Source organism: Variovorax sp. 10L426 (assembly GCF_056395305.1).
The window spans coordinates 338,041-394,782 of the sequence record NZ_JBFTJF010000003.1 but is presented as its reverse complement, the minus strand read 5'-3'; the positions used below and the strand labels follow the sequence as shown (position 1 = coordinate 394,782).

Here is a 56,742-nt window from a genome sequence, read left to right as displayed (position 1 = left end):
GGCGATGCGGTCTGTGTGCTCGACCATGTTGGCACTGGCGGCGACGGGCATGACCGCCTGCACGATGTGACGCTCACGCTGCGGGCCGGCGAGATCACCGCCATCGCGGGTGTTTCGGGCAACGGGCAGGTGGCGCTCGCCGAGCTTCTGAGCGGCACCCGGCGCGCGACGGCCGGCACGGTCAAGCTGATGGGACGCGTGCTGCCCGCTTCGCCTGCCCGGCTGGTGCATCGCGGTGTCGCGCGCATTCCAGAAGACCGGCATGGCATCGGCGTGGTCGGCGATCTCCCGGTGTGGGAAAACGCCGTGTCGGAGCGCCTGCGTGGTCGCGCTTTTTCGCGCTGGCTCTGGGTCCGGCGCGCAGCCGCGAAGGACCATGCGCGCAGTGTCGAGAAGGCCTACGACGTACGCGGCGGCGGACTCGATTCGCCCGCGCGGTCGCTTTCGGGCGGCAACATGCAGAAACTGATCCTGGGTCGCGCATTGCTGGCGCCCGCGTCGGCCAGTGCGCAGAGCCGGGTCGCGCGACTCATCGTGGCGCATCAGCCGACATGGGGGCTGGACATCGGCGCCGTCGCGTATGTGCAGCAGCAGTTGATCGCGGCGCGCGATGCCGGCGCTGCGGTGCTCCTGATTTCGGACGATCTCGACGAGGTGCTGACGCTCGGCGACCGCGTTGCCGTCATGCATGGCGGACAACTCGGCGAGCCCCGTGCGGCTTCGTCCTGGACGCGCGAGGCGATCGGGCTGGCGATGGCGGGGACGCCGGCATGAGGCTCGAGCGACGCACCAGAACTTCGCGCACGGCGCTGGTACTCGCACCATTTGGCGCCGTCGCGTTCACGCTGCTGGTGAGCGCGCTGCTCGTACTCTGGGCCGGCGCGCCCGTCGGCCGCACGTATGCGTTGCTGCTGCAAGGCGGCTTCGGCTCGGTCTTCGCGTGGAGCGAGACGCTGACCCGCGCCATTCCGCTGATCCTGACCGGGCTGGCGGCGACTGTGGCGTTCAAGGCGCGGCTGTTCAACATCGGCGCTGAAGGCCAGCTCTACGCGGGCGCACTGGCCGCCGTCGCCGTGGGCGGCCTGCATGGCGGCACCGGATTCGATCTGCCCACCTGGCTGCTGTTTCCGCTGATGATGCTGGCCGCCGCGACGGCGGGCGCCCTGCTGCTGCTCGGCCCCGCGCTCATGAAGAACAAGCTGGGCGTCGATGAAGTCGTGACGACGCTGCTGATCAACTTCATCGTGCTGCTCGGCGTATCTGCCATGCTGGACGGGCCGATGAAGGACCCCAGCGCGATGGGATGGCCGCAGAGCGTTTCGCTGCAACCGGATCTGGAGCTCGACAAGCTGATCGCGCAGACCCGCGTCCATACCGGCCTGCTGTGGGCCGGCGCGTTGGCCGTGCTCGTCTGGGTGCTCTTCAAGTACACGGTGATCGGCTTCGATATTCGCGCCGTCGGTGCGAACGCGCGGGCTGCGGAGTTCGCGGGCGTGCCGGTCACCCGCACGGTGGTGCTGGTCGCGCTGCTGTCCGGTGCGCTGGCCGGGCTGGCGGGTGCGATCGAGGTGGCCGGCCGCACGAGCTATGTCACGCTGGACATGTCACCGGGCTATGGCTACAGCGGCATTGTGATTGCGATGCTGGCGGGGCTCCATCCACTGGGCGTGCTGGCCGCGGCGGTGTTCGTGGCAGGCGTGCTGGTCGGTGCGGACACGATGAGCCGCGCGATCGGCGTGCCCACCTACATCGCGGACGTGATCGTCGCGGCCTCGCTGATCGCCGTGCTGGTGGCGACCTTGCTCACTCAATACCGGATGCGCTGGAAATGAGCGACGTGCTCGACATCCTTTCGAACGCCGCCTTCTGGGTGGCGGTGCTGCGCATTGCCACGCCGCTGATTTTCGGCACGCTGGGCGTGCTCCTGTGCGAGCGGGCGGGCGTGCTGAACCTCGGCATCGAGGGCATCATGGTCGCGGGCGCCTTCGCGGGTTGGCTGGCGGTGTATGCCGGTGCGCCGCTGTGGGTGGGCGTCGGCGTGGCGGCGCTCACGGGCGCAGTTTTTGGGCTGTTGCATGCGTTTCTCACCGTGGGGCTGGCGTTGTCGCAGCACGTCTCCGGCCTGGGCATCACATTGCTGGCGACGGCATTGAGCTACTACGGCTATCGGGTGAGCTTTCCCAAGGTCAACACGCCGCCAACGGTCACGCCGTTCGCGCCCATGGAGTGGCTGCATATCCCGGTGCTTTCGGCGCAGACGCCGCTCACGCTGTTCGCGCTGCTGCTGGTGCCCGTCATCGCGTACATGCTCTATCGCACGCCCATGGGCCTGGCCGTTCGCATGGTCGGCGAGAACCCGCAGGCGGCTGAAGGCCAGGGCGTGTCGGTCGCGGCCACGCGCACAGGCGCGATCGTCGCGGGATCGGCGCTGATGGGCGTGGCTGGCTCGTTCCTCACGTTGTCGGCGTTCAACGCGTTCTTCTTCAACATCATCAACGGCCGTGGCTGGATCTGCGTCGCGCTGGTGGTGTTCGCGTCGTGGCGGCCGGGCAAGGCGCTGCTCGGTGCGCTGCTCTTTGCATTTTTCGATGCGCTTCAATTGCGGCTGCAGCAGTCGGGTGATGCCTTCCTGCCCTATCAGCTTTACTTGATGCTTCCCTATCTGCTGTCGATCCTCGCGCTGGTGCTTGTGGCTCGCGAGGCAAGCTATCCGCAAGCTTTGATGAAACCCTACAGAAAAGGAGAGCGCTGATGCTCGATCTCCTCATCCGGAACGCTGCCCTCCCCGACGGCCGCACCAACATGTCGATCGCCGTGCAGGATGGCCGCATCGCCGAAGTGACCGCCGGGCTTGACGCGCCCGCCGCGCAGAAGGTCGACGCCGGCGGCCTGCTCATGGCGCCGCACTTCGTCGACCCGCACTTTCACATGGACGCGACGCTCAGCTACGGCCTGCCGCGCGTCAACGAAAGCGGCACGCTGCTCGAAGGCATCGCACTGTGGGGCGAACTCAAGCCGCTGCTGACCGCGGATGCGCTGATCGAGCGTGCACTGGCCTACTGCGACTGGGCCGTCGCCAAGGGCCTGCTCGCCATCCGCAGCCACGTGGACACCAGCGACCCGAGCCTGCTCGCGGTCGACGCACTGCTCGAAGTCAAGCGGAAAGTGGCACCCTACCTCGACCTGCAACTCGTCGCCTTTCCGCAGGACGGCGTGCTGCGCACGCCCGGGGGCGTCGACAACCTGAAGCGTGCACTCGACAAGGGCGTCGACGTTGTCGGCGGCATTCCTCATTTCGAGCGCACCATGGCCGACGGCGCTGCCAGCGTGAAGCTGCTGTGCGAAATCGCTGCCGAGCGCGGCAAGCTGGTCGACATGCATTGCGACGAGTCCGACGACCCGCTGTCGCGCCATATCGAGACCCTGGCCTTCGAGGCACAGCGCCTCGGTCTGCAAGGCCGGGTGACGGGCTCGCACTGCACCTCGATGCACTCGATGGACAACTACTACGTGAGCAAACTGCTGCCGCTCATTGCCGAAGGCGGCGTCAGCGTGATCGCGAATCCGCTCATCAACATCACCTTGCAGGGCCGGCACGACACCTACCCCAAGCGCCGCGGCATGACGCGCGTGCCCGAGCTGATGGCCGCGGGCGTCAACGTCGCATTCGGCCACGACTGCGTGATGGATCCGTGGTACGGCATGGGGTCGGGCGACATGCTGGAGGTCGCTCACATGGGCCTGCACGTGGCGCAGATGACCAGCCAGCGCGGCATCCGGCAGTGCTTTGATGCAGTCACCGTCAATGCCGCCAAGGTGTTTCATCTCGAAGGCTATGGGCTCGAGGCGGGATGCGATGCGAGCTTCGTGCTGCTGCAGGCGCGCGATCCTGTCGAGGCGATCCGCCTTCGCGCGACGCGGCTCAAGGTCTATTGCAAGGGACAACTGGTGGCGGAAACGCCGGCCGCCACGGCGACACTGCACCTACCCGGACGAGAATTCAAAACGTCCTGGATGCCCCAGTCGAGAAACCCCGCGGAACCGGCTTAGCCGGGCCGCTGGGGTTGCCCCCGGAAGGGGGTGCCCGAGCCACACGAAGTGGGCGAGGCTGGGGGCGAGCCCATTCCGACGCTGAAGCCGACCGTCGTGATGCCGTCGTCCGATCGCGCAAACACGGTTCCGTTGTGCATCACCGCGACCGCCTTGACGATCGACAAGCCGAGCCCGTGGTTCTCGCCGCTGTTGCGGCGCGAGGTGTCGACGCGGTAGAACCGGTCGAACAGCCGCGGCAGCTGGTCTGCCCCGATCGGCGGGCTGGGGTTTGAAAAACTCACCTGCGCCGAGTGATCGTGCTGCCCGATCTGCACGACCACTTGGGTGCCAGGACGCGAATGCTGGATTGCGTTCTGCAGCAGATTGGTGAGCGCGCGCCGGACCAACGATTTCTCGATGGGCGCCACGGCGTCGCCCTCGACCTGCACCGTCATGCCGGCCTCATCAAGCAACATGTCGAGAAACTCGACCGTCTTGCCCACCTCCTGCGCGATCGACGATTCGACGAGACCGCGCGCGCGAACGCCCTGCTCCGCGCGGGCCAGGAAGAGCATGTCGGCGACGATGGCCCGCAGGCGCTCCAGCTCTTCGAGGTTCGATTGCAGCACCTCGCGCAACTCGGCGGCATTGCGCTCGCGTGCCAGCGCCACCTGCGTCTGGCCGATCAGGTTCGCGAGCGGCGTGCGCAACTCGTGCGCGACGTCGTCGCTGAAGGTCGCCAGTTGCCGGTAGGCTGCATCGAGGCGATCCAGCGCGGCATTGAATGAACCGCCGAGCTTTGCCAACTCGCGCGGGAGGGCCGGCAATTGCAGGCGCTGGGCGCGGTTGTCGGGCCCGATCTGCTGGGCGTCGGCCGACAGCCTCTCCACCGGGCCAAGCCCGATCCGGGCGATCCAGTAGCCGAGCGCCGCGGACAACGCCGTGCCGGCCAGCGTCAGCATTGCGAGCGCCGTCTCGAACGTGCGCAGCGTGCCGCGGAACGGCGCCGCGTCGACCCCCGCGATGAATCGCACCGCCGGCCTGGCTGCCGTCGCGGGGAGCACCATCCCGTGCACGCGGATGCGCTGGAGTTCCTGTGACTCGCCCGTGCGAAGCTGAACGGTGTCCTGCCCCGCATCCACCGCCTTGACGACCTCATCCAGATCGTCGCCGTAGCGGAACGCCGGGTCTTCACTCCACATCCACGAACGCGTGCGCGGATCGTCAGCACTCAGGGTGTCCAGCTTCTCGCGGATGCGCTCGCCGAGATTGACCGCCCGGCCGTGCTGCAGCATGTACGACATGTCTTCGAGCCGCGCGTCGACCTGCGCCTGCTGATGGCGCGCGAGCTCGTTCGAGAGCACGCGATGCAGCGCACCGCCCAACAGCGCGAACCCCGCCAGTGCCGCGGCGGCGAACATCAGCGCCAGCCGCGTGGCGATCGAATTTCTCATTCCGACTCCCGGCCGCCGCGGTCTTCCAGGACATAACCCATGCCCCGGATGGTGTGCAGCAAGCTGTGACCAAAGGGTGCATCGATTTTGGCGCGCAGGCGCTTGATGGCCACTTCGACCACGTTGGTGTTGCTGTCGAAATTCATGTCCCACACCAGTTCGGCAATCACCGTCTTGGACAGGATCTCGCCCTGCCGACGCGCCAGCACCGCGAGCAGCGCGAATTCCTTGGCCGTGAGATCGATGCGCTGGTCCCGCCGGAACGCCTTGCGGCTGAGCAGGTCGACGCGCAGGTCGCCGACGCGCAACAGCGTCGATTCATGGGTGCGTCCACGCCGCGTGAGCGCCTGAAGACGCGCCAGAAGCTCGAGAAAGGAAAAAGGCTTGACCAGGTAGTCGTCCGCGCCGTCCTGAAGGCCGCGCACGCGGTCGGCGACGCCATCGCGCGCCGTGAGCATGATGACGGGCGTGTTCTTGACGCTGCGCAGCGACTTCAGCACCGAAAAGCCGTCCAGTCCCGGCAGCATCACATCGAGCACGATGACGTCGAAGTCGTAGTGCAAGGCCATATGCTGGCCGTCGATACCGTCGAAGGCGAGGTCCACGGCACAGCCTTGCTCGGTCAACCCCTGGTAGAGGTAGTCCGCCGTCTTGCGCTCGTCTTCGACGATCAGCACTTTCATTCCGCGATGGCTCCTGCCGGTGTGTCAGGGATGGCTTGCTGGCTGCGCGCGGCCTTGCGGCGCACATACCAGTGGTGGGCGCGGTCGAGATAGAGGTAGATGACCGGCGTAGTGAAGAGCGTGAGCATCTGGGAGAGTATCAGTCCACCCACCATGGCGTAGCCCAGCGGGCGGCGCAGTTCGGAGCCGGAGCCATGGCCCAGCATGAGCGGCAGGCCGCTCAGCAGCGCGCACATGGTGGTCATCATGATGGGCCGGAAACGAAGGATGCAGGCCTCGTAGATGGCGTCGCCCGGCGACATGCCCTTGTCACGCTCGGCGTGCAGGGCAAAGTCCACCATCATGATGCCGTTCTTTTTCACGATGCCGATCAACAGAATGATCCCGATCAGCGCAATCACGCTCAGATCGTAACCGCCGACCATCAGGATCAGCAAAGCGCCCACGCCGGCCGACGGCAGCGTCGAGAGAATCGTCAGCGGGTGGATGTAGCTCTCGTAGAGCAGCCCCAGCACGATGTACACCGAGATCAGCGCGGCCAGGATGAGGTACGGCTGCGTCCGCAGCGAATCGCCGAACGCCTGCGCCGTGCCCTGGAAGGTGCCGCTCAGCGTGGCGGGCACGCCCATCTGCGCCTGCGCCGCGTTGATCGCGTTCACCGCCTGGCCGAGCGACGTGCCAGGCTTGAGGTTGAACGAGATCGTCACGGCCGGGAACTGGCCCTGGTGGTTGATGGCGAGATAGCCGGTCTTGCTGGTGTCCAGCTTGACGAAGGTCGACAGCGGAATCTGCTGGCCGTTGATCGGCGAAGTCAGGTACAGGTGATCGAACAGTGTCGGATCGCGCTGAAGTTCAGGCGTGACTTCGAGCACCACGTTGTAGCTGTTGAGTTGCGTGAAGTACTGCGCCACCTGCCGCTGCCCGATGGCATCGTAGATCGTGGCGTCGACCATCGCCGGGGTGATGCCGTAGCTCGACGCGCGCTGGCGGTCGATGGTGACCATCGCCGTGGGCGCGGCATTCTGCTGGTCCGAGGTCACGTCCGTGAGTTCCGGCAACTGACGCAGCCGGGTGAGCAGCTTGGGCGCCCAGGTGTTGAGCTCGTCCAGGTTCGAGTCTTGCAGCGTGTATTGGTACTGCGTTCGCGAGAGACGCCCGCCGACGTTGATGTCCTGCCCGGCCTGCATGAACAGCGTGATGCCCTGCACCGGCGCCAGCTTCGGCCGCAGCCGCCCGATGATTTCGTCGGCACTGGCAGTGCGGCCTTCGTCCTTGGGTCGCAGGCCGATGAAGAAATTGCCGGAATTGAAGGTGCTCGCGCCGGCCTGCATGCCGAAGCTTGCCACGTCGGGGTCGTCGCGAATGATGTCCGCGAGCTTGAGCATGCGGTCGTGCATCGCCTGCGACGACGAATCCTGCGCCGAGTCGGCCGAGCCGAAGATGAAGCCCGTGTCCTGCTGCGGGAAGAAACCCTTGGGGATGGTGATGAACAGGGCCACGGTCGCCGCCACCGTGATCAGGAAGCTCATCAGCGTGATGAACGGATGCCGCAGCACCACCTTCAGGCCGCGCTTGTAACCGTTCAGCATGGCGTCGAAACCGCGCTCGAACCAGAGGTACATCTTTCCGTGCTTCTCGTTGGCGGTATGCGGCTTGAGGAAGCGCGCGCACAGCATCGGCGTGAGCGTCAGCGAGATCAGGACGGACACCGCAATGGTGAGCGTCACAGTCACCGCGAACTCCCGGAACAGGCGCCCCACGATGCCGCCCATGAGCAGCAGCGGAATGAACACCGCCACCAGCGACACCGAGATCGAGATGATGGTGAAGCCGATCTCGCTGGACCCCTTCAGCGCCGCCTCCATGGGCGACATGCCTTCCTCGATGTGTCGGTAGATGTTCTCCAGCATCACGATGGCATCGTCCACCACGAAGCCGACCGCAATGGTCAGCGCCATGAGCGAGAGGTTGTCGAGGCTGTAGCCCACGACGTACATCACCGCCGCCGTGCCCAGCAGCGCGAGCGGCACCGTCAGGCTCGGAATCACCGTGACGGTGAGGTTGCGCAGGAACACGAAGATCACCGCCACCACCAGCGCGATCGACAACAGCAGCGTGAACTCCACGTCCTTGACCGACGCGCGAATGGTCTGCGTGCGGTCGATGAGCGTATTGACGGTCACGCTCGGCGGAATGGCGGCCTTGAGCTTGGGCAGCGCGGCCTGGATGCGGTCGACCGTCTCGATCACATTGGCGCCGGGTTGCTTGGTGATGGCCAGCATGATCGCGCGGCCGTCGCTGATGTCGCTGCCGTCGTGCGCGGCCTTGCCCGCGTAGCCCCAGGCCGCGACCTTCGCGTTTTCCGGGCCGTCGACGGCGACCCCCACATCGCGCACGCGAATGGGCGCGCCGTTGCGCCACGCGAGCACCATGTCGTTCCATGGCGCCGCCTTGAGCAACTGGTCGTTGGTGTAGACGTTGAATGCCTGCCGGTCGCCGTCGAGCGTGCCGGTCGGCTGGCTTACCGTGGTGTTGGCAATCACGCCACGCACGTCCTCCAGGCTCAGGCCCACAGCCTTGAGCTTGGTCGGGTCGATCTGGACGCGAACCGCCGGCTTCTGCACGCCAAAAATGTTGACCAACCCCACGCCGGAGATGCGCGAGATCTGCTGGGCCAACACGTTGTCGGCGTAGTCGTTGACCTGGATCAACGGCAGCACCTTGGACTGCACGCCGAGGATCAGTACCGACGAGTCGGCCGGATTGATCTTGCGGAAGCTCGGCGGGCTCGGCAGGTTCTGCGGCAACTGGCCGCCGGCCGAGTTGATCGCGGACTGCACGTCGAGCGCTGCCGCATCGATATTGCGGTCGAGATCGAACTGCAGCGTGACCTGCGAGAGGCCGAGCGAGCTGCTCGACGTCATCTGGGTCAGCCCCGGGATCAGCGAGAACTGCCGCTCAAGCGGCTGCGCGACGTTCGCGGCCATTGTTTCCGGACTCGCCCCCGGGAACCGGCCCGTGACCTGGATCGTCGGAAAGTCGACCTGCGGCAGCGGCGCCACCGGCAGCATCGGCCACGCGACAAGGCCGATCAGCAGCAACGCCGCGGCGAGCAGCGAGGTGCCGATCGGGCGCTTGATGAAGGCGGAGGAAATGCTCAAGACTGACCTCCATCCACGGTCGCAAATTGCGCCTTGCTCTGCTTCTCGACGATGCGCGCGCCGGGGGTCAAGCGGTACTGGCCGTCCGTCACCACGCGATCACCGGCCGCCAGGCCCTTGACGATCACGGCCTTGCCGTCGACGGTGTCGGCCACTTCGATGGGCTGCACGCGCACCTTGTCGTCCGGCCCGACCACGTAGGCGAAAAAGCCGTCCTGGCTGCGCTGCACCACCGCCGACGGCACCGTGAGCGCATCGGAACGCTCGCCGAGCACGACACGCGCGTCGACCGACTGGCCCGGCCACAGTTTGTGCTCGGCATTCGTGAACTGTCCCTTGAGCGAAATCGTGCCGGTGGTGGTGTCGATCTGGTTGTTCAGCAGCACCAGCTTGCCGGTCGCGAGCACTTCGCGCGTATCGCGGTCGATGGCCTCGACCTGCAGCGGCTCGTGCGTGGCGTTCAACGCCCGGTTCACGGCCTGGAAGCTGCTCTCGGGCAGGGTGAACTGCACCGCGATGGGGTCGATCTGATTGATGACCAGCAGGCCGTTCGCATCCGTCGCGTGCACGATGTTGCCGGGGTCGACGAGCCGGGCACCCACGCGCCCGCTGATCGGCGCGGTGATGGTGGTGAAGCCGAGCTGTACCTGCGCGAGATGGATCTGCGCGTCGTCGCTCTTGATCGCCGCCTGGAGTTGATTGACCAGCGCGCGCTGCGTGTCCAGCGTCTGTTGGGTGGTCGCGTCTTCCTTGATGAGGTCGCCATAGCGCTGGAGGTCGGACCTCGCGTTGGCGAGTTGCGCCTCGTCCTTGGCTTTCTGCGCCAGGCTTTGTTCGAGTTGCGCCTGGAAGGTGCGGGGATCGATGCGAACCAGCACCTGACCGGCCTTGACGTCCTGCCCTTCCTTGAAATCCACGCTGTCGAGCTGACCGTCGATGCGCGGGCGCACAGTGACCGATGCGACCGTCATGACCGTGCCCACACCGGTGCGGGCGATCGGGATGGTTTCCTGCACCACGCGGGCGGTCGTCGCGGGGACCGACGGCGGCCCGGCTGTGGGCGCAGGGGCCGGCGACCACACCTTGCGCCATGCGCCGGTGGCGAAGACCAAAACGACAATCAGCGCAATGGCGCCGGCAATCAACCAGCGTTTGCCCTGGCGGGGGGTCGATGCAGAGGTGTCCATCTTGTTCATTTGTCTGTCGAGGCCACGGGGCCGGTTGCGCCGGGGCTGGCGCCTGTGCTGGCCTGCAGTTGGCTGGTGTTCCAGCCGCCGCCAACGGCCTTGATCAGCCCGACGCTGGCGGCAAATTGGCGGCCTTGCAATTGCAGGGCCGTGCGTTCGTTCGATAGCGCAAGCGCTTGCGCGGTGATCACTGCGAGGTACGGCGTCGTGCCGGCGCGGAACTGGGTCAGCGTCACCCGTTCGGCGTTGCGCGCCGAAGCGACCGCGCCTTCCTGCACGCCGCGCTCCTGGGCCAGGAGGTTGAGCGAGGCCAGGTTGTCCTCGACCTCCTGGAAGCCACCCAGCACGGTCTGCCGGTACGTGGCGGCGGAGGCATCGAAAACGGCGCGCGCCTGGGCGACCTGCGATTCGCGCAGACCGCCGTCGAAAATCGGACCGGCCAGCGCGGCGCCGAGCGCCCAGACACGATCAGGCGTCGAAAGCCAGCTGCCAAAACCTGCCCCGCTGAATCCGCCTGCGGCGGTGAGCGCCAGCGTGGGATAGCGCGCAGCTTGCGCAACGCCGATGCCTGCGTTGGCGGAGGCGACGCGCCGTTCGGCGGCGGCAATGTCGGGGCGGCGTTCCAGCAGTTCCGACGGCAGGACCGTCGGCACTGGCGGTTGGGTGAGCGCCAGTGCATCGGGCGGAATGGAAAGCTGCGATGGCGTCTTGCCTAGCAGCACCGCGATCGCGTGCTCGGCCTGCCGGCGCGCGATCTCGATGTCGATCGCCTGCGCCTGCGTCGACTGCAAGGTGGTGTTGGCAAGATCCACGTCAGCACGCGTCGCCACGCCGGCGCGGTACTGGCTCTGCGTGATCTGCAACGACTTCTGGTAGGCCTCGACCGTACGCGTGAACAACTGCTGCTGTGTGTCGGCCACCCGCAGCAGGATGTAGTCGTTGACCACCTCCGCCTGGATGGCGAGCCGGGCCGCCGCCAGATCCGCATCGCTGGCCTGGGCGCTGTCGCTGGCACCTTCGACACCGCGCCGCGCACGACCCCAGAGATCGGCCTCCCAGCCGGCCTGCAGCGCCCAGGCGTGGGAATTGCCGACCGACGGGCCGAGGACCGTTTGGCTTCGCGAGCGATCTACCGAAGCGGCGCCGTCGAGCGTCGGAAACAGCGCGGACCGAGCGTTCTGGACCAGCGCTTGCGCCTCGCGGTATTGCGCCTCGGCGACGCGGATATCCTGATTGGCGCCATTGGCCTCTTCCACCAGCGCATTGAGCCGGACGTCGCCGAAAGCGGTCCACCAAGGTTGCGAGGCATCGACGCTGGCGGGCGTCGCGGGTTTCCAATCGCCACTTTCCTTGAAGGCAGGCGCGTCGACGCCTTGAGGCGGGGAGGGCCGCTGGTAGTCGGGCCCGACGGCACAAGCCGTCAGTGACGCGGCCAGGGCCAGACACAGTATTCGCATGCCGTCGACTCTAGGTAGCAGGCCGGGACGCCAGCCTGTCGGGCAGATGACATTCCTGTCAGGCAGCGACGCCGGATTCTCCCCGTTGTTCGGACATCACGAACAGTGGGCACCCCTGGACGATCGCCATATGGCGGTTCCACCCCCAGCGTGGTAATTTGCGTTGCCGTGGATCGAGGTCGGGCCCGACCCGATCCGTTGCGCGTAGGAGGAGTCCCCATGACGGCCGCGATGATGCATCCTCTGGCGCCGGGCGACCCGGCCCCGTATTTCGAACTGCCGGCCGTGGCCGGATCCGACACCGTATCGCTGGCGGACTACACAGGGCGCAGCCCCCTGTTTCTCGCGCTGATGGTCGGCCTGTGGTGTCCGTTCTGCCGGCGGCAACTGGTCCGGCTCGGCGCTTTCGAGGACAAGCTGAAAGCGCTGGGCGTCGAAAGCCTGGCCGTGGTGGCGACGGAGCCGGAAAACGCACGACGCTATTTCAAGTTCAGGCCCACCCGGCTGCGCCTCGCAGCCGATCCCGAACTGTCCATACATCGCGCTTACGGGGTGCCGAAGCCCGAGGCGACCCCCGAATTGATCGAAGCGCTGGAAACCGTTCGCGTCAATCCCTTCGGCGACCTTCCGGAACCGCTGCCGATCTCCGAAGCCGCAAAGATCCTGGGGGAACTGGACGGCTACACCGGCACACCGACCGACCAGGGCGATGTGGAGCGGCAATGGCCGCAGCTCAAGGCGCTCTTCATGATCGACCGCGAAGGGATCGTGCGCTGGGTCGATATCGAGTGCAGTTCCGAAGGCCTGGCCGGCATCGGTAAGCTCGCGTCGGAAGACGAGATCCTCGGCGCGGCGCGCGCCTGCCTGCATTGATCCTTCAGGCCGGAGCGGCCAGGGGACCCACTGCGCGCCACATATGGACCTTTGAAAGGAACGCATCGCCCAGGGCGACGGCGAAAGGTTCGACACCGAAGGACTGGAAGCCGCAGCTTTGGTACAGCGCCTGCGCAGCGACGTTGCCTTCGGTCACGGTCAGTTGGACGACCTTGACGCCTTCCCGCGACCCAGCCTCTTCCAGGACGGCTTGCACCAGGCGGCGGCCGAACCCGCCTTGCCGCGCTACCGGCAGCACGTACATGCCAAACAAGTTCGCCTTGTGGCGCGCCTTCTCGCGCGGCTCGAATTGAAGTCCGGCGGCGCCGACAAGTCTTTCGCCATCGAACGCGCCAAGCACGACCTGATCGGCCAGCGGCGCAGGATCGAGCCGCTTCTGCCACCATGACAGCGGCAAGGCCGCGCGCTCCGCCACGCTGGAAGTGAAAGCATCGGGATGACGCTCGTAGCCCTCGAGCATCAAGGCCCGGTAGGCTTCGGCATCCGTGGGCAACAGGCGTCGTACGGTCATGGCGTCACTCAAATGGCCGGCGCGATGGCCTCGGCGTATTCGTACAAGGCGCCGAGAATCTCTTCCGCGCGCTCGTCGGCGGTTTCGGCGAGCGTGTCGATCTCGGCGAACAACTCGTCCACGTTGCGCGCCCCGCCCTCTCCTTCGAGCAATCGGGCTACGCGGTGCGCCTCCCAGCGTTCGGCTTCATCCTCGGTCAGGGTCTCGACGAAGTTGCGCGCACGGTAGCGGAAAAGCAGTTCTTCGAGGCGGGGGTCGTCAAAGCCGGTCCGCGCCTGCGCAAGTTGGACTGGCGAAAGGCTTCGCATCTGGGTCAGGCGACGGCGGTCGCCGTTGCCGACGAAACCGCCGTAGAGATCTTCATCGACATCGGGCGCGCCCTCCTTCGGACGTTCATAGACCTGGGGCCAGATGGCGCTCATGTCAGGCAGCGCGGCGGCGATCGCAGCGTTGCGCATCGCGGCTTCCATGTCGATGCCCCAGCGCATGGCCATGGCCGGTGCGAGCGTCCTGAGGTTGCCAACCACCATCGGCGACTTGTTCAGGTGCACGCCCTTGATCGGCAGCCGCCCGATGCCTTCCGGCAGATCGGCGCTGCGCGTAAAAAGCCGAAGGCGCAGCGTCGCTACGTCGAGATCGCGCAATTCGCTCGGGTCATGGGCCAGGTCCCAGGCAAGCAGTTCGTTCCTGTTGGTCGGATGGCTTGCCAGCGGCCACATGACCGCGAGGCACCCGCGTTCGGCCGGGAACATGCCCGACACGTGCAGAAACGGCCGCGCCGTTTCCCGGGTCGCCGGCAGCCCGAGTTCACTGGCGACGCGGTCCTTGCGGTGCAAGCCGAAAGCGAAGTCGAACAGCTTGGGCTGCCTGTCGCGGATCAGTCGCGCCAGCGCGATGGTGGCGCGAACATCCGACAAGGCATCGTGGGCAGATTCATGCAGCAGGCCGTTCGCGCGAGCCAGATCCTCCAGCTTGAAGCTCTGGCTGCCGTCTTCCTTCTTCGGCCATTCGATGCCGTCCGGACGCAGCGCGTAGGTCAGGCGCACGACGTCGAGCAGGTCCCACCGGCCGCAGTCGTTCTGCCACTCGCGCGCATAAGGATCGATGAGATTGCGCCAGAACAGGAAGCGCGTCACCTCGTCGTCGAAGCGGATCGTGTTGTAGCCCACGCCGATGGTGCCCGGCCGCGAGAAGGCCTGCTCGATCTGCGCTGCGAATTCATGCTCGGCAATACCGCGCTCCAGGCACTGCTGCGGCGTGATGCCGGTGATCAAGCAAGCCCCTGGGCTGGGCAGGTAGTCAGGCGCCGGCTTGCAATAGATCATCAGCGGCTCCCCGATCTCGTTGAGTTCGGCGTCGGTCCGGATCGCCGCGAACTGCGAAGGTCGATCGCGTCGGGGCACGGTGCCGAAGGTCTCGTAGTCGTGCCAAAGAAAGGTGTGAGGAGTCATAACAAGGGAGAAAACAAACGGGCCGAGGCATCACCCAGACGACGCAGAAAACTCTGGTGTCGCTGGGCATGCACCGGGGACGCGTTGGCGAGATCGGTCTCGAACTGCGCGACCAGCGGCTTGGCGAGCGTCGGGCCGTAGATGACGGCACAGACCTCGAAGTTGAGCCGGAAGCTGCGATTGTCGAAATTGGCGGTCCCGATCATCGCGCAGTTGTTGTCCACCACCAGCGTCTTGGAGTGCAGCATGCGGGCCTTGTATTCAAAGACTTGAACGCCGGCCGCGATCAGCTCGTCGTAGTACGAGCGCGCCGCCGCGCTCACGACGAGCGAATCGCTGCGCCGCGGCACGAGCAGCCGCACGTCGACGCCGCGCAATGCAGCACTGGTGAGCGCCATCAGCGCAGGCTCGCCGGGCACAAAATACGGCGTGGTGAGCCAGGCCCGGTGCACGGACGCGTGGATCGCCGCAATGTGCATGCGGTGGATGGGTTCGAGTGCACTGTCCGGCCCGCTGGTGATGATCTGGACGGGAATGTCGCCCATGCCTGCCTGCTGCGAGAGACGCGGCAGCAGGCTGCCGATGGCCTTGTGCATCTCGCGGGGGTTCTCGCCGGTCGCATAGGTCCAGTCCTCGATGAACGTGGTCTGCAGCCAGCGCACGGCGCTCCCCTCGATGCGCAGATGCACGTCGTGGTAAGCATCGGCACGCGTGCGGGCGTCCTCTTCATCCGTGATGTTGACGCCGCCCGTGAAGCCGACGCGGCCGTCGCAGACGACGATCTTCCGGTGAGTCCGGTAGTTGGTCACCGGCCGCAGGCGCCGGCCGATGCGCGTGTCGTGAAACAGCGCGGTGCGGATGCCGGCGTCGTGCATCGGCGCCATGAACTTTTGACCGATGCGCTTGGAGCCGAGCGCATCGAGCAGCAGCCGCACCGTGACGCCCTCTCGCGCCCGCTCGATCAGCAGGTCGCGCAGCGCGGTACCGATGTTGTCAGGCTCGAAGATGTAGTACTCGAGGTGCACGTGATCGCGCGCCTGACGGATCGCCTCGAAGATCGCATCGAAGGTCCGCGCCCCGCCTGACAGCAGTTCGGCGGACGTCGCGCTCGACACCGGCAGGCCGCAGGCGGCCATTCCCAGCGCCGCCATCTGCCGCAGGGAAGGCGGCGCGCGCTCGGCCGCGTCGCGCAGCATGACCATGTCGCCCGGCGCCTGGGCGATCGCCCGGTTGCGCAGCCGCTTCAGACGTTGCTTCTTTAGCCGTTGCGGCCCTAGGAAGTAATAGATGACGAACCCCACGAACGGCAACAGCGCCAACGAGAGGATCCAGCTCATCGTCGACACCGGCGCCCGCTTCTGCATGACGATCCACACGGAAAGCACCGCGATGTAGCCGCTCCATGCAAGCGAGAGTCCGGTACGCCATTCCTGGCTGAGCTCGGGAAGAATCAAGGGAGACGGGTTCTGAAAAAAAAAGGCCAGTAGCCCGATGCTACCGACCTTTGTTCATTCACCAGAAATACCGCGGAACCGGCTTTGCCGGGCCGCTGGTATTGCCCCCGGCAGGGGGTGGGCGGCTACACGAAGTGAGCCAACCTGGGGGCGAGCCTAATCAGCCTGTGGCCGCTTCTTCGGCTTCCGGCTTGGCCTTGCCTTCCTTCTTGGCCAACGGCTGGATGTCCAACTGGACTTCTTCCTTGTCGTCGAGGTCGACGGTCAAGCGACCGCCCTCCTGCAGACGCCCGAACAGCAACTCGTCGGCCAAGGCACGACGGATCGTGTCCTGGATCAGGCGCTGCATCGGTCGCGCACCCATCAACGGATCGAAGCCCTTCTTCGCGAGGTGCTTGCGCAATGTGTCGGTGAACGTGACGTCGACCTTCTTCTCGGCGAGTTGCGTCTCGAGCTGCAGCAGGAACTTGTCCACCACACGCAGGATGATTTGCTCATCGAGTGCCTTGAAGCTCACCGTCGCATCCAGGCGGTTGCGGAACTCCGGCGTGAACAAGCGCTTGATATCGGCCATTTCGTCGCCCGCCTGACGCGGGTTGGTGAAGCCGATGGTCGCCTTGTTCATGGTCTCTGCACCCGCGTTGGTGGTCATCACGATGATCACGTTGCGGAAGTCGGCCTTGCGCCCGTTGTTGTCGGTCAGCGTGCCATGGTCCATGACCTGCAGCAACACGTTGAAGATGTCCGGGTGCGCCTTCTCGATCTCGTCGAGCAGGAGAACCGCATGCGGCTTCTTCGTGATCGCTTCGGTCAACAGACCGCCCTGGTCGAAACCGACGTAGCCCGGAGGCGCACCGATGAGGCGGCTCACGGCATGGCGCTCCATGTATTCCGACATGTCGAAGCGAATCAGCTCGATGCCCATGATGTAGGCCAGTTGCTTCGCCGCCTCGGTCTTGCCGACGCCCGTGGGACCGCTGAACAGGAATGAGCCGATCGGCTTGTCCTCGCGACCCAGACCGGAGCGCGCCATCTTGACCGCCGAGGCGAGCACTTCGAGGGCCTTGTCCTGTCCGAACACAACGCTCTTGAGGTCGCGTTCGATGGTCTGCAGCTTGCCGCGGTCGTCATTCGACACATTGGCCGGGGGAATGCGCGCGATCTTCGCGACGATTTCCTCGACTTCGGTCTTGCTGATGGTCTTCTTGCGCTTGTTCGCAGGAAGGATGCGCTGGGCGGCCCCGGCTTCGTCGATCACGTCGATTGCCTTGTCAGGCAGATGACGGTCGTTGATGTACTTCGCGCTCAACTCGGCAGCAGCCTGCAATGCGGCCACGCCGTACTTCACGCCATGGTGTTCTTCGAAGCGCGACTTCAGGCCCTTCAGGATGTCCACGGTTTCCTGAACCGTCGGCTCGACCACGTCGACCTTCTGGAAGCGGCGTGACAGGGCCGCATCCTTCTCGAAGATGCCGCGGTATTCGGTGAAGGTGGTTGCTCCGATGCACTTGAGTTGACCGCTCGAGAGCGCCGGCTTGAGCAGGTTCGACGCATCGAGCGTGCCGCCCGACGCTGCGCCCGCACCGATCAGCGTGTGGATCTCGTCGATGAACAGGATCGCGTTGGGCTTGTCCTTGAGCGACTTGAGCACGCCCTTCAGGCGCTGTTCGAAATCGCCGCGGTACTTGGTCCCGGCAAGCAGTGCGCCCATGTCGAGTGAGTACACGTTGGACTCCGCCAGGATCTCCGGCACGTCGTTCTGGGTAATGCGCCATGCGAGGCCTTCGGCGATCGCCGTCTTGCCCACGCCGGCCTCACCCACGAGCAGCGGGTTGTTCTTGCGCCGGCGGCACAGGATCTGGATCACGCGCTCGACCTCATACTCGCGGCCGATGAGCGGATCGATCTTGCCTTCCTTGGCAAGCTGGTTGAGGTTCTGCGTGAACTGCTCCAGCGGAGAAGATTTTTCGTTCTTCTCGCCGCCGCCCTCTTCGCCTTCGCCCGAGGACGCATCGTTGTTGCCCTTGGCAGCTTCCGGCGGATCGCTCTTCTTGATGCCATGCGCGATGAAGTTCACGACGTCAAGACGTGTCACCCCCTGCTGATGCAGGTAATAGACGGCGTGTGAGTCCTTTTCGCCGAAGATCGCGACCAGCACGTTCGCGCCGGTCACTTCCTTCTTGCCGTTGCCGGTGGACTGCACATGCATGATCGCGCGCTGGATCACGCGCTGGAATCCCAGCGTCGGCTGCGTATCGACATCGTCGGTACCGGCGACCTGTGGCGTGTTGTCCTTGATGAAGTTCGTCAGCGACGCTCGGAGGTCGTCGACGTTGGCCGAGCAGGCCCGCAAGACTTCCGCGGCACTCGGGTTGTCCAGCAAAGCGAGCAGCAGGTGCTCCACCGTGATGAACTCGTGGCGCTGCTGCCTGGCCTCGACAAAAGCCATGTGCAAGCTGACTTCCAGTTCCTGGGCAATCATGTGATTTCCTTTTGCCTTGCTGTAAATAATTTGTCAGATGGGTTGGAGGGCGATTTATTCAACCGGTTCACTGACGCATTGCAGTGGGTGCCCGGCCTGGTGCGCTGCTTCCATCACCTGGTTCACTTTGGTCGCCGCCATATCGCGGGAGTAGACGCCGCACACGCCACGCCCGTCGAGGTGGATCTTGAGCATGATCTGCGTGGCGGTCTCGCGGTCCTTGTTGAAGAACTCCTGGATCACGACGACGACGAATTCCATCGGCGTGTAGTCGTCGTTCAGCATCACGACCTGGTACATCTGGGGCGGGGCTGTCTTCTGCGGCCGACGTTCGAGAACGACCGAGTCGCCATCGTCCCGTCCCGGCTTGGCAGCCGGCGGCGTCTTGGGAGTCGAGGGGATTCTGGTAGCCATGAAAATCATTTTATAGAGCAGCCGCGCGTTGCACTCGCTGTAGTGGCACAACTGGTGGCAGCTTTGTGACATTCAAGATGGATAGCCCAGGAACTGGCCACGACACCATGCAAGCCTCGTGCCTTCGCGCCACGAAAAAGCCCCGGCACCTTGCGGCCCGGGGCTCTGTTCGGCGAAGCGTTCGGGAACGCTTCCGACAACGTTTACATGTTGTCGATCATCACCTGGCCGAAGCCGGAGCAACTGACCTGGGTCGCGCCTTCCATCAGGCGGGCGAAGTCATACGTGACCCTCTTGCTCTCAATGGATTTTTCCATCGAGCTGATGATCAGGTCGGCGGCTTCTTTCCAGCCCATGTGGCGCAGCATCATTTCGGCCGACAGGATTTCGGAACCGGGGTTCACGTAATCCTTGCCCGCGTATTTGGGGGCGGTTCCGTGCGTGGCTTCGAACATGGCCACCGTGTCACTCAGGTTCGCGCCGGGGGCGATGCCAATGCCGCCGACCTGCGCGGCCAGGGCGTCGGAAACATAGTCACCGTTCAGGTTCAGGGTGGCGATCACGCTGTATTCGGCCGGACGGAGCAGAATCTGTTGCAGGAAAGCGTCAGCGATCGAATCCTTGACGGTAATTTCTTTGCCGGTCTTCGGGTTCTTGATCTTCATCCAAGGGCCGCCGTCGATCAGTTCGCCACCGAATTCCTTGGCGGCCAGGCCATAGGCCCAGTCGCGGAAGGCGCCTTCAGTGAACTTCATGATGTTGCCCTTGTGCACGATGGTGACGCTGGACTTGTCGTTGTCGATGGCGTACTGGATCGCCTTGCGAACCAGGCGCTCGGTGCCTTCACGCGAAACAGGCTTGATGCCGATTCCGGACGTGTTCGGGAAGCGGATCTTCTTGACACCGAATTCGTCCTGCAGGAACTTGATGAGTTTCTTGGCCTTTTCGCTTTCGGCTTCGAACTCGATACCGGCATAGATGTCTTCCGAGTTCTCGCGGAAGATCACCATGTTCGTCTTTTGCGGCTCCTTCACGGGGCTGGGCACGCCTTCGAAGTACTGGATGGGCCGCAGGCACACGTACAGGTCGAGTTCCTGGCGCAGCGCGACATTCAGCGAGCGGATACCACCGCCGACGGGCGTGGTCAGCGGACCCTTGATTGAAACGACGTAGTCGCGCACCGCGTGGAGCGTTTCTTCGGGCAGCCAGACGTCGGGACCATAGACCTTGGTCGATTTCTCGCCGGCGTAAACCTCCATCCAGTGAATCTTCTTCTTGCCGCCGTAGGCCTTTGCAACTGCGGCGTCGACCACCTTGAGCATCACAGGGGTGATATCGAATCCCGTGCCGTCGCCTTCAATGAACGGAATGACCGGCTGATCAGGCACATTCAGCGAGTTGTCGGCATTCACGGTGATCTTCTGGCCTTCGGCCGGAACTTTGATGTGCTGATAACTAGACATGAGAACAAGAACTCCGCGAAATGTGGGGGCCAGAAGACACTGCGTTTCCAGCCGGCTGAATGGCTTTAGAATTTTAGACGCAACCGGAGGAGCCTGAGGAATCTGTCAACCACGGCCGCATTCGCGCCGTTGTGGGCTAACCTTCTGCTGGCCGGGAGGCGTTTTCAACCATTTCCAATGAGGATCCTGTAATGAGTAAAGTTCTCGCAGTCATGATGGCCGGCCTGTTCGTAGCAGGTGGCGCATTCGCCCAGGGCGGCTCGACCTCGCAAGAAGCCGCCCCCCCGACCAACACCAAGCCGCAGCAGCGCGCCACCGAGCGCCGCTCAACCAAGCCGCAAGGTGAAGTCCGTCCGGCAGGCGGCGATCAGCGCCAATCTTCCGAAGGTACCGGCGGCGTAGTGCCGAGCAAGGCAACCGCGGCAGGCCAGGCTCGCGCCGACACCCGCAGCGATCGCCGCCGCGATCGCCATGGCAATGTCCGCAAGATGAACCCGCAAGGCGGCACCCCCCAATAATCGGGACTCTTCCCAATGTAAAAGGCGTTCCTCCGGGGGCGCTTTTTTTTCGCTTGCCCGGCCTAACTCGTCAGTCAGGTTCAGATCGGATAATTGGCCCAATAGGGGCCGAAGCTCCTTGGCCAATTTGTGGTCTTGCCCGCATGCGCGGGCATTCTTGTTTCTATAGCCGCCCTGAAAGAGTTGCCCATGTTTCAGCGTTTTTTCGCCTTTATTGCCTTGTCTCTTGGATTGCTGGGCCTGGCGCATGCCCAGGAACCGCAAAGCGGTCTTCCGCGTACCCGGATCACTGCGGGCATGTATCAAATCGACGCACAGATCGCGAACACGCCCGCACAGCGCGAGACCGGACTCATGTTCCGCAAGGACATGCCCCAGGCCGAAGGAATGATCTTTGTCTTCGAGCAACCGGCCACACAATGCTTCTGGATGAGGAATACCGTGCTGCCACTGACGGCTGCTTTCGTGGCGGAGGACGGCCGCATCGTGAACCTGGCGGACATGAAACCCATGACAGAGGATTCACATTGCTCAAAGGAGCCGGTGCGGTTCGTGCTGGAGATGAACCAGGGATGGTTCGCCCGCAAGAACATCAAGGCAGGCGCGAAGCTCGGCGGGGAACTGTTCGCCCAACGGCGCTAGGCGCACGCGCAGGAAACAAAAAGCCGACCCCAGGTCGGCTTTTTGTTGCTGCGGAAGATCGGATCAACCGAAGTTCTTCGCCGCGAAATCCCAGTTCACCAGCTTCGCGAGGAAGGTCTCGACGTACTTGGGACGCAGGTTGCGGTAGTCGATGTAGTAGGCGTGCTCCCAGACGTCGACCGTCAAGAGCGCCTTGTCGGCGGTCGTCAGCGGCGTGCCGGCGGCTCCCATATTGACGATGTCCACCGAGCCGTCGGCCTTCTTCACCAGCCACGTCCAGCCGGAACCGAAGTTGCCCACGGCCGATTTGACGAATGCTTCCTTGAAGGCTGCATAGTTGCCCCACTTGGCATCGATGGCCTTGGCGAGTGCCCCCGTCGGCTCGCCGCCGCCGGCGGGCTTCATGCAGTTCCAGAAAAAGGTGTGGTTCCAGATCTGGGCCGCATTGTTGTAGATGCCGCCGCTGGACTTCTTGACGATTTCCTCAAGCGTCATGTTCTCGAACTCCGTGCCCTTTTGCAGGTTGTTCAGATTCACGACGTAAGCGTTGTGGTGCTTGCCATAGTGGTACTCGAGAGTTTCCTTGGAGTACTCGGGCGCGAGCGCGTCCATCGGGTATGGCAGGGGAGGAAGAACGTGTTCCATGTTTTAGCTCTCGGGTTGGTTGTGGGATGGCCGATTCTAGAAAGGAAATCAGACACCCGACGTCGGACGCCTTCCTTTCATTTCCGTCTTCAACACCGTCAATTCGGCCGAGCCGTCGGCCAGTTGCGCCCGGACGTCCTCGCCGGGCGAAAGGCCCAGGACGCTCGTGACAGCGTGTCCCTGTGCATTGGTGATCCACGCATAACCACGTTGAAGCACCAGCGCCGGATCGAGCAATTGAAGTCGCAGTTCCGCGCGGTCGAGACGCTCGTGGTGCCGGCCGAGCACTGCTCGAAACCTCGACGGCAGTTCGACCTGCAACGCTTGTTGAGCCTGGGCAAGCCGTTCCGTCCGCGACAACACGGCAAAGTGCAGCCGCTGCGCATGGTGCGCGAGGCGCAATCGCTGACGACCCACCAGTGCCGACGGGCGACCGAGCCGCCCGGCTGCCAAGTCGAGGCGCTGGCTCGACGCGTCGACCCTCATCAGGATCGCTTCGCGCAATCGCTCTTCCAGCAGTTCGAGCGCGTCGAGCCACATGTCGCGCGGAGCGGCGACCATTTCGGCGGCGGCGGTCGGCGTGGGGGCACGCACGTCGGCGCAAAAATCGGCGATCGTGAAGTCGGTTTCATGGCCGACGCCGCTGATCACCGGAACCGGACTCTGCACGATGGTGCGCGCGAGCGATTCATCATTGAAGGCCCACAGGTCCTCGATAGAGCCACCTCCCCGCACCAGAAGGATGACATCGACCCGGGGCTCCAAGGCGTACAGCGCCTGCAGCGATCGCACCAGTTCGGCGGGCGCACCCGCGCCCTGCACCGCCGCAGGCGCCAGCACCACCGGGATCTGCGGCACGCGACGGCGCAGTGCCGTGGCGACATCGTGGAGCGCTGCAGCACCCAGCGAGGTGACCAACCCAATGGCGCGCGGCAGCGTTGGCAATGGTCGCTTGCGCGACGGATCGAAGAGGCCTTCGGCCTCCAGCTTCGCCTTGCGCTGGAGAAACTGTTCGAACAACGCACCCTGCCCTGCCCGGCGCAAGCTCTCGACCACGAGTTGAAGATCGCCACGCGGCTCGTAGACTGTCAGCCGGCCACGCACTTCGACCTGGTCGCCGTCGCGCGGCGAGAAATCCAGCAAGCTCGCCGCACGTCGGAACATCGCGCAACGCAGTTGGCCGGCTTCATCCTTCAGGGAGAAGTAGCAGTGCCCGCTGGCCGCGCGCGAGAAACCTGAGACTTCCCCGCGAACCGCGACCGGATTGAAGCGCGCATCCAGGGCATCGGCGACCGCCCGACAAAGTGCGCCGACCGCCCAGATGCGCGCGCCGGACGCAGGTGTTTGCTCACGTTCGTTCATGACGCATCCGCGTGACAAGGTGCGAATCTTCCACAACCGTGTGTGCCGGGGCCCTGCTCGACCCTTCATGCACACCACAGGCGCATGTTCTCGTGCAAGGCATTGATTTCATTGAGAAAAGTGCTGCCCAAATATCGCTCGATCTAAGGGAAAGCCCATCTGGCGCGGGTCCGGACAGTTTGCTCAGCGTGTTAGTCACAAAGTTATCCACAGTTTCTGTGTGTCGTCGCCTACATGAAAGACGTCGCCGAAATACGCGTCGGCAAGGTGGATAATCGCCGCGCATTTGCAGTCCATGGGCTGGAGGAATATTTGTTTTCCATCATAGTTGCTGCGGGTTGGCCGATCTGGCCGTTGCTCGCTTGTTCGGTTATCGGTTTGGCACTCGTCATCGAGAGATTCGCCAGCCTGAAGACCTCCAAGGTTTTGCCTCCCAAGTTGCTCGATGAAGCCATTGCGGTGTCGCGCAGTTCGATTCCCGGCCCCGATGTGGTGACGAAGCTCGAAAAGAACTCGGGCCTCGGCGAAGTGCTGGCCGCGGGCTTCCGCGCGCTCAACAGCAATCCGACGTCGAGCGAGGACGATTTGCGCGTCTCGATGGAAGCGGCCGGGCGCGTCGTCGCCCATCGACTCGAACGCTACCTGCCGGCCCTCGCGACGATTGCATCGGCCGCGCCCTTGCTCGGTCTGCTCGGCACAGTGATCGGGATGATCGAGATCTTTGGTGCGCAGTCCGTTTCCAGCGGTGCGGTCGGGTCCGGAAATCCGGCGCAACTTGCGCACGGCATTTCAATTGCCCTCTACAACACCGCGTTCGGGCTCATGATCGCGATTCCGGCGCTCATTTTCTGGCGCTACTTTCGCAGCCGGGTGGACGAATACCTGCTGAATCTCGAACTCTCGGGCGAGCGCTTCGCACGCCATCTGAACACGCTGCGCCGATGAGAATGCACTTTCGCCACGGCTCGCGCGACGAACCCGAGATCAACTTGATCCCGTTCATCGACGTCCTGCTGGTCGTGTTGATCTTCCTGATGCTGTCGACCACCTACAGCAAGTTCACCGAAATGCAGTTGCGCCTTCCGGTGGCGGACGCGGAAGCACAGCGCGACTATCCGAAGGAACTGATCGTCGCGGTCTCGGCCGACGGACGCTATTCGATCAACAAGACCGTTCTGCCCGATCGCAGCGTCGAGGCTGTGACGGCAGCGCTGGCCGCTGCCGCCGGTGGCGCCACTGACAACGTCGTGATCATCAGCGCCGACGCCAGCGCGACACACCAGTCCGTGATCACCGTCATGGAGGCAGCGCGGCGCGCGGGCCTCATGCAGATCACCTTCGCAACACAGTCGGCCGCGCAGGCGGGGCGATAGCCTTGGCATCGTTGCAGCAGGCCTGGCTGCAACGCGGCGCGCTGGCTCGGCTGCTGTGGCCACTGTCGCAGGTCTATGGCGCGTTGACGGCACTTCGACGCTCTCTATACCGATTCGGGCTTCTTCGCACCGAACGCGTCGGCGTTCCGGTCGTGGTCGTCGGCAACGTCATCGCCGGCGGTTCGGGCAAGACGCCGGTCGTCATGGCGGTCGTCCGGCATCTTGAAGCACGCGGCATCAAGGCCGGCGTGGTGTCGCGCGGCTATGGCAGGGTCACCGACGACTGCCGGGAGGTGCTCGACGACAGTGACCCTCGCGACGTGGGCGACGAACCGGCGCTCATACGCCGCTCGACCCAGGCGCCGGTCTTTGTCGCGCGGCGGCGCGTCGACGCCGGCCGCGCGCTCCTCGCCCGCTATCCGGCCACCAAGGTCGTTGTCAGTGACGACGGCCTGCAGCACCTCGCCATGGCACGCGACGTCGAGATCTGCGTCTTCGATGACCGCGGCGTGGGAAACGGGTGGCTGCTGCCGGCCGGCCCGTTGCGCGAAAGATGGCCGCGGCCTTGCGATGTCATCCTGCACACCGGCGAGCGACCGGCGTTCGCCGGCTTCACTGCCCGACGCGCGCTGACCGACCATGCCGTTCGAAAAGACGGAACAACGATTCCGCTTGGCGATCTGGCTGGTCGCGCATTGGTCGCCGTTGCGGCCATCGCAAAGCCCGAAGCCTTCTTCGACATGCTGCGTCGACGCGGCTTGCGCCTTGAGCAGTGCGTCGCGCTTCCGGACCATCACGACTTCCACAACTGGAATGCACCCATGGCCGACGGCCAAACGCTGGTCTGCACCGAAAAGGACGCCGTGAAACTCTGGCGCCAATCGCCCGACGCACTGGCCGTGCCCCTCGTTTTCGAACCGGAAGATGCCTTCTTCGCAGCGCTCGACGCAAAGCTATCATCCGTCGATGGACACCAAGCTGCTTGAACTGCTCGTCTGCCCCGTGACCAAGGGGCCGCTCACCTGGAACGCCGAAAAGCAGGAACTGGTCTCGCGCAGCGCCCGACTTGCGTACCCCGTGCGGGACGGCATTCCGGTGCTGCTCGAAACGGAAGCGCGGACACTTTCCGACGAAGAGCTGGGCCTTTGAATTGAATACTGCGTTCGTCGTTCTGATCCCTGCGCGGCTCGCCTCGACCCGCTTGCCTGACAAGCCCCTGGCCGATATCGCCGGACTGCCGATGGTCGTGCGCGTCGCCCAGCGTGCGGCGGCATCGGGGGCCGAGCGTGTCGTGGTGGCGGGAGACGATCCCCGCATCATTGCCGCATGCGAGGCGCACGGGGTGCAGGCGCTCCTGACTCGCACCGATCACGCCAGCGGAAGTGATCGCCTCTCCGAGGCCTGCACGCAACTCGGCCTTGCAGACGACGCCATCGTCGTGAACGTACAAGGCGACGAACCATTGATCGAGCCGGCCTTGATCGACGCAGTCGCGCAAGCCTTGGCAGATCATCCCGACGCGGCCATGAGCACCGCGGCACATGCCATCGATTCACCTGAAGAATTCGCCAATCCCAACGTCGTCAAGACGGTTCTCGATGCCAAGGGATACGCGCTCTACTTCAGCCGTGCGCCGATCCCCTGGTGGCGCGACGGCTTCGCGGCCCATGGCCCGAAGGCGCTGCCGACCGCTCCGCCTGCGCTGCGGCACATCGGAATCTACGGCTATCGCGCCAGCTTCGTCCGGCAGTTTCCCGGTCTTCCGCCGGCGCCTGTCGAAGCCACCGAAGCGCTCGAACAGCTTCGAGCCCTTTGGCATGGCTACAGGATCGCGGTCCACATCACCTCGGATGCCCCGGGTCCGGGGATCGATACGCCGGAAGATCTGGCGCGCGTTCGCGCCCTTCTCGCCGCCGACTGACTTCGGGGCGGTCGGGTAGCGCGTGCTATCCTCGACGCCATCTCCGCCTGCGAATTCCCTTGAGGGCCGCATGGCGCGACACAAATTCAAAGAACCTTCCGAGGACACCATGAGACTGATATTGTTGGGCGCCCCCGGGGCGGGCAAAGGCACGCAAGCGGCCTTCATTTGCCAGAGGTACGGAATCCCCCAAATCTCGACCGGCGACATGTTGCGCGCCGCTGTCAAGGCCGGTACGCCGCTCGGCCTGCAAGCGCAGTCGATCATGGCATCGGGCGCCTTGGTGAGCGATGACCTGATCATCAACCTCGTCAAGGAACGCATCGCGCAGCCGGATTGCACGCAGGGATTCCTGTTCGACGGCTTTCCGCGCACCATCCCCCAGGCCGAGGCGATGCGTTCGGCCGGCGTCAAGCTCGACTACGTGCTTGAAATCGACGTCCCCTTCTCCGACATCGTCGAACGCATGAGCGGTCGTCGTTCACATCCGGCGTCCGGGCGCACCTATCACGTGAAGTTCAATCCGCCGAAGGTCGAAGGCAAAGACGACCTGACGGGCGAAGACCTGATCCAGCGCGAAGACGATAAGGAAGAGACCGTTCGCAAGCGACTCGAGGTTTACAGCCAGCAGACGCGGCCGCTGGTCGACTACTACTCCCAGTGGTCCAAGGCCGAACCGGCCGCTGCGCCCAAGTACCGTTCGATCAGCGGCGTCGGAACGGTTGACGACATCACTCTACGCGCGCTTGCCGCATTGACCAGCTGATCATCGGTCTGCTGGCCGACCGGCCAGCAGTTCCAGCATGAGTTCGATGCGCGCCTTGACCGGCGTCAGCGCGCCCGCATCCCGAAGAAGCTCACTCTGCCTCGGCAAGATGCGACCTTGGGAACAACGCGTCGCACGAACCACAGCCACCCCTGCCGCCTGAGCCCGCAACGCCGCGGCCTCCAGCGCGTGATGCAAGGTTCCGTTTCCCGTCGCGGCCAACACAAGACCTTGCAGCGGCTCAGCGGAGCCCGCTTCGCGCTCCCGCAGCAGCGCATCGACAATGCTGCCGCGCGCCTCGGCGTGACTCAAGAGAATCTCGACGCGTGGCCATTCGCTGATGACGGCTACACGATCGAAAACATGCTGCGCATCGGGCACGGCAGACGGCCAGCACCTCACGATCCTGACGCTTCCCTCCTCGACGTAACCCAGCGGTCCGGCATCGCCGGAGTCGAAGGCGTCCAGCCTGTAGGTATGCACCTTCTGAACATCGAGCGCACTGTGCAACGTCCCCGCGCACACGACCACGACGCCGCTCGCGCCCGGTGTCGCGGCAACGACGATGGCATCCCGCACGTTCTGTGGCCCATCGGGCGCCAGCGCCGTGGCGGGACGCATCGCACACGTGAGCACCACTGGCTTCGAGGGTGCCAGAACCGAATGAAGAAAGAACGCCGTCTCTTCCAGCGTATCGGTCCCGTGCGTGATGACGAGACCCGCCACGTCGGGCTGAGCCAGCCAGTGCGCGCACCGCAGTGCCAGCTTCTGCCAGATGGCGAAGGTCATGTCCTTGCTGTCGACCTGGGCGACCTGCTCCGCCAACAGGACGACACCAGGCGGCGCATCGATGCCGCCCAGCAATTCCTCCACGCCGACCTGGCCGGCGGTGTAGCCAATGTTGTCATCAGAGGACTTGGCACGGCCTGCAATCGTCCCGCCCGTGCCAAGCACGATGACCTTGCGCTTGTCGCCTTGATTGATTTCGTCCATTGCTTGCCAACCACCGAAAACTGGTTAAAAATACAGGTACTGGATATTCAGCCAGTTCCCTGAGGAGCCACCATGCAGTTTGCAGTCAAGCTTACCGCCCGTCAGCAGCAGATTCTGGACTTGATCCAAAGCGCCATCGCGCGCACCGGAGCGCCACCCACGCGTGCCGAGATCGCCACAGAGCTGGGCTTCAAGTCTGCCAATGCCGCGGAAGAGCACCTCCAGGCGCTGGCGCGCAAGGGCGTGATCGAGCTCGTGAGCGGCACTTCGCGTGGTATTCGCCTCAAGGGCGATGCGTTGCGCGCGCTCAATGAATCTCGAAACAATCAGTTTTCACTGTCCCTGCCCGGCATGGCGCAACTCGCTCTCCCGCTGATCGGCCGCGTGGCAGCCGGTTCGCCGATCCTGGCGCAGGAACACGTCGATCAAACCTACTACGTCGAAAACACGCTGTTCCAGCGCCAGCCCGACTACCTGCTCAAGGTGCGAGGCATGTCCATGCGCGACGCCGGCATCATGGATGGCGACCTGCTCGCGGTCCAGGCCACCAAGGAGGCCCGCAATGGCCAGATCGTGGTCGCCCGCCTGGGCGATGAGGTCACGGTCAAGCGGCTCAAGCGCAACAAACAGGTCATCGAGCTTCACGCCGAAAACCCCGACTACCCGACCATCATCGTCCAGCCCGGCGAGCCCTTCGAAATCGAAGGCCTCGCCGTCGGGCTGATCCGCAACACGATGCTGATGTAGCCCACTCTGGCAAGCGAACACGGTTGCAACCGCTTTCGCCTCATTGACGGCCGCGACAGGTGGCGGGCGTATGGCATAGAGCCATCACCCTGTCGAGGCCGATGAAAGCAATCCTGCCTGTGTTCAATCTCTGACCTTTCTGGAGTTCACATGGGAATCGCTCTTCTTAGCATCGTCGACCTGATCACGCCTTTGCAGACATTGGCCAACCGGTGGATGCCATCACGCCGTTCAGGCCACATCAGCACGTCGGGCCTGCGGTATGTGGGTGTTCGCCCGAGTTGCGGGTCGCGCCAGAGCCCGGCAACCCGGGCCGATGCGCCTGCCGCCGCGCGGCCGCTGCGTGTCGTGCGCATGGTCGATGCTCAGCAACCCGGTCGGCATCCGAGCCGCGTCGTGATTTCAGGTCGCATGGCCGACGTATGCGCCGAGCTCGACAGGCTGGTTGCACTTGAAGCGGCCGATGCGTCGGCTCATCGCGCCCACTTGCATTGAAAGCGCAAGACCGTGGTCCGAGGCGCTCGTCTCGACCCACGGCGACGACGGCCCCCCGGTAGCGCCGCAAAATTGTTCGAGATGAGCGAAGGCTGAGCAACGCGCCGACACAGCATGCCTGTGGTGCGAGGCACAATGGCACGCCATGAACATTGTGATCCTCGACGACTACCAGGACGCGGTGCGCAAGCTGCAGTGCGCTGCCAAGCTCGACGCCTATGCTGCCAAGGTCTACACCAACACGGTCAAGGGCATTGGTCAGCTCTCGGTGCGCCTCAAGGACGCCGAAGTGATCGTGTTGATCCGCGAGCGCACCCAGATTTCCAGGCAGCTGATCGAAAAGCTGCCCAAGCTCAGGCTCATTTCCCAGACGGGCCGGGCCGGGAGTCACATCGACGTGAACGCCTGTTCGGAGTTTGGCATCGCCGTGGCCGAAGGCACAGGCTCGCCACTGGCGCCAGCCGAACTGACGTGGGCGCTGATCATGGCCGCCATGCGCCGGTTGCCTCAATACATCAGCAACCTGAAGCATGGCGCCTGGCAGCAGTCGGGCCTCAAGTCGGCGTCGATGCCGTCGAATTTCGGGCTGGGCTCGGTGCTCAAGGGCAAGACCCTCTGTATCTGGGGATACGGCCGCATCGGGCAACTGGTCGCGCGCTATGGCCAGGCCTTTGGCATGCAGGTGGTGATCTGGGGCCGCGAGCAAAGCTGCGCGAAGGCACGGTCCGATGGTTTCCAGGTGGCGCCGGACCGTGAGACCTTCTTCGCCGCAGCCGATGTGTTGTCGGTCCACCTGAGGCTGACGGAAGAGACCCGCGGCCTCGTGACGCTCGAAGACCTCTCGCGCATGAAGCCGACAGCCTTGTTCGTGAACACCTCGCGCGCAGAACTTGTGGAGCAGGACGCCCTCCTTGCCGCCCTCAATCGTGGTCGGCCCGGTTTGGCCGCCATCGACGTCTTCGAGAGCGAACCACCGCTGCAAGGCCACGCCCTGCTCCGGCTCGAAAACTGCATCTGCACCCCGCACATCGGCTATGTCGAGCAAGACAGCTACGAACTGTATTTCGGGCAGGCCTTCGACAACGTCGTCAGCTTCATCAAGGGCAATCCGACCAATATCGTGAATCCCGGCGCGCTGCAGGTCCGCCGTTGAGACAACCTGCGCCGCCAGCCGCCCTATGGGCCCTGCTGGCCGGCAATTTCGTGATCGGTACGGGCGTGATGGTCGTGCCCGGCACGCTCAACGAACTCAGTGGGTCACTGCAGGTCAGTGCTGCAACGGCAGGTCAGTTGATCACCGCAGCAGCGGTCGTGATGTGCCTCGGAGCCCCGTTGCTTGCCGCCGTGGTCGCGGGCTGGGACCGCCGTGTGCTGCTGACCTGCACGATGCTGTGGTACGCCTGCGGGCACCTGGTTGCAACGCTGATGCCGAATTTCAGCGGACTGCTCTTCGTCCGGATGTTGACGGTGGTGTCGCCGGCCATCTTCACGCCGCAAGCAGCGGCCTGCGTAGGCCTGCTGGTGCCGGCCGAGGAACGTGGGCGCGCCGTCACCTTCGTCTTTCTTGGATGGTCCATGGCGTCCGTGCTGGGCCTTCCGATCGGCGCGCTGATCGGGGGCCACTTCGGATGGCGGGCGGCATTCATGCTGATCGCGCTGTTGTCGGTCGTGAGTGCTGTCTGGATCTGGCGCCAGCTGCCCTCCGGAATCCGGCCCGCCGCGCTGTCGCGCGAATCCTGGGGCCGGGTGCTCAAGAGCCCATTGCTGATGGGCGTGGTGTGCGTGACCGCCCTGCAGGGCTCCGGGCAATTTGTGCTGTTCAGCTACTTCGCGCCGGTGCTCAAGCAGCAGTTGGGTGCGAATGCCACGGAACTGGGCCTCGTGTGGGCCTGGTTCGGCGCTTGCGGCGTCGTGGGCAACGTGGTTGTAAGCCGGTACATCGATCGCGTGGGAGCACCTCGCATGGTCTTGTTCACGACGGCCTTGATCGCGCTGAGCTTGCTGCTCTGGCCGCTTGGCGTCACGCTCGCGTGGCTGGCACTCCTGCTGACACCGTGGGGATTGGGCTGCTTTGCGACCAACTCAGCGCAACAGGCGCGACTGGTATCGCTCGCTCCTTCGCTGGCGCCGGGCTCGGTTGCACTGAACAGTTCCGGGATCTACATCGGACAGGCCATCGGCGCCGCGGCCGGAGGCTGGCTCCTCGCCAACGAGGCAGCCGCCTGGATGAATTGGGTTGGGTTCGCGACGATGCTCGTTGCCATGGCGCTCAGCGTCACGGTCGAAAGGGCGCAGCGTCGCGCCCCGGTATTCAGCGCTTGATCGGCCGCGGGGCGATCTCCGCCTCGGTGCTCGGGTCGAAGAGTTCGAAGTCGATGACGTGAGGGTCGGTCGAAGGCGCGGGCGGCGGCTTGGGTTTTTCGAGCGGCGTTGGCATCGTTTCGTAGGCCGTCTTGTCGAATTCGGCGAAATCCATTTCGAGCGGAGGTCTCTCGGCCGGCGGCGCCGGCGTTTCGACCTCTGCCGGCAGCGTCGGCGGTGCATCCGGGACCAATACCGTGTCATGGTGCAGCCGGTCGTCGATCGACCCGTAGATCGAAGGCGGCAAGACAGGACCTTCCTTCATGACAGGAGGCTCCGTTTCGGGACCGAGCAGCGCAGTCGCCGTCGGCTCGCCTTCGTGCCCATAGGTATCGGCGAATGCTTGCGGCGTGGCCAGGGACGGCGGCACGACGTCCGGCTCGATCACTTCCTTCGCGAGCGAATACAGCAGCAGAAGCTCCTGGTACGCCGCAAGATCGAAGGCACCGTCCTCATGGACACCGGGCTTGCGGAATATCAGCTCTTCGATCAACGCCAGCGTGCTGGGCGCAGGCCATTGCGATTCGATGCGTGCCAGGGCGCTGCGATAGTGCTCCAGGCCTTTGCCCGTGTCGGTGAATTTCTCGAATGCAGGCACATCTGCGTTGAATGCCCGCTCGAACTCTTCGGCCACGCGGGTGTAGTCCTCCTCGCGCCCGAGCGAATGGTAGATCCGCAGGAGGTCAAGGTAGGCCAGCGCGCTGGTGCCGGGATTGGCGGCAATGTGCTCTCGCAGGACCGCGATGGCCTGGTCATGCTGGCCGAGGGAGAGAAAGAAGTCCGACTGCTGCTGCACGTCGAACAGCTCTTCGGTATTGACAGGCCGCGCGGGCGTGGCATCCAGGGCACGCGGCGGATGCGCAGGCTCGCCGTATCTGTCATCGTCTTCCGATGAAGCGAACGGCTTTGCACCAAACGTCGACACACCGAGGCTTCGTTTTCGGGGCGGCCCGTCCGGTTCGGAATCCGCATTCTCATCGTCGTCCAGCAGCCCACCGTGCCGCTGAACACGCTTGCGTCCAGCGCCGCGCTCCTTCAGTTCCGACTCGCCCCACCATGCAGGCGCGGCGGCCCGCCGCGTCGTGCGCCACAGCAGCAAGATGCCGATGAGCGCCAGAAGCAAAGCAGCAATCAGCGCGTAGATCAGCGGATTTCGGTATTGGCTTTCGCGCGCCTGCGCCAGCTCGGTCCGCAGTTCGGCCAACGCGCGCTGGTTCTGCGCGGTCTGCTGTCGTAAGGCGACCAGGGCGGCATCCAGCTCTTTCGTACGCTGGGCCTCGCGCTTTGCCTGCTCGGCTGCAGGATCCAGTGCACCCCAGAGCGCGGCAGCCGCAGCGCGCCGGGCGGGATCCTCGACGGGCGGCAGGGTCAATTGGGTCGTGGACTTGAGACCGGCATCCTTGGCGGGCTCCGGCTCCAGTGCCTCGACCCGAAGCCGCGGCCCTGTCGCTACAGGATCGGCCTTTGGCGTTTGGACAGGCGCCGCCTGCGCGATAGTCGGAGCGCGAGAAGCAACCGGCGCCTGTACGGCTGCAGCGCGACGCGGCGCGGCGGCAGGAGGCGTTCTCCGTGGCGGCTGCGCACCTGGATCGCCCTCGGACGTGGGATCGCCCGGAGGCGCGGCGCGGCGCGCCGTCGCGACCGACGCGCCATTGATGCCGGATGCCCCACCGGAGCCCGCGGCGCGCGACACTGTGCGTGCGGAAGGCCTGGTCGGAGGCATCACTTCCGATGAGGGGCGCGCACCTGCAAAGGCCACGCCGGGCGGCGTGACATCGGAAGGCACATCCGCAAGCAGCACATAGCTCCGGGTCGACTTCATGTCGCAACCCGCGCGGACGGTCACCGTGACGACGGGCTCTTCCACGGGCACTGTCGAACGTACCCGCATGTTGGAATTGCCTGGGCTGCCACCCGATTCCAGGGATACAGTCACTCGACGGTCCAGCATGGGCGTGTCCCCTTGCAAGACATCGGCACCGAGGCAAAGCGACCCTCCGGCTTCAGCGGTATCGAGCGAAAGCGGGATTACCACGTCCATCGGCTTGCCGATCCAGACAGCCCCTTGGGGCCGACCGATCGTCAAGGCGGATGATTCGAGGGCGAACCCGAAAAAAAGCAGGCTCGCCGCAAGACGTGGGAATCGCAAAATGGGCTTCAAGAAGCAATCAAAAGTTGACACATTCTGACATGTGGGTCAGGGACCCCGACTCACGGAGAGACAATTATCAAATGACTGTGAACTTTTCCAACACCGCCGTGATCGGCGCAGGCGCCATGGGTCGAGGCATTGCCCAGATCGCGGCACAGGCCGGCAGCAAGGTATTGCTGCTGGACAGCTTTGAAGGCGCCGCGATTCGCGGTCGCGACGCCATCCTTGCCCAATGGCAAAAGCAGCATGAAAAAGGCAAGCTGGATGCTGCGCAGCGCGATGCGTTGTCGAGCCGCGTGTTTGCCGTCGACTCGATGCAGGACCTTGCCAACTGCGATCTGGTGATCGAGGCAGTCGTCGAAGACCTGGAGGTCAAGCGACGTTTGTTTGTCGAACTCGAAACCATCGTCGCTCCCTCGGCAACGCTGGTCACGAATACATCGTCGCTGTCCGTCACTTCGATTGCCGCCGCGCTGAAGCATCCCGAGCGCATGGCCGGCTTCCATTTCTTCAACCCCGTCCCGCTGATGAAGGTCGTGGAGGTCGTGGCCGGCTTCAAGACGGACCCGGAAGTCTGCCGCCGGCTCTCAGGCTACGCCACGCAGATGGGTCACAGCGCGGTGCAGGCGAAGGACACGCCCGGCTTCATCGTCAACCATGCGGGCCGCGGCTACGGCACCGAGGCGCTGCGCATCGCGGGCGAAGGCGTCGCGGACTTCGCGACGATCGACCGCATCCTCAAGGACCAGGCTGGCTTCCGCCTCGGCCCATTCGAGTTGCTCGATCTGACGGCGCTCGACGTCTCCCATCCGGTGATGGAGTCGATCTACCGCCAGTACTACGATGAACCGCGCTACCGCCCGAGCGTGATCACCGCGCAGCGGCTGGCCGCCGGCGCACTGGGCCGCAAGACGGGCGAAGGCTTCTATCGCTACGCCGATGGCGCCATGCAACAAGTCCCGGAGCCAGCCACGCCCACAGTCGATACCGTGCCAGCGGTCTGGGTGTCGCCTCGCGCGGCCCGGCGCCCCGAATTGCTGAGGCTCGTGCATGCGCTCGGCGCGCAACTCGAGAGCGGCGCAACGCCCTCGCCCTCCGCTTTGATCCTGGTTGCACCGCTCGGCTTCGATGTCACGACAGTGGCGGCGGTCGAACGGCTCGACGCCACCCGTACCGTCGGCATCGACATGATGGCGGACGACGCCGCGACCAAGCGCCGGGTGCTCGCGACCAACCCCGCCACGCGGCGCGACATGCGCGACGCGGCCCATGCACTGTTCGCGCGCGACGGCAAGGCAGTGAGCGTGATCCGCGACAGTGGCGGCTTTGTCACGCAACGCGTGGTCGCGACCATCGTGAACATCGCCTGCGACATGTGTCAGCAAGGGGTCTGCACGCCGGCGGACCTCGACTTGGCTGTACGGCTCGGACTTGGCTATCCCCAGGGTCCGTTGGCCATGGGGGATCTGTACGGCCCCACCAACATTCTGGAGGTCCTGTTCAATCTACAGACCGTGTATGGCGACCCGCGCTACCGCCCCAGTCCATGGTTGCGCCGACGCGGCGCGCTCGGCCTGAGCCTCACCCATCAAGAAGAGTAAGAGACAGAGACGCAAGAGACAGCCATGACAGCAGAACTCAAGAGCACCACAGAAGGCAGCACGATGGTGCTGACGCTTTCCAACCCATCGCAGCGCAATGCACTCGGGCCCGAGATGTACGCGGCCGGTATCGAGGCGCTCAACGGCGCCGAGAACAGCAACGAGATCCGAAGCGTCGTCTTCGTCGGCGAAGGCAAATGGTTCTGCGCCGGTGGATCGCTGCAACGGCTCCAGAACAATCGGGCGCTCGATCCCTCGGTGCAGGCCGAAAGCATCGAGGCGCTGCACACATGGATCGACACGATCCGCACCTTTCCCAAGCCCGTCATCGCCGCGGTCGAAGGGGCCGCTGCAGGTGCCGGCTTTTCGCTGGCGCTGGCCTGCGACTTGGTCGTTTCGGCGCGTGACGCAGTGTTCGCGGCGTCGTACAGCAATGTCGCACTCTCGCCCGATGGCGGCCTGAGCTGGCACCTCGGCCGGGCGCTGCCCCGACAACTGGCCAGCGAGTGGCTCATGCTGGGCGAGCGCCTCGATGCGTCGCGCCTGCATGCGCTCGGACTCATCAACGAGATCACAGAAAACGGCCAGGCACTGTCGGGTGCGCTCGCGCTTGCCGCAAAGCTCAACGCGCGCGCGCCGAACTCGCTGGCAAGCATCAAGGAACTGCTCGGCGAGGCGCGCGGCTCGACACTCGTTTCTCACTTGTCGCAGGAACGTGATCACTTCGTCCGCAACCTTCATCACCCGAACGCGGGTATCGGCATTGCCGCCTTCCTCGGCAAACAGACGCCACGCTACGAATAGTGGGGGTCGCTCTCGCGACAACCCCAGCCCTTTCAGTCACCGACAGGACAGTCCATGGACGACCCCATTCTTACCATCGAAGAACGAGAAGCGATCAACGGTGGTCGCTGGTTTTCTTCCCTTTCCCCTTCACTGCGCCACGACATCCTCCGATGTGCATTCGTCAAACGCTACAAGGACGGCGACCTGATTGCCGCTCGCGGCGATCCGCCCGAGCAGTGGATCGCCTGCGCGAAGGGAGCGGTGCGCGTGAGTTCGACCGCCGTGTCGGGCAAGCAGGTCACGCTGACCTACGTGGAGCCGGGCATCTGGTTCGGCGATGTGGCGATCTTCGACGGAGACCGGCGCACGCACGATGCCTATGCGCATGGCGACTCGACGATCCTTTGCGTGGCGCGCGCGGACTTCCAGAAGATCCTGGCCAACCACGTCGAACTCTACGAAGCGCTCATGCGGCTTCAGGCGCGTCGCATTCGCCAGTTGTTCGGATTGGTCGAGGACCTCAATACGCTGCCCTTGCGCGCACGGCTCGCCAAGCAGCTCATTCATCTGGTTCGCAGCTATGGCGTGCCGAATCTCGAGGACGGCAGCCAGATGCGGATCGGGCTGCAGCTCGCGCAGGAAGAACTCGCACAGTTGCTCGGGGCGTCGCGTCAACGGGTCAACCAAGAACTCAAGGCCATGGAGCGCGAGGAAGCGATCCGCATCGAACCAGCCGGCCTGGTGGTGCTCGACCGCTCCGCGCTGATGCGCATTTCGGAAGCCGACGACCAATAACACCTCACATCAGAGACATGACCCAGGACTTCGACAAATTCGTCGGCACGCGTGCCGTCTCTCCGCAACACCTCGTCGACATCGACGCGCTAAGCGCTTGGCTCGAAAAGAACCTCGACGGATTCAAGGGTCCGCTCACGGTCGAGATGTTCAAGGGCGGCCAGTCCAACCCGACCTACAAGCTCATCACGCCTACGCAAAGCTACGTGATGCGCGCAAAGCCGGGTCCGGTCGCCAAGCTGCTGCCGTCCGCGCATGCCGTCGAACGCGAATTCAAGGTCATGAGCGGCCTTGCAGGCACCGACGTGCCGGTGCCGCGCATGTATTGCCTGTGCGAAGACGAAGCCGTGATCGGCCGCGCCTTCTACGTCATGGAGTTCATGTCGGGCCGGGTGCTGTGGGACCAGGCCCTGCCCGGCATGAGCAACACCGAACGCGCCGCGATCTACGACGAGATGAACCGTGTGATCGCTGCGCTGCATTCGGTGAAGTTCGCCGAACGTGGCTTGGCCGACTACGGCAAGCCCGGCAACTACTTCGAACGCCAGATCGGCCGCTGGAGCAAGCAGTACGTCGCGTCGATCACGCAGCCGATTCCCGAAATGGACCGGCTCATGGAATGGCTGCCGGCGCATATTCCGGCCAGCGCTCGCGACGCGAAGATGACATCGATCGTCCACGGCGATTACCGCCTCGACAACCTGATGTTCCATGCCACCGAGCCGCGCGCGATCGCGGTGCTCGACTGGGAACTCTCCACGCTCGGACATCCGCTCGCCGACTTCAGCTACCACTGCATGTCGTGGCACATCCCGCCCGGCTCGTTCCGCGGCATCGGCGGCCTCGACCTCAAGAGCCTTGGTATCCCGACCGAGAGCGAATACATCCGCAAATACTGCGACCGCACCGGCATCACGACGCCCGAAGCACTCGCACCCGACTGGAACTTCTACCAGGCCTACAACCTGTTCCGCATGGCCGCGATCCTGCAAGGCATTGCCAAGCGGGTCGAAGCCGGCACCGCGTCGAGCGAGCAAGCCGTGGCCTCAGGCCGCGGTGCGAGACCGATGGCCGAAATGGCATGGCAATTCGCCCAGCGCGCATGAGCCCGGCGATGAAAGCCTGAACCCTTACCCACCCAGGAGACGAAATGGACTTCGAATACTCGGCCAAAACCAAAGACTTGCAGAGGCGCGTCACGGCCTTCATGGAAGACCACATCTACCCGGCAGAAGCCGAGTACACGGCGGAGCTGGCGGCCAACACGGCGGCCGGCAAGCGCTGGACTGCGCTCAACACCGTCGAGAAGGTCAAGACGAAGGCCAAGGCCCAGGGCCTGTGGAACCTCTTCCTGCCGGTCGACAGCGCCGCTGCATCGGGCTATGAAGGCGCGGGCCTGACCAACCAGGAATACGCGCCCCTGGCCGAAATCATGGGTCGAGTGCCATGGGCGAGCGAGGCTTTCAACTGCTCGGCACCCGACACCGGCAACATGGAGACCATCGCGCGCTACGGCTCCGATGAGATCAAGGCACGCTGGCTCAAGCCGCTGCTCGAAGGCGAGATCCGCTCGGCGTTCGCGATGACCGAGCCCGAAGTGGCATCCAGCGATGCCACCAACATCTCGACCCGCATCGAGCGCCAGGGCGACGAGTACGTCATCAATGGCCACAAGTGGTGGATTTCCGGCGCTGCAGACCCGCGCTGCGCGGTCTACATCACCATGGGCAAGACGGAACCCGATGCACCGAAGCACTCGCAGCAGAGCATGGTCATCGTGCCGGCCGACGCTAAGGGCATTCGCATCGTGCGGCCGCTCAATGTCATGGGCTACGACGACGCGCCGCACGGCCACGTCGAGATGTACTTCGAGAATGTTCGCGTCCCCGTCGGCAACATCCTGCTCGGTGAAGGCCGCGGCTTCGAGATCGCGCAAGGCCGCCTTGGCCCGGGACGCATTCACCATTGCATGCGCCTGATCGGCCTGGCCGAGCGCGCCTTGGAACTGATGTGCAAGCGCGCCTCCTCGCGCGTGGCTTTCGGCAAGACCGTGGCATCGCAGACCGTGACGCAGGAACGCATCGCCGAAGCGCGCTGCAAGATCGACATGGCGCGGCTGCTGACGCTCAAGGCGGCATGGCTCATGGACGTTGCGGGCAACAAGGTCGCCAAGACCGAAATCGCGATGATCAAGGTGGTGGCGCCGAACATGGCCTGCCAGGTCATCGATTGGGCCATGCAGGTCCACGGCGGCGGCGGCATGTGCGACGACTTCCCGCTCGCCTATGCCTACGCCGGCGCGCGCACGCTGCGTTTTGCGGACGGCCCGGACGAAGTCCACCGCAATGCCATCGCGAAGTGGGAACTGGGCAAGTACGCGCCCAGCAAGGCCGACGACGCAATGCCAGTCACGAGGTTTTAAAGCTCGCCCCCAGGTTGCCCGCACTTCGTGTCGGGCGCCCACCCCCTGCCGGGGGCAACACCAGCGGCCCGGCGAAGCCGGTTCCGCGGTGTTTCACCAACGGGCCGGGTTTCTCCGGCCATTGATCTCGGTCCCGATCAAAGCTTCTTCTGCAGGAAGACGGCGGTGCCGAAGGCCGGGTCGAGTTGGTAGTTCGCAAAGCCTTCGCGCTCATACGCCCGAAGCGCGCTCCGGTTTCCCGAAAGCACTTCCAGCGTGAGCTTGCACGCACCGCGATTTCGCGCCTCGGCCTCCACGTGGGTGAGCATCTGCTGGGCGACCCGCTGCCCCCGATGCGCGGCCAAGACCACGACGTCATGGACGTTGACGAGCGGCTTGCACGCAAATGTCGAGAAGCCCTCGATGCAATTGATGAGGCCGACGGGTTGCTCTCCGTCGTAGGCCAGCACGCTGAAGGCTTGCGGCCGTGCTGCCAACGCTTCGGGCAATTCGGCAAGTACGCTGGAGGCAAGCGGCGTGCCGCCGCCCGCGGGATCGCGCGCGTAGGCGTCGAGCAGGTCGACAAGGGCGCGTGCGTGCACAGGATTGCGGTAGTCCGCCATCAAGACGTCAATCATGGCGAGCGTCAACCTGCTTCGACCGCAGCGACCAGCCGTCGGGCGCAAGCCTCGGCCTGCGCGGCGTCCTTGGCCTCGACCATCACACGCAGTAGCGGCTCGGTGCCACTGGCCCGAATCAGCACGCGGCCCGAGTCGCCCAGTTCAGCCTCGGCGCGCTCGGTTTCGGCCGCGAGGGTCCGGTTGGCCTTCCAGTCCTGACCTTCGGTCAGGCGCACGTTGATGAGGGTTTGCGGAAAGAGCGTCACGCCGGCCAGCAGATCGGCCACGCTGCGACCGCTGCGCACGCAAGCCTGGAGCACCTGCAGTGCGCTGACGATGCCGTCGCCCGTGGTGTGGCGGTCCAAGGCCAGCAGGTGGCCGGAGCCTTCCCCGCCGAGCAGCCAGTTGCGCTTGTCGAGCTCTTCGAGCACATAGCGGTCGCCCACGCGGGCTCGCACGAACTCAATCCCTTGAGCCTTCAGGCCCACCTCGACGGCCTTGTTGGTCATCAGCGTGCCGACCACACCAGCAGGCTTCTCGCCGCGCGCGATGCGCTCCATGACCATCAGGTACAGCAGTTCGTCACCGTTGAAGAGCCGCCCGCTCGCGTCGACCAGTTGCAGGCGATCCGCGTCACCATCGAGCGCAATGCCGTAGTCGGCACCCTGCGCTTTCACGGCGTCGATCAATGCCTGCGGATGCGTCGCGCCGAAGCCCTTGTTGATGTTGAGTCCGTCGGGCGCGCAGCCGATGCTCGTCACTTCCGCACCCAGTTCGTGGAAGACGGCGGGTGCCACTTGGTAGGCCGCGCCATGCGCCGCGTCGACCACGAGCTTGTGATTCCGCAGCGTCAAATCGTTGGCGAACGTACTTTTGCAGAATTCGATGTACCGCCCGGGCGCGTCATTGAGCCGTCGCGCCTTGCCGAGATTTTTCGAATCCACCCAGACCGGTGCCTCATCGAGCACAGCCTCGACGGCCAATTCCCAGTCGTCGCTGAGCTTGGTGCCATGCGCACTGAAGAACTTGATGCCGTTGTCCGGATAGGCGTTGTGGCTGGCACTGATCACGACGCCCAGGCTCGCGCGCTGCGCACGCGTCAGGTAGGCCACGCCCGGCGTCGGCAGCGGGCCGAGCAGAACGACGTCCACGCCAGCCGAATTAAAGCCCGATTCGAGCGCCGACTCGAGCATGTATCCAGAGATGCGCGTGTCCTTGCCGATCAGCACGGTCGGCCGCGCCTCGGATTTCTTTAGCACGCGCCCCACGGCATGCGCCAGACGCAACACGAAGTCGGGCGTGATGGGCGCTTGGCCGACCGTCCCTCGAATGCCGTCGGTGCCGAAATATTGTCTTGTCATCGTTGTACTTCCTGTCTTTGTTGTTCTTGCTTCATCGCGCGCCAGACGGACAGCGCCGCCACGGTTTCACGCACATCATGCACGCGCACGATCGAAGCCCCCTGCTCCACCGCCAGCACCGCAGCAGCCACGCTGGGCACCAGGCGTTCGCCAGCCACTTCGATGCCGGTCACGGCACCCAGCGACGATTTTCGAGACCAGCCCGCGAGCACGGGCCAACCCGAGGCGAGCAGTTCGCGTTGACGACCCAGAAGGGCGAAATTCTGCGCGACGGTCTTGCCGAAGCCGATGCCCGGATCGAGCACGATCCGGTCGGCCTGAACGCCCAGCGCCGTCAGCGCCATGGCGTGCTCGGCCAGGAACGCATGCACGGCAGGAACGACATCGCCGCTCATGGGTGCGACTTGCATGGTCTGCGGATCGCGGTGCATGTGCAGCAGGCAAACACCGCATGACGGATGAGCCGCCACAGCCCCCATCGCGCCGGGCCGCCGCAGCGCCCAGACATCGTTGACGATATCCGCACCGAGGTCCAGCACCACACGCATCACCTCGGACTTGTAGGTGTCGACGGAGATCGGCACTCCGAGCTTCACCGCTTCGCGCACCACGGGCACGACGCGCGCCAACTCTGCATCGAGAGGGACGGCAGGACTGCCCGGACGGGTCGATTCGCCCCCGATGTCCAGGATGTCCGCGCCCTCCTCGACCAGCTGCGCGCAGTGACGCACCGCCGCATCGGCCGACGCATGGGCGCCGCCATCGGAGAAAGAATCGGGCGTGACGTTGACGATGCCCATCACCTTGGGCTGCGTCAGATCGATCGCGAATCGCGAGGTCCGCCAAATCACCGTCATTCCGCGGCTCCATGAAAAAACGGGGCCAGAGGCCCCGTTGATCGCCAAAGCGCCATGCTCAGGCCGCGGTCGGCGTCGGATCGGGATTCACCGCCGGCGTCCCGCCGCTGCCGCCGCCACTGCCGGACGGCGGAATGCGCGGCGTCCAGTCCTTGGGCGGACGCGGCGCACGACCAGCCATGATGTCGTCGAGTTGCTCCGTGTCGATGGTTTCCCATTCGAGCAGCGCCTTCGCCATCGCGTGCATCTTGTCGCTGTTCTCTTCAATCAAGCGACGCGCCAGAGCGTACTGCTCGTCGATGATGCGGCGGACTTCGGCATCGACCTTCTGCATGGTCGACTCGCTCATGTTGGTGGTCTTGGTGACCGAGCGGCCGAGGAACACCTCGCCCTCGTTCTCGGCGTAGACCATCGGACCCAGCGATTCAGTCATGCCGTAGCGCATCACCATGTCGCGAGCGATTTGGGTTGCTCGCTCGAAGTCGTTGCTGGCGCCCGTCGTCATCTGGTGCATGAAGACTTCTTCGGCAATACGACCACCGAACAGCATGCTGATCTGGTTGAGCATGTATTCGCGGTCGTAGCTGTAGCGGTCTTGCGCAGGCAGGCTCATCGTCACGCCGAGGGCACGGCCCCGCGGGATGATGGTGACCTTGTGCACCGGGTCGCACTTGGGCAGGAGCTTGCCGATCAGCGCGTGGCCGGACTCGTGATAGGCCGTGTTGCGGCGCTCTTCCTCGGGCATGACCATGCTCTTGCGCTCGGGGCCCATGAAGATCTTGTCCTTGGCCTTCTCGAAGTCCTGCATCTCGACCACGCGCGCATTGCGGCGCGCGGCCATCAGCGCGGCTTCATTGCAGAGGTTGGCCAGATCGGCGCCCGACATGCCGGGCGTGCCGCGCGCGATGATGCTGGGATTGACGTCCTGCCCCAGCGGCACTTTGCGCATATGGACGTTGAGGATCTGTTCGCGGCCCCGAATGTCCGGCAAGGTCACATAGACCTGACGGTCGAAGCGGCCCGGACGCAGCAGCGCGGCGTCGAGGATGTCCGGGCGATTGGTCGCGGCGACGACGATCACACCAAGGTTGGTCTCGAAGCCGTCCATCTCGACCAGCATCTGGTTGAGGGTCTGCTCTCGTTCGTCGTTGCCGCCGCCCAAGCCGGCACCACGCTGGCGGCCGACTGCATCGATTTCGTCGATGAAGATGATGCAGGGGGCGTTCTTCTTGGCGTTCTCGAACATGTCGCGAACACGCGCAGCACCCACGCCGACGAACATTTCGACGAAGTCGGAACCGGAAATCGAGAAGAACGGAACCTTGGCTTCACCGGCGATGCTCTTTGCCAGCAGCGTCTTGCCGGTGCCCGGAGGGCCAACCAGCAGCAGGCCACGCGGGATGCGACCGCCGAGCTTCTGGAACTTGGCCGGGTCCTTCAGGAAATCGACGACTTCCTTCACCTCTTCCTTGGCCTCGTCGCAGCCCGCGACGTCGGCGAAAGTCACCTGGTTGTTGTTCTCGTCCAGCATGCGCGCCTTGCTCTTGCCGAAGCTGAATGCGCCACCTTTGCCGCCCCCCTGCATCTGCCGCATGAAGTAGACCCACACGCCGATCAGGAGCAGCATCGGCCCCCAGCTCACCAGCAGCGTCATGAGGAGCGAGCCCTCTTCGCGCGGCTTGACGTCGAACTTGACGTTGTTGGCGATCAGGTCGCCGACCAGGCCCCGATCGAGATAGGTGGCCGTCGTTCGGATCTTGCGGTCGTCATTGGTGATCGCAACGATCTCGCTGCCGCCTTGGCCTTCCTGGATCGTGGCGCTCTTGATGCGGTTATTGCGCACCTCCTCGAGGAAGTCCGAATAGCCGATGTTGCCTGCGCCGGCAACGCCGCGGGTGTCGAACTGCTTGAACACAGTGAACAACACCATCGCAATGACGAGCCATACGGCAACTTTGGAAAACCACTGATTGTTCAAACGAAGCTCCAGTCGAAAGCGCGTGGCTGAAAAACTAAAAACGCGCTGTGGGCACGCAATTGGCGGCTATTTTAGGCTTTTCAACCTGCGAAACAGGCTGATTTCCCTATAGCAGCCATAGGAGGCAAGCGGTTTTAGGGGGTGGCATCCACAACAGCCTGCGGTATCAATTCGTATCCAGGGCCTTGAGCCCGATGCCCACCATGAAGGTTTCCGCGGACTTATCGCGCGAAGCCTTGGGTTTAAAGGGTTTTACGACGCGAAAGTTGTCCTTGAAAAGCTTCGTCAGGTCGTTATAGCCGCTGCCGTGAAACAGCTTGGCGACCAGCGTTCCTTCAGGCTTCATGTGGTGACGGGCGAAGTCGATCGCAAGTTCGATCAGGTGCGCGATGCGTGCGGTGTCAGCGGACGCGATGCCGGAGAGATTCGGCGCCATATCGGAAACGACCACATCCGCCAGCCGTCCGGACATCGCCTCGGACAACCGCTCCAGCACCTCGGCCTCACGGAAATCTCCCTGCAGGAAGGTCACTCCCTCGATCGGCTCCATCGGAAGGATGTCGAGCGCGATGATGGTGCCGGCAAGTTCTCCCGCAGCCGCTCCGCCGGGCGACAGCCGCCGCCGCACATATTGGCTCCAGGCTCCCGGCGTCGAGCCCAGATCGACCACCAGGTGGCCAGGTTTGATCAGGCTCAAGCTTTCGTCGATTTCCTTCAATTTGTAGGCCGCGCGAGCTCTGTAGCCCTCTCGCGCGGCGAGTTTGACGTAGGGGTCATTCACATGGTCGTGCAGCCACGCTTTGTTGACCTTCTTGGCTTTCGGTTTGGGATTCATTGACACTCGATAATACGGGGATGCCCGCCATTCAACTTACCCCTGCGCAGCGCAAGGTGCACCGCTCCGAAGCGCACCATCTGGACCCGATCGTCATGATCGGCGGTGACGGGCTGACGCCAGCCGTGAAGAAGGAAGCCGACGCCGCGCTCAAGGCCCACGGCCTGATCAAGGTGCGCGTCTTCTCCGACGACCGAACCGCCCGCGAAGCCATGCTCCAGACATTGGCCGACGAGTTGGGCGCTGCACCGATCCAGCACATCGGCAAGCTGCTCGTCCTCTGGCGGCCCATTCCGCCGAGAGAACGCGAAATCGACGAAGACCGCATGCCCGGCCCGCGCGACGTCAAGGTCATCAAATACAGCAAGCGCGCCGGCCAACGCCCTGAAATCAAGACCCTGCGCGTGCTTGGCAATCAGCGGCTCACTCCTGGCGGCACGATCAAGCGCGCCAAGGCGAAGAAGCCCCTGTCCGACAAGAAACGGCGCCAGGCGGATTGAGGATGCAGCCCGAGACCGCGGCAGGACCGCAGCGACACATCCTGTGCATGAAATGGGGCACCAAGTACGGGCCCGAATACGTCAATCGCCTCTATGCCATGGTGCGCCGGCACCTGAGTGGGGATTTCAAGTTCGTCTGCCTGACAGACGACAGCCAGGGCATCCGGAGCGAGGTCCAGTGTTTTCCGATTCCGCCCCTGGATCTGGAATTGGCGCCGGGCCAGGTTGATCGGGCCTGGAAGAAGCTGACCACTTTCGAGCAAGACCTCCACGGGCTGCGTGGTACGGCGCTCTTCGTCGACCTGGACGTTGTCGTGGTCGGCAGCCTCGACGAATTCTTCGAATACCCGGGTGAGTTCCTGATCATTCACGACTATGAACGCCCGTGGCGGCGACGGCGAATCACCGGGAACTCATCCGTGTACCGCTTCGAACTGGGTGCGCACCCCGACGTTCTCGCCCACTTTCGCGAGAACATGGACGCGGTGCAGGACCAGTTCCGCAATGAGCAGACCTACTTGTCGGACTTCATGTACCGCAAGGGCACACTGGCTTACTGGCCGGAGGCGTGGTGCCCGAGCTTCAAGTACCACGGGATCCCGGCCTGGCCAACCAACTATTGGCGCGAGCCTTTCGTGCCGGAGGGCGCGAAGATCATGGTTTTCCATGGGGAATGCAATCCGCCCGATGCGCTGGCCGGACGACGCAATCGCCGCTTCCGGTTCATCCGGCCGGCGCGCTGGATCACGCAGTTCTGGAAGGCCTGATCGCAGGCCGGGCGCTCCGCGGGGGCTCTGATCAGCCGCGGCGCGGGCCCATGCGCCAGAGCAAGGCGCCCGCACAGGCCCATTGCCCCAGGTACATGGCACTCCCCAGGGAATGCCAAAGCTTGAGGTTTTCGCGCGCCATGATGTGCGGTGCGACCGCGTATTGCTGCAACAGGGCGAGCAGCATCGCAGTGATGACCAGGAAGACGGCGGTTCGCGCGGCTGGCGTTACGCGCTCGTCGGCCTGCGAGCGAAAGCGCATCAGCAGTATCAGGCCGCACGTCAACGCCACCCAAGTCTGCGCCGCGAACAATTGCCCCGCGAAATTGCCCGCAACTGCCAGGCTGTCGAGATTCGCAAAAAGCATCGGCACGACAAGAAAACCGATCGTCGTCAGGCTCCCCCACCAAAAGGCAGCCAGCAAGAGCGCGACGCGATCCTTCATCCAACCCAAGCTCAGAGGTAGCTGACGGCCACGATTTCGTAGCGTTTCACGCCGCCGGGCGCCTGGACTTCGGCGGTATCGCCCTCTTCCTTGCCGATCAGCGCACGGGCAATCGGGCTCGATACATTGATCAGGCCCTGTTTCAGGTCGGCCTCGTCCTCGCCCACGATCTGGTACTTGACGGCTTCGCCGGTCTTCTCTTCTTCCAGTTCCACGGTGGAACCGAAGACCACCTTGCCCCCCGCATCGAGCTCGGACGGATCGATGATCTGCGCCGCCGACAGCTTGCCCTCGATGTCCTGGATGCGACCCTCGATGAAGCCCTGGCGGTCCTTGGCGGCTTCGTATTCAGCGTTTTCGCTGATGTCACCCTGCGCGCGGGCTTCCGCGATCGAATTGATGACGCCGGGGCGGTCGACGGTCTTGAGCCTTTGCAGCTCTTCGCGCAGCTTCTCGGCGCCGCGCTTGGTGATGGGAATGGTTGCCATGGGGTTGCTCCAGAAAGCGAAACCGCCGAACGCTGCCGTTCGGCGGTTGAAGGGAGAGAAAAGATCAGACGAGCTTGCGTCCGGTCAGCCGGCTCAGAATGGCGAGCGGGCTCGATTCGGGATTGTATTGCCTCGCGGCGGGCAGATGCAGCGTCTGTTCGAGCATGTACTGCCCGGACATGACGGCGTGGGAAGTCTGGTCCGAGAAGCAAACCCAGACCGAACCCGCCGGAAACGGCACCGTTTCCTGCTCGGCGTTCTTCTGGTATTCGAGGTCGGACTTCATGCCGTCGTGCAGTTGCAGCATGAGGTGGTCGTATTCGCTGCGCAGCGACTTCGTCACGCGCAGGGCGCGGAGCAGCTTCGCCTGCAAGGACGAATACGGCTTGGCTCGCGGAAGGAACCGCCGAGCAACCGTCTCGAAAGGCTCACCAACCCGCCAAACGCGCGGTGCGCCATCGGGGTTGGCGTTGGTGAACACGCGCAGGATTCTCTCGCCGTAGTTCGGACGCGAAGGAAAGGCGTCCACGTGCAGTCGACGGTCATCGGCTCGCCATGACTGAACCCGCGTTTCAACTTGTGCCGGACGATAGCTGGTCGGCGCGAGTCGCAAAGCCGGTGTGTAGTGCGGCAGCAGGCCGTGAATCAACTGCTGGGCCTGTGCACGGAAACGTCCGATCATCGCAGCGACCGCGCGCTGGCGCTCTTCGTCGCCCGCCACGCCCTTCAGACGTCCATTGGCATCGAGGCTGATGTTGCGAACATCGGGCGACAGGACCGCCGGCGTCAGCAACGACCGCTCCTGCGGCAGCAGGTCAAATCCGAGTCGTGGGAAATACAGAACCTTGCCGGCTTCAAGCGCGGCGATCCACGCTTCGTTCGCCGAAGCAGCATCCCAGTCCGCCAGATCGAGTTCTACGAGCTGGGTGTCCATACAAAGTCTCCTTCGACTGCATTCTGTGGTCATCTCGATCGCAAAGCCTTGCGCTTCATCAGAAACCAAGCGCAGCGAGGCCCGTTCCAGGAACACCGCGGAACCGGCTCCGCCGGGCCGCTGGTGTTGCCCGGCAGGGGGTGGGCGGCTACACGGAGTGAGCCAACCTGGGGGCGAGCAACTGGCTGTGCATCTCCTGGACTGAAATGACGTCGAGGTCATTCATGTGCCGCATGCCCTCGACGGCCGCTTCAGCGCCGAAGATGGTCGTGAACGTCGTCACACGCGCCAGAAGCGCAGAGGTGCGAATCTGGCGCGAGTCGGCGATCGCATTGCGCCGCTCTTCCACCGTGTTGATGACCAGCGCAATCTCATTGTTCTTGATCATGTCGACGATGTGCGGACGGCCTTCGGTGACCTTGTTGACGACCGCGCAAGCGACACCCGCTGCATTGATTGCCGCCGCGGTGCCCTTGGTCGCAATGAGCTCGAAACCCAGCGCGGCCAGCCCGCGCGCGACATCCACTGCGCGCGGCTTGTCGTTGTTCTTCACCGAAATGAAGACACGGCCGGACTTCGGCAGGTGCGTGCCGGCGCCCAGTTGCGACTTGACGAAGGCTTCGCCGAAGGTCTTGCCCACGCCCATCACTTCGCCGGTCGACTTCATCTCGGGGCCGAGGATGGTGTCCACGCCCGGAAACTTCACGAACGGGAACACGGCTTCCTTGACGCTGAAATACGGCGGCGTGACTTCCTTCGTAACGCCCTGCGAGGTCAGCGACTGGCCGGCCATGCAGCGAGCGGCTACCTTGGCCAGCTGGATCCCTGTCGCCTTGCTCACGTAAGGCACGGTGCGGGAAGCGCGCGGATTCACTTCTAGAACGTAGATTACGTCCTGGCCGTCCTTCTCCTGGATCGCGAACTGCACGTTCATCAGGCCGACCACGTTCAGCGCCTTCGCCATCGCAGCGCTCTGGCGCTTGAGTTCAGCGATGGTCTCGGCCTTCAGGCTGTAGGGCGGCAAGGAGCACGCGGAATCGCCCGAGTGCACACCGGCCTGCTCGATGTGCTCCATCACACCGCCGATGAGCGTATTGCCTTCCGCATCACGCAGGCAGTCGACATCGCATTCGACGGCGTCGTTCAGGAAGCGGTCCAGCAGCACCGGCGAATCGTTGCTCACTTTCACGGCCTCGCGCATGTAGCGTTCGAGGTCGCGCTGCTCGTGGACGATTTCCATAGCGCGGCCGCCCAGCACGTAACTCGGACGCACCACCAGCGGATACCCCAGCGCAGCAGCTTTCTCGAGCGCCTCGGCTTCGGTGCGAGCGGTGGCGTTCGGCGGCTGGCGCAGCTTGAGCTCATGGAGCAGCTTCTGGAAGCGTTCGCGGTCTTCGGCCGCGTCGATCATGTCGGGCGAAGTGCCAATGATCGGCACGCCGTTGGCTTCCAGGTCGAGCGCGAGCTTGAGCGGCGTCTGGCCGCCGTACTGCACGATCACGCCGGTCGGCTTTTCCTTGTCGACGATTTCGAGCACGTCTTCGAGCGTGAGCGGCTCGAAGTACAGGCGGTCGCTGGTGTCGTAGTCCGTCGATACCGTTTCGGGATTGCAGTTGACCATGATGGTCTCGTAGCCGTCCTCGCGCATCGCCAGCGCGGCGTGCACGCAGCAGTAGTCGAATTCGATGCCCTGCCCGATGCGGTTGGGACCGCCGCCGAGCACCATGATCTTCTTCTTGCTGGTGGGTTCGGCCTCGCACTCGTCCTCGTAGGTCGAATACATGTAGGCGGTGTTGGTCGCGAATTCGGCCGCACAGGTGTCGACGCGCTTGTAGACCGGGCGGACACCCAGTGCGCGGCGCTTTTCGCGGATCGCGGTGTCGGTGGTCTTCAACTGGCGCGCGAGGCGGCGGTCGGAGAAGCCCTTCTTCTTGAGCGCAAGCAGCGTATCGCGGTCGATATCGTCGAGGGACTTGGTTTCGAGTTCGAGCTCGATCTTCACGATTTCCTCGATCTGCACGAGGAACCAGGGATCGATCTTCGTCAGGGCGAAGACTTCGTCCACGCTCAGGCCCATCGCGAAGGCATCGCCGACATACCAGATGCGGTCGGGGCCGGGCTCGCCGAGTTCCTTTTCGAGAACCTCGCGGTCCTGCGTCTTCTCGTTGAGACCGTCCACGCCGACTTCGAGGCCACGCAGGGCTTTCTGGAACGACTCCTGGAAGGTGCGGCCCATGGCCATCACCTCGCCCACCGACTTCATCTGCGTCGTCAGGCGCGAATCGGCCTGCGGGAATTTCTCGAAGGCGAAGCGCGGGATCTTGGTGACCACGTAGTCAATGCTGGGCTCGAAACTCGCAGGCGTGGCGCCGCCGGTGATCTCGTTGCGCAGTTCGTCGAGCGTGTAGCCCACCGCCAGCTTGGCGGCAACCTTGGCAATCGGGAATCCCGTGGCCTTGGAGGCCAGCGCAGACGAACGCGAGACACGCGGATTCATCTCGATGACGACCATGCGGCCGTCCTTCGGGTTGATCGAGAACTGGACGTTCGAGCCGCCAGTATCGACGCCGATTTCGCGCAGCACGGCCAGCGAGGCATTGCGAAGGATCTGATATTCCTTGTCCGACAGCGTCTGCGCGGGCGCGACGGTGATCGAGTCGCCCGTGTGCACGCCCATTGGATCGAGGTTCTCGATCGAGCACACGATGATGCAGTTGTCGGCCTTGTCGCGCACGACTTCCATCTCGTACTCTTTCCAGCCGAGCAGCGATTCTTCGATCAGCAGCTCGTTGGTCGGCGAAGCCTCGAGGCCGCGCTTGCAGATGGTGTCGAACTCTTCGGGGTTGTAGGCAATCCCGCCGCCCGTGCCGCCGAGCGTGAAGCTGGGGCGGATCACCACCGGGAACCCGACGGTCTTCTGCACCGCCCAGGCTTCGTCGAGCGAATGCGCAATGCCGGAGCGCGCGGAGCCCAGGCCGATCTTGGTCATCGCGTCCTTGAACTTCAGGCGGTCCTCGGCCTTGTCGATGGCTTCAGGCGTGGCGCCGATCAGTTCGACCTTGTACTTGTCGAGCACGCCGTTGCGCCACAGGTCCAGCGCGCAGTTGAGCGCGGTCTGACCTCCCATGGTCGGCAGGATCGCGTCGGGACGCTCCTTGGCGATGATTTTCTCGACCGTCTGCCAAGTGATCGGCTCGATGTAGGTCACGTCGGCCGTGGCCGGGTCGGTCATGATCGTTGCGGGGTTGCTGTTGATCAGGATGACCTTGTAGCCCTCCTCGCGCAACGCCTTGCAGGCCTGCACGCCGGAGTAGTCGAATTCGCACGCCTGCCCGATGATGATCGGGCCGGCACCGATGATGAGGATGCTCTTGAGGTCTGTGCGCTTAGGCATTCTTCTGTCCTTCTTTGTGACTTTGCATGAGTGCCGTGAAGCGATCGAACAGATAGCCGATATCGTGCGGACCCGGCGAAGCCTCCGGGTGGCCCTGGAAGCAAAAGGCCGGCTTGTCGGTGCGTGCCAGCCCTTGCAGCGTGTTGTCGAACAGGCTGATGTGCGTGGGGCGCAGGTTGGCGGGCAGGCTCTTCTCGTCGACCGCGAAGCCGTGGTTCTGGCTGGTGATGCTCACTCGGCCGTTGTCCAGGTCTTTCACCGGATGGTTGGCACCGTGATGGCCGAACTTCATCTTGAAGGTCTTCGCGCCCGAAGCCAGCGCCATGATCTGGTGGCCGAGGCAGATTCCGAAGACCGGGATGCCGGTTTCGATCAGTTCGCGCGTGGCGTTGATCGCGTAGTCGCAAGGCTCCGGGTCGCCCGGGCCGTTCGCCAGGAAGATGCCGTCGGGACGCAGCTTGAGCACGTCGGCGGCCGGTGTCTGTGCCGGTACGACGGTGATTCGCGCGCCGCGCTGGGCGATCATGCGCAGGATGTTCTTCTTGACGCCGTAGTCAAACGCGACGACGTGGAACTTGGGTGTGATCTGCACGCCGTAGCCGGCACCGAGCTTCCACTCGGTCTGCGTCCATTCATAGGTTTCCTTGACCGACACGACCTTGGCGAGATCGAGCCCTGACATGCTCGGCGCCGCCTTGGCTGCAGTAACCGCCTTGTCGATCAGTGCCTGGGAGACTGCTTCACCTTCGGCCAGCCCGAGGGTGCAGCCGTTCTGCGCGCCGTGCGTGCGCAGATGACGGGTCAGCTTCCGGGTGTCGATGTTGGCGATGGCGACGGTGTTGCCGCGCACGAGGTACTCGTTCAGTGTGGCGGTCCCGCGGAAGTTCGATGCAACGAGCGGCAGGTTCTTGATGATGAGGCCTGCGGCATGGATCTTGTCGGCCTCGATATCTTCCTCGTTGACGCCATAGTTGCCGATGTGCGGGTAGGTGAGCGTCACGATCTGCTGGCAGTAGCTCGGATCGGTCAGGATTTCCTGGTAACCGGTCATGGCGGTGTTGAACACCACTTCGCCAGTCGTGACGCCGGTGGCGCCGATCGAGTTGCCGAGAAAGACCGTGCCGTCTGCAAGCGCCAGGATGGCGGGCGGGAATTTTCCCTTGAGAGACAAAAGCACTGGGATCTCCGGATGGATGACGCCCAAAGCGAACCCAAGAAATGACTTTGGGCTGCGACTTTCGTCGAGGAGTTGGCTTGCGTGCGCTGAGGGCGAGGGTGTGAGCGGGAAAGCCCTTGATTATAGCCGTCGCCTGCTCAAGAAATGGCTCCGGCCGCGCTTGCATGCAAGCAGATCGCAGCGGCAGCGGCCACGTTGAGTGACTCTTCGCCGCCCGGTTGCGCGATCCTGATGTGCCGAGATGCGCGCGCCTCCAGTTCGGCCGAAACGCCCTGCCCTTCATGGCCCATCAACCATGCGCACGGGTGGGGCAATTGGGCTCGATGAAGCCAGTCGCCGCTGTGCGAACTGGTCGCGATGCAGGGCACAGTCAGCGTGTCCAATGCATTGATCTCTGCCGACTCGATCAGCCTGAGGCCGAAATGGGCACCCATGCCGGCGCGTAGCACCTTCGGCGCCCAGAGCGCGGCCGTTCCCTTCAGCGCGATGACCTGTGTAAATCCGAATGCGGCCGCGCTCCGCAAGATGGAGCCGACGTTGCCCGCATCCTGCAACCGGTCGAGCACCACGGTGGGCGCAGAAGGCTCGACGCCGGAGGGCAATGGCAAATCGAGCACGAAACCCATGGGCGCAGGCGACTCCAGGCCACTCACGCCGGCCAACAGCGCATCCGCGACCACAACGGTTTTCGCTGCCGCATTCGTCCATTCGCGTCCTGCCGATGGCCATTGCGACTCGACAAATACCGCAATCGCTGCCCGGACGCCGCGATCGCGGGCCGCCCGGCAAAGGTGATCGCCTTCGAGCCAGACGCGCCCCGTCTTCCGGTAGGCGCCAGGCTCGTGCGAAAGCTTCCGCAGTTCCTTGAGTAGCGGATTGTCCCGCGATGTCACGTGGCTGACTTCGGAAGTCACGAGGTCATCCGTATCTCGATACGAGCCGCCTGCACCACCATCTCGCTTGCGACGGGGGCGGCGGGCTCGACCGAGTTGGCCGTACGCATCAGGGCTGCTGCGACCGGGCTGAACGATTTCCGGTGATGCACGCAGGCGCCATGTCGCATCAACGCATCCAGGTGCTCGGGCGTGCCGTAACCCTTATGCCCTGCAAAGCCGTACTGTGGGAATTCAGCGTGCAGTTGCTCACACAGGCGATCGCGATGAACCTTCGCCAGGATCGACGCGGCCGAGATCGCCTTGACGCGGGCGTCGCCCCTGACGATGGCTTCTGCCAGCACGTCGAGCGTGGGCAGTCGATTGCCGTCGACCAGCACCTTGGCCGGCTTCAGCCGCAAACCCGCGACGGCACGCCGCATGGCAAGCATCGTCGCCTGGAGGATGTTGTGGGTATCGATTTCCTCGACGCTCGCCTGCGCCACGGAGCAGCACAAGGCCTTGGCGAGGATCTGGTCGTTGAGGCGCTCGCGCTGCAAGGCGGTCAGCGTCTTCGAGTCGGCGAGTCCGCGGATCGGACGCTGGTCGTCCAGAATGACCGCCGCGGCGACGACAGGCCCCGCCAGCGGGCCTCGGCCAGCCTCGTCGACGCCGGCGAGCAAGCCCGGCGCATCCCATGCCAGGGTGGCCTGTTCAGCCTTCAAGAACTTTCTGGATCGCATCGGCGCACAGTGTCGGCGTATCGCGGAGCAATTCTGTATGCAGCGCGCAAAAACGTTGTTGCAAGGCGTGAACCTTCTCGGGCGCAGCAAGCCACTCAAGCGTCGCTTCGGCCAGCGCCTGGGGCGTCGCGTTGTCCTGCAGCAGTTCAGGCACGACGAACTCGCCGGAGAGGATATTTGGCAGCCCGACCCACGGTTGAAGTTGCTTGTGCCGCATGACCAAGTTCCACGTCAGCGAGTTCACGCGGTATGAGATCACCATCGGCCGCTTGAACAGCGCGGCTTCGAGCGTGGCGGTGCCGCTGGCGATCAAGGTCACGTCGCAGGCGGCCAACGCGGGGTGCGATTGACCATCGAGCAACTTTACGTTCCCCGCCATCGCGCTGTCCTGCAGCAGTTGTTCCATTTCGGCGCGCAAGTTCGGAAGGACAGGCAGGATGAACTGAAGCGACTGCCGGGATTTGCGCATCAGCGCGGCGGCGGCAAAGAACAGCGGAGCGATGCGCCGGATCTCCGAACGCCGGCTTCCGGGGAAAAGCGCGACCACGGTCGCATCTGCGTCCAGTCCCAGGGATGTCCGGGCGGCAGCTTGGTCGGGCGCCATCGGAATGACGTTCGCGAGTGGATGGCCGACATAAGTGGCGGCCACCCCGTGCCTGGCGAGCAGTGCCGGCTCGAACGGGAAGATGCAAAGGACGTGGTCGGCAGCGGCGCGCAGCTTCTCCACGCGCTCCGGCCGCCACGCCCAAATCGAAGGACAGACGAAATGCGCCGTCTTCATGCCCCTGCTTCGCAGTGCCACCTCGAGGTCCAGGTTGAAATCCGGCGCGTCGACACCGATGAAGATGTCTGGTTGTTCGCGAAGCACTCGCGCCCGCAATTGCCGCCGGATGCCGGCAATCTCCGGATAGTGGCGCAGAACCTCCACGTAGCCACTGACGGCAAGCTTCTCCTGTGGCCACCAACTCTCGAATCCACGCGCGAGCATCCGCGGGCCGCCGATGCCGACCGATTTCATGTCGGGCCAACGTGCCTGCAGTCCGTCGAGGAGCAGGCTTGCAAGCAGGTCGCCCGATGCCTCTCCTGCGACCAGCGAGAAGCGTCGCGATACAGCCGCTGTCGTCATTGCCTTCAGCGCGCGATACCGCTAACTGCGCTGCCGAGGAACGCATGCATGTGCGTCACGTCCGCCGCTGCGGCAGGCATCTCCGCCGCCAGGCGGGCGATTCCTTCCCGGGCCTCGTCGAGCGTCTTGCCCTGTCGGTACAGCAACTTGTGCATCTCGCGAATGGCCGTGATCCGCTCTGCTGAAAAATCGCGCCGACGCAGCCCGACGAGGTTGACGCCTCGCACGACCAGCGGGTTGCCGTCCACCACCATGAATGGCGGAACGTCCTTGCCCACGTGGCTTGCAAAGCCGACCATCGAATGCGCTCCAATCCGCATGCGCTGAAGCACGCCGGTGAGACCGCCGACGGTGGCCCAATCCCCGACTTCCACATGACCCGCCAGTGTCACATTGTTGGCCATGGTGATCTCGTTGCCGAGCTGACAATCGTGCGCGATGTGC

At 64.2% G+C, this 56,742-nt stretch carries 53 protein-coding genes (2 of these 53 cut by a window edge); 24 read left to right on the top strand and 29 right to left on the bottom strand.

Translation table 11 applies throughout. From position 1 onward, the window contains the following. The 4 genes in view from AC1DHL_RS06470 to AC1DHL_RS06455 are tightly spaced (each overlapping or abutting the next) and all read left to right on the top strand, a layout consistent with a single transcriptional unit that may run on beyond the window. On the top strand, positions 1–774 hold the 3' portion of the coding sequence (locus tag AC1DHL_RS06470; RefSeq protein WP_478161382.1) for an ABC transporter ATP-binding protein. It extends 753 nt beyond the left edge of the window; only the last 774 of its 1,527 coding nucleotides appear in the window; its start codon lies off the left edge, out of view; its stop codon occupies positions 772–774. Then, entirely contained in the window at positions 771–1,832 is a 1,062-nt protein-coding gene (locus AC1DHL_RS06465) for an ABC transporter permease (protein ID WP_478161380.1), read from the top strand. Before AC1DHL_RS06470 ends, AC1DHL_RS06465 begins: the two co-directional genes overlap by 4 nt. Next, on the top strand, positions 1,829–2,752 hold the full coding sequence (locus tag AC1DHL_RS06460) for an ABC transporter permease (RefSeq protein WP_478161378.1): 924 nt from the start codon (positions 1,829–1,831) through the stop codon (positions 2,750–2,752). The genes AC1DHL_RS06465 and AC1DHL_RS06460 overlap by 4 nt, the downstream gene beginning before the upstream one ends. Then, entirely contained in the window at positions 2,752–4,050 is a 1,299-nt protein-coding gene (locus AC1DHL_RS06455) for an amidohydrolase family protein (protein WP_478161377.1), read from the top strand. The genes AC1DHL_RS06460 and AC1DHL_RS06455 overlap by 1 nt, the downstream gene beginning before the upstream one ends. Here AC1DHL_RS06455 and AC1DHL_RS06450 read toward each other — a convergent pair. Genes AC1DHL_RS06450 through AC1DHL_RS06430 form a run of 5 tightly spaced genes read right to left on the bottom strand, consistent with a single transcriptional unit; the run spans position 4,047 to position 11,974 of the window. Further along, positions 4,047–5,486, bottom strand: coding sequence for a heavy metal sensor histidine kinase (locus tag AC1DHL_RS06450; RefSeq protein WP_478161375.1), 1,440 nt, complete (start codon positions 5,484–5,486; stop codon positions 4,047–4,049). The two genes, AC1DHL_RS06455 and AC1DHL_RS06450, sit on opposite strands and share 4 nt — an antisense overlap. Further along, a complete protein-coding gene (locus tag AC1DHL_RS06445) occupies positions 5,483–6,169 on the bottom strand; it encodes a heavy metal response regulator transcription factor (RefSeq protein ID WP_478161373.1) in 687 nt (228 codons plus the stop codon). Before AC1DHL_RS06445 ends, AC1DHL_RS06450 begins: the two co-directional genes overlap by 4 nt. Then, a complete protein-coding gene (locus AC1DHL_RS06440; protein WP_478161371.1) occupies positions 6,166–9,330 on the bottom strand; it encodes an efflux RND transporter permease subunit in 3,165 nt (1,054 codons plus the stop codon). The genes AC1DHL_RS06445 and AC1DHL_RS06440 overlap by 4 nt, the downstream gene beginning before the upstream one ends. Then, positions 9,327–10,526 (bottom strand): efflux RND transporter periplasmic adaptor subunit, encoded by a 1,200-nt coding sequence (locus AC1DHL_RS06435; protein ID WP_478161369.1) that lies wholly within the window; start codon positions 10,524–10,526, stop codon positions 9,327–9,329. Before AC1DHL_RS06435 ends, AC1DHL_RS06440 begins: the two co-directional genes overlap by 4 nt. Beyond that, positions 10,523–11,974: an efflux transporter outer membrane subunit gene (locus AC1DHL_RS06430; RefSeq protein ID WP_478161367.1), complete on the bottom strand. Its 1,452-nt coding sequence runs from the start codon at positions 11,972–11,974 to the stop codon at positions 10,523–10,525. Before AC1DHL_RS06430 ends, AC1DHL_RS06435 begins: the two co-directional genes overlap by 4 nt. A 219-nt stretch (positions 11,975–12,193) precedes the next feature. On the opposite strand from AC1DHL_RS06430, the gene AC1DHL_RS06425 reads away from it, so the two are divergent. Next, entirely contained in the window at positions 12,194–12,847 is a 654-nt protein-coding gene (locus AC1DHL_RS06425) for a redoxin domain-containing protein (protein ID WP_478101187.1), read from the top strand. 4 nt (positions 12,848–12,851) lie between these two features. Here AC1DHL_RS06425 and AC1DHL_RS06420 read toward each other — a convergent pair whose 3' ends face one another. The 6 genes from AC1DHL_RS06420 to icd form a co-directional block, all read right to left on the bottom strand. Then, on the bottom strand, positions 12,852–13,379 hold the full coding sequence (locus AC1DHL_RS06420) for an N-acetyltransferase family protein (RefSeq protein WP_478161365.1): 528 nt from the start codon (positions 13,377–13,379) through the stop codon (positions 12,852–12,854). An 8-nt stretch (positions 13,380–13,387) separates the two neighbouring features. After that, a complete protein-coding gene (gene sbcB, locus AC1DHL_RS06415) occupies positions 13,388–14,830 on the bottom strand; it encodes an exodeoxyribonuclease I (protein ID WP_478161363.1) in 1,443 nt (480 codons plus the stop codon). After that, entirely contained in the window at positions 14,827–16,284 is a 1,458-nt protein-coding gene (cls, locus tag AC1DHL_RS06410; protein WP_478161361.1) for a cardiolipin synthase, read from the bottom strand. Before cls ends, sbcB begins: the two co-directional genes overlap by 4 nt. A 160-nt stretch (positions 16,285–16,444) precedes the next feature. Further along, on the bottom strand, positions 16,445–18,766 hold the full coding sequence (gene clpA / locus AC1DHL_RS06405) for an ATP-dependent Clp protease ATP-binding subunit ClpA (RefSeq protein WP_478101193.1): 2,322 nt from the start codon (positions 18,764–18,766) through the stop codon (positions 16,445–16,447). 54 nt (positions 18,767–18,820) lie between these two features. Continuing rightward, on the bottom strand, positions 18,821–19,180 hold the full coding sequence (gene clpS, locus AC1DHL_RS06400; protein ID WP_478101195.1) for an ATP-dependent Clp protease adapter ClpS: 360 nt from the start codon (positions 19,178–19,180) through the stop codon (positions 18,821–18,823). A gap of 203 nt (positions 19,181–19,383) precedes the next feature. Next, positions 19,384–20,643 (bottom strand): NADP-dependent isocitrate dehydrogenase, encoded by a 1,260-nt coding sequence (icd, locus tag AC1DHL_RS06395; protein ID WP_478101197.1) that lies wholly within the window; start codon positions 20,641–20,643, stop codon positions 19,384–19,386. A 191-nt stretch (positions 20,644–20,834) separates the two neighbouring features. Between icd and AC1DHL_RS06390 the strand changes: the two genes are divergently transcribed. Together AC1DHL_RS06390 and AC1DHL_RS06385 are read left to right on the top strand one after the other, a co-directional pair. Continuing rightward, entirely contained in the window at positions 20,835–21,161 is a 327-nt protein-coding gene (locus AC1DHL_RS06390; RefSeq protein ID WP_478101199.1) for a cell envelope biogenesis protein TolA, read from the top strand. Between the two features lie 189 nt (positions 21,162–21,350). After that, a complete protein-coding gene (locus tag AC1DHL_RS06385) occupies positions 21,351–21,803 on the top strand; it encodes a DUF192 domain-containing protein (protein WP_478101405.1) in 453 nt (150 codons plus the stop codon). Positions 21,804–21,866: 63 nt separating this feature from the next. Here AC1DHL_RS06385 and AC1DHL_RS06380 read toward each other — a convergent pair whose 3' ends face one another. Both AC1DHL_RS06380 and xseA read right to left on the bottom strand, forming a co-directional pair. After that, entirely contained in the window at positions 21,867–22,448 is a 582-nt protein-coding gene (locus tag AC1DHL_RS06380; RefSeq protein ID WP_478101201.1) for a superoxide dismutase, read from the bottom strand. Positions 22,449–22,496: 48 nt separating this feature from the next. Next, positions 22,497–23,810 carry an exodeoxyribonuclease VII large subunit gene (gene xseA, locus AC1DHL_RS06375; protein ID WP_478161359.1) on the bottom strand — a complete coding sequence of 438 codons (1,314 nt, stop codon included), beginning with the start codon at positions 23,808–23,810 and terminating at the stop codon, positions 22,497–22,499. A 312-nt stretch (positions 23,811–24,122) separates the two neighbouring features. Between xseA and AC1DHL_RS06370 the strand changes: the two genes are divergently transcribed. The 6 genes from AC1DHL_RS06370 (at position 24,123) to adk (ending at position 27,870) form a co-directional block, all read left to right on the top strand. Next, entirely contained in the window at positions 24,123–24,755 is a 633-nt protein-coding gene (locus AC1DHL_RS06370; protein ID WP_478101407.1) for a MotA/TolQ/ExbB proton channel family protein, read from the top strand. Between the two features lie 2 nt (positions 24,756–24,757). Further along, positions 24,758–25,183: an ExbD/TolR family protein gene (locus AC1DHL_RS06365; protein WP_478161436.1), complete on the top strand. Its 426-nt coding sequence runs from the start codon at positions 24,758–24,760 to the stop codon at positions 25,181–25,183. Next, positions 25,180–26,169, top strand: a complete 990-nt coding sequence (gene lpxK / locus AC1DHL_RS06360) for a tetraacyldisaccharide 4'-kinase (RefSeq protein ID WP_478161434.1) — start codon at positions 25,180–25,182, stop codon at positions 26,167–26,169. Before AC1DHL_RS06365 ends, lpxK begins: the two co-directional genes overlap by 4 nt. Next, on the top strand, positions 26,150–26,332 hold the full coding sequence (locus AC1DHL_RS06355; RefSeq protein ID WP_478101205.1) for a Trm112 family protein: 183 nt from the start codon (positions 26,150–26,152) through the stop codon (positions 26,330–26,332). The genes lpxK and AC1DHL_RS06355 overlap by 20 nt, the downstream gene beginning before the upstream one ends. A gap of 1 nt (position 26,333) precedes the next feature. Further along, positions 26,334–27,104, top strand: coding sequence for a 3-deoxy-manno-octulosonate cytidylyltransferase (gene kdsB / locus AC1DHL_RS06350; RefSeq protein ID WP_478101207.1), 771 nt, complete (start codon positions 26,334–26,336; stop codon positions 27,102–27,104). 109 nt (positions 27,105–27,213) lie between these two features. Then, positions 27,214–27,870, top strand: a complete 657-nt coding sequence (gene adk / locus AC1DHL_RS06345) for an adenylate kinase (protein WP_478161357.1) — start codon at positions 27,214–27,216, stop codon at positions 27,868–27,870. Here adk and AC1DHL_RS06340 read toward each other — a convergent pair whose 3' ends face one another. Beyond that, positions 27,871–28,863: an asparaginase gene (locus tag AC1DHL_RS06340; RefSeq protein WP_478161355.1), complete on the bottom strand. Its 993-nt coding sequence runs from the start codon at positions 28,861–28,863 to the stop codon at positions 27,871–27,873. A 72-nt stretch (positions 28,864–28,935) separates the two neighbouring features. Between AC1DHL_RS06340 and lexA the strand changes: the two genes are divergently transcribed. The 4 genes from lexA (at position 28,936) to AC1DHL_RS06320 (ending at position 32,427) form a co-directional block, all read left to right on the top strand. Beyond that, the gene (gene lexA / locus AC1DHL_RS06335) at positions 28,936–29,610 is read left to right on the top strand and encodes a transcriptional repressor LexA (protein ID WP_478161353.1); all 675 of its coding nucleotides are present in this window, start codon (positions 28,936–28,938) and stop codon (positions 29,608–29,610) included. Between the two features lie 150 nt (positions 29,611–29,760). Beyond that, positions 29,761–30,105, top strand: coding sequence for a hypothetical protein (locus AC1DHL_RS06330; protein WP_478101214.1), 345 nt, complete (start codon positions 29,761–29,763; stop codon positions 30,103–30,105). A gap of 145 nt (positions 30,106–30,250) precedes the next feature. Next, entirely contained in the window at positions 30,251–31,258 is a 1,008-nt protein-coding gene (locus AC1DHL_RS06325; protein WP_478101216.1) for a D-2-hydroxyacid dehydrogenase family protein, read from the top strand. Continuing rightward, positions 31,255–32,427 carry an MFS transporter gene (locus tag AC1DHL_RS06320; RefSeq protein ID WP_478101218.1) on the top strand — a complete coding sequence of 391 codons (1,173 nt, stop codon included), beginning with the start codon at positions 31,255–31,257 and terminating at the stop codon, positions 32,425–32,427. Before AC1DHL_RS06325 ends, AC1DHL_RS06320 begins: the two co-directional genes overlap by 4 nt. Here AC1DHL_RS06320 and AC1DHL_RS06315 read toward each other — a convergent pair. Beyond that, entirely contained in the window at positions 32,417–34,357 is a 1,941-nt protein-coding gene (locus AC1DHL_RS06315) for a tetratricopeptide repeat protein (RefSeq protein ID WP_478161351.1), read from the bottom strand. The two genes, AC1DHL_RS06320 and AC1DHL_RS06315, sit on opposite strands and share 11 nt — an antisense overlap. Before the next feature lie 341 nt (positions 34,358–34,698). On the opposite strand from AC1DHL_RS06315, the gene AC1DHL_RS06310 reads away from it, so the two are divergent. The 5 genes from AC1DHL_RS06310 to AC1DHL_RS06290 are packed head-to-tail and all read left to right on the top strand — an operon-like array spanning position 34,699 to position 40,222. Continuing rightward, positions 34,699–36,219, top strand: coding sequence for a 3-hydroxyacyl-CoA dehydrogenase (locus tag AC1DHL_RS06310; protein WP_478101222.1), 1,521 nt, complete (start codon positions 34,699–34,701; stop codon positions 36,217–36,219). A gap of 24 nt (positions 36,220–36,243) precedes the next feature. Continuing rightward, the gene (locus AC1DHL_RS06305) at positions 36,244–37,023 is read left to right on the top strand and encodes an oxepin-CoA hydrolase, alternative type (protein ID WP_478161349.1); all 780 of its coding nucleotides are present in this window, start codon (positions 36,244–36,246) and stop codon (positions 37,021–37,023) included. Positions 37,024–37,077: 54 nt separating this feature from the next. Continuing rightward, entirely contained in the window at positions 37,078–37,800 is a 723-nt protein-coding gene (locus tag AC1DHL_RS06300; protein WP_478101226.1) for a Crp/Fnr family transcriptional regulator, read from the top strand. 17 nt (positions 37,801–37,817) lie between these two features. Next, positions 37,818–38,906 carry a phosphotransferase gene (locus AC1DHL_RS06295; RefSeq protein ID WP_478161347.1) on the top strand — a complete coding sequence of 363 codons (1,089 nt, stop codon included), beginning with the start codon at positions 37,818–37,820 and terminating at the stop codon, positions 38,904–38,906. A gap of 44 nt (positions 38,907–38,950) precedes the next feature. After that, entirely contained in the window at positions 38,951–40,222 is a 1,272-nt protein-coding gene (locus tag AC1DHL_RS06290) for an acyl-CoA dehydrogenase family protein (RefSeq protein WP_478101230.1), read from the top strand. A 137-nt stretch (positions 40,223–40,359) separates the two neighbouring features. Here the strand turns inward: AC1DHL_RS06290 and AC1DHL_RS06285 are convergent, their stop codons facing one another. The 5 genes from AC1DHL_RS06285 to AC1DHL_RS06265 all read right to left on the bottom strand — a co-directional run bounded on the left by AC1DHL_RS06285 (position 40,360) and on the right by AC1DHL_RS06265 (position 45,852). Next, a complete protein-coding gene (locus AC1DHL_RS06285) occupies positions 40,360–40,839 on the bottom strand; it encodes a GNAT family N-acetyltransferase (protein WP_478161345.1) in 480 nt (159 codons plus the stop codon). Between the two features lie 8 nt (positions 40,840–40,847). Next, positions 40,848–42,182 (bottom strand): phosphoglucosamine mutase, encoded by a 1,335-nt coding sequence (gene glmM / locus AC1DHL_RS06280; RefSeq protein ID WP_478161343.1) that lies wholly within the window; start codon positions 42,180–42,182, stop codon positions 40,848–40,850. Then, a complete protein-coding gene (gene folP / locus AC1DHL_RS06275; protein ID WP_478161432.1) occupies positions 42,179–43,033 on the bottom strand; it encodes a dihydropteroate synthase in 855 nt (284 codons plus the stop codon). Before folP ends, glmM begins: the two co-directional genes overlap by 4 nt. Positions 43,034–43,097: 64 nt before the next feature. Further along, entirely contained in the window at positions 43,098–45,017 is a 1,920-nt protein-coding gene (gene ftsH, locus AC1DHL_RS06270) for an ATP-dependent zinc metalloprotease FtsH (protein ID WP_478161341.1), read from the bottom strand. 166 nt (positions 45,018–45,183) lie between these two features. Next, a complete protein-coding gene (locus tag AC1DHL_RS06265) occupies positions 45,184–45,852 on the bottom strand; it encodes an RlmE family RNA methyltransferase (protein WP_478101240.1) in 669 nt (222 codons plus the stop codon). A gap of 20 nt (positions 45,853–45,872) precedes the next feature. On the opposite strand from AC1DHL_RS06265, the gene AC1DHL_RS06260 reads away from it, so the two are divergent. Together AC1DHL_RS06260 and AC1DHL_RS06255 are read left to right on the top strand one after the other, a co-directional pair. Next, positions 45,873–46,352: a YhbY family RNA-binding protein gene (locus AC1DHL_RS06260; RefSeq protein WP_478101242.1), complete on the top strand. Its 480-nt coding sequence runs from the start codon at positions 45,873–45,875 to the stop codon at positions 46,350–46,352. Positions 46,353–46,354: 2 nt separating this feature from the next. After that, complete coding sequence (locus AC1DHL_RS06255; RefSeq protein ID WP_478101244.1) at positions 46,355–47,119, top strand: glycosyltransferase; 765 nt, start codon at positions 46,355–46,357, stop codon at positions 47,117–47,119. 31 nt (positions 47,120–47,150) lie between these two features. On the opposite strand, the gene AC1DHL_RS06250 is transcribed toward AC1DHL_RS06255, so the two are convergent. The 9 genes from AC1DHL_RS06250 to lpxA form a co-directional block, all read right to left on the bottom strand. Continuing rightward, a complete protein-coding gene (locus AC1DHL_RS06250) occupies positions 47,151–47,564 on the bottom strand; it encodes a DUF4149 domain-containing protein (RefSeq protein ID WP_478161339.1) in 414 nt (137 codons plus the stop codon). A gap of 11 nt (positions 47,565–47,575) precedes the next feature. Next, positions 47,576–48,052 (bottom strand): transcription elongation factor GreA, encoded by a 477-nt coding sequence (greA, locus tag AC1DHL_RS06245; RefSeq protein WP_478101248.1) that lies wholly within the window; start codon positions 48,050–48,052, stop codon positions 47,576–47,578. Between the two features lie 64 nt (positions 48,053–48,116). Continuing rightward, entirely contained in the window at positions 48,117–48,986 is an 870-nt protein-coding gene (locus AC1DHL_RS06240; RefSeq protein WP_478161337.1) for a Kdo hydroxylase family protein, read from the bottom strand. A 148-nt stretch (positions 48,987–49,134) separates the two neighbouring features. Beyond that, positions 49,135–52,380 (bottom strand): carbamoyl-phosphate synthase large subunit, encoded by a 3,246-nt coding sequence (gene carB, locus AC1DHL_RS06235; protein WP_478161335.1) that lies wholly within the window; start codon positions 52,378–52,380, stop codon positions 49,135–49,137. Then, a complete protein-coding gene (carA, locus tag AC1DHL_RS06230) occupies positions 52,373–53,557 on the bottom strand; it encodes a glutamine-hydrolyzing carbamoyl-phosphate synthase small subunit (RefSeq protein WP_478161333.1) in 1,185 nt (394 codons plus the stop codon). Before carA ends, carB begins: the two co-directional genes overlap by 8 nt. A gap of 137 nt (positions 53,558–53,694) precedes the next feature. Then, positions 53,695–54,471, bottom strand: a complete 777-nt coding sequence (locus AC1DHL_RS06225) for a TrmH family RNA methyltransferase (RefSeq protein ID WP_478101253.1) — start codon at positions 54,469–54,471, stop codon at positions 53,695–53,697. Continuing rightward, positions 54,468–55,172 (bottom strand): ribonuclease HII, encoded by a 705-nt coding sequence (gene rnhB / locus AC1DHL_RS06220; protein ID WP_478101255.1) that lies wholly within the window; start codon positions 55,170–55,172, stop codon positions 54,468–54,470. Before rnhB ends, AC1DHL_RS06225 begins: the two co-directional genes overlap by 4 nt. Further along, positions 55,144–56,298, bottom strand: a complete 1,155-nt coding sequence (gene lpxB, locus AC1DHL_RS06215) for a lipid-A-disaccharide synthase (RefSeq protein WP_478101257.1) — start codon at positions 56,296–56,298, stop codon at positions 55,144–55,146. The genes rnhB and lpxB overlap by 29 nt, the downstream gene beginning before the upstream one ends. 5 nt (positions 56,299–56,303) lie before the next feature. Continuing rightward, positions 56,304–56,742, bottom strand: the 3' portion of a protein-coding gene (lpxA, locus tag AC1DHL_RS06210) for an acyl-ACP--UDP-N-acetylglucosamine O-acyltransferase (RefSeq protein ID WP_478101259.1). It continues 350 nt past the right edge of the window; only the last 439 of its 789 coding nucleotides appear in the window; the start codon falls outside the window, past its right edge; the stop codon is at positions 56,304–56,306.

Bases quoted from the DNA above. Each gene is read 5' to 3' on its own strand.
- AC1DHL_RS06465 (WP_478161380.1), top strand. From the start codon at position 771: ATGAGGCTCGAGCGACGCACCAGAACTTCGCGCACGGCGCTGGTACTC.
- AC1DHL_RS06460 (WP_478161378.1), top strand. From the start codon at position 1,829: ATGAGCGACGTGCTCGACATCCTTTCGAACGCCGCCTTCTGGGTGGCG.
- AC1DHL_RS06455 (WP_478161377.1), top strand. From the start codon at position 2,752: ATGCTCGATCTCCTCATCCGGAACGCTGCCCTCCCCGACGGCCGCACC.
- AC1DHL_RS06450 (WP_478161375.1), bottom strand. From the start codon at position 5,486: ATGAGAAATTCGATCGCCACGCGGCTGGCGCTGATGTTCGCCGCCGCG.
- AC1DHL_RS06445 (WP_478161373.1), bottom strand. From the start codon at position 6,169: ATGAAAGTGCTGATCGTCGAAGACGAGCGCAAGACGGCGGACTACCTC.
- AC1DHL_RS06435 (WP_478161369.1), bottom strand. From the start codon at position 10,526: ATGAACAAGATGGACACCTCTGCATCGACCCCCCGCCAGGGCAAACGC.
- AC1DHL_RS06430 (WP_478161367.1), bottom strand. From the start codon at position 11,974: ATGCGAATACTGTGTCTGGCCCTGGCCGCGTCACTGACGGCTTGTGCC.
- AC1DHL_RS06425 (WP_478101187.1), top strand. From the start codon at position 12,194: ATGACGGCCGCGATGATGCATCCTCTGGCGCCGGGCGACCCGGCCCCG.
- AC1DHL_RS06420 (WP_478161365.1), bottom strand. From the start codon at position 13,379: ATGACCGTACGACGCCTGTTGCCCACGGATGCCGAAGCCTACCGGGCC.
- sbcB (WP_478161363.1), bottom strand. From the start codon at position 14,830: ATGACTCCTCACACCTTTCTTTGGCACGACTACGAGACCTTCGGCACC.
- clpA (WP_478101193.1), bottom strand. From the start codon at position 18,766: ATGATTGCCCAGGAACTGGAAGTCAGCTTGCACATGGCTTTTGTCGAG.
- clpS (WP_478101195.1), bottom strand. From the start codon at position 19,180: ATGGCTACCAGAATCCCCTCGACTCCCAAGACGCCGCCGGCTGCCAAG.
- icd (WP_478101197.1), bottom strand. From the start codon at position 20,643: ATGTCTAGTTATCAGCACATCAAAGTTCCGGCCGAAGGCCAGAAGATC.
- AC1DHL_RS06390 (WP_478101199.1), top strand. From the start codon at position 20,835: ATGAGTAAAGTTCTCGCAGTCATGATGGCCGGCCTGTTCGTAGCAGGT.
- AC1DHL_RS06385 (WP_478101405.1), top strand. From the start codon at position 21,351: ATGTTTCAGCGTTTTTTCGCCTTTATTGCCTTGTCTCTTGGATTGCTG.
- AC1DHL_RS06380 (WP_478101201.1), bottom strand. From the start codon at position 22,448: ATGGAACACGTTCTTCCTCCCCTGCCATACCCGATGGACGCGCTCGCG.
- xseA (WP_478161359.1), bottom strand. From the start codon at position 23,810: ATGAACGAACGTGAGCAAACACCTGCGTCCGGCGCGCGCATCTGGGCG.
- AC1DHL_RS06365 (WP_478161436.1), top strand. From the start codon at position 24,758: ATGCACTTTCGCCACGGCTCGCGCGACGAACCCGAGATCAACTTGATC.
- AC1DHL_RS06355 (WP_478101205.1), top strand. From the start codon at position 26,150: ATGGACACCAAGCTGCTTGAACTGCTCGTCTGCCCCGTGACCAAGGGG.
- adk (WP_478161357.1), top strand. From the start codon at position 27,214: ATGAGACTGATATTGTTGGGCGCCCCCGGGGCGGGCAAAGGCACGCAA.
- AC1DHL_RS06340 (WP_478161355.1), bottom strand. From the start codon at position 28,863: ATGGACGAAATCAATCAAGGCGACAAGCGCAAGGTCATCGTGCTTGGC.
- lexA (WP_478161353.1), top strand. From the start codon at position 28,936: ATGCAGTTTGCAGTCAAGCTTACCGCCCGTCAGCAGCAGATTCTGGAC.
- AC1DHL_RS06330 (WP_478101214.1), top strand. From the start codon at position 29,761: ATGGGAATCGCTCTTCTTAGCATCGTCGACCTGATCACGCCTTTGCAG.
- AC1DHL_RS06325 (WP_478101216.1), top strand. From the start codon at position 30,251: ATGAACATTGTGATCCTCGACGACTACCAGGACGCGGTGCGCAAGCTG.
- AC1DHL_RS06315 (WP_478161351.1), bottom strand. From the start codon at position 34,357: ATGCGGGTACGTTCGACAGTGCCCGTGGAAGAGCCCGTCGTCACGGTG.
- AC1DHL_RS06310 (WP_478101222.1), top strand. From the start codon at position 34,699: ATGACTGTGAACTTTTCCAACACCGCCGTGATCGGCGCAGGCGCCATG.
- AC1DHL_RS06305 (WP_478161349.1), top strand. From the start codon at position 36,244: ATGACAGCAGAACTCAAGAGCACCACAGAAGGCAGCACGATGGTGCTG.
- AC1DHL_RS06300 (WP_478101226.1), top strand. From the start codon at position 37,078: ATGGACGACCCCATTCTTACCATCGAAGAACGAGAAGCGATCAACGGT.
- AC1DHL_RS06295 (WP_478161347.1), top strand. From the start codon at position 37,818: ATGACCCAGGACTTCGACAAATTCGTCGGCACGCGTGCCGTCTCTCCG.
- AC1DHL_RS06290 (WP_478101230.1), top strand. From the start codon at position 38,951: ATGGACTTCGAATACTCGGCCAAAACCAAAGACTTGCAGAGGCGCGTC.
- AC1DHL_RS06285 (WP_478161345.1), bottom strand. From the start codon at position 40,839: ATGATTGACGTCTTGATGGCGGACTACCGCAATCCTGTGCACGCACGC.
- glmM (WP_478161343.1), bottom strand. From the start codon at position 42,182: ATGACAAGACAATATTTCGGCACCGACGGCATTCGAGGGACGGTCGGC.
- AC1DHL_RS06265 (WP_478101240.1), bottom strand. From the start codon at position 45,852: ATGAATCCCAAACCGAAAGCCAAGAAGGTCAACAAAGCGTGGCTGCAC.
- AC1DHL_RS06260 (WP_478101242.1), top strand. From the start codon at position 45,873: ATGCCCGCCATTCAACTTACCCCTGCGCAGCGCAAGGTGCACCGCTCC.
- AC1DHL_RS06255 (WP_478101244.1), top strand. From the start codon at position 46,355: ATGCAGCCCGAGACCGCGGCAGGACCGCAGCGACACATCCTGTGCATG.
- AC1DHL_RS06250 (WP_478161339.1), bottom strand. From the start codon at position 47,564: ATGAAGGATCGCGTCGCGCTCTTGCTGGCTGCCTTTTGGTGGGGGAGC.
- greA (WP_478101248.1), bottom strand. From the start codon at position 48,052: ATGGCAACCATTCCCATCACCAAGCGCGGCGCCGAGAAGCTGCGCGAA.
- AC1DHL_RS06240 (WP_478161337.1), bottom strand. From the start codon at position 48,986: ATGGACACCCAGCTCGTAGAACTCGATCTGGCGGACTGGGATGCTGCT.
- carB (WP_478161335.1), bottom strand. From the start codon at position 52,380: ATGCCTAAGCGCACAGACCTCAAGAGCATCCTCATCATCGGTGCCGGC.
- rnhB (WP_478101255.1), bottom strand. From the start codon at position 55,172: ATGCGATCCAGAAAGTTCTTGAAGGCTGAACAGGCCACCCTGGCATGG.
- lpxB (WP_478101257.1), bottom strand. From the start codon at position 56,298: ATGACGACAGCGGCTGTATCGCGACGCTTCTCGCTGGTCGCAGGAGAG.